The organism is Thiohalophilus sp., from assembly GCF_034521165.1.
Lineage (GTDB): Bacteria > Pseudomonadota > Gammaproteobacteria > UBA6429 > Thiohalophilaceae > Thiohalophilus.
The window spans coordinates 53,074-110,744 of the sequence record NZ_JAXHMV010000011.1 but is presented as its reverse complement, the minus strand read 5'-3'; the positions used below and the strand labels follow the sequence as shown (position 1 = coordinate 110,744).

Here is a 57,671-nt window from a genome sequence, read left to right as displayed (position 1 = left end):
GCAACGGACCCTGCTGCGTCCGCTCACCCAGTTACGCCACTGGGCGGGACAATTGCGTCAGGGGAACCTGTCCGCCCGTCTGCCCGCCGAAGCGCCCAATGAGTTCAAGGGACTGTTTGCCGACTTCAACGCCCTGGCCGACGAGCTGGAAGTGCTGTCGCTGGATATGCAAAGCCAGGTACGCAAACAGACCAAACATATCGAACGCAAAACCCATTCCCTGGAGATCATTTATGACGTCGCGGCCAGCATCAATATCTCGCGCGATCTCGATGATCTGCTGACCCGGTTTCTGCACACGCTCAAGGATGTGGTCAATGCACGTGCCGCCGTGGTGCGTCTGGTGGATAACAACAACCAGATGCGACTGGTCTCCAGCATCGGCCTTGATGATGATCTCATCAAACGCGAGCAGTTGATTCCCTCACAGGAGTGCCTGTGCGGCAGTTCATTCAGTGAAGGCAAGGTGCTGTTCCAGACCGACCTGCGCAAATGCGACAAGATCATCGGGCGCACTTTTTTCGACAGTGACGATATCGGCATGATCGTCGTCCCCTTGCAATACCGGGGCAAGACACTCGGTGTCTATAACCTGTTCGTCAACCAGGAAGATTTCGCCGAACCCGACGATATCGAGGATCTGCTGACCAGCATCGGGCGCCACCTGGGCATGGCCATAGACAAGGCCCGCTCCGAAGACGAGGCCCAGCGGCTTTCCATTATGGAAGAACGCACCCGCCTCGCCCACGAACTGCATGATTCACTGGCCCAGACCCTGGCCAGCCTGCGTTTCCAGGTCCGGGTTCTGGACGAAACCATTCGCCAGGGCGAGGAGCCGTCGGTCTGGTATGAACTGGAGAAAATCGAAAACAACCTCGACGAAGCCTATGCTGAACTGCGCGAACTGATCACCCATTTCCGCGCGCCGATCGACAAACGCGGCCTGGTCCCGGCGGTCGAACACCTGGTCGACCGCTTCCGTAACCAGAGCGACATTTCCATCTATCTGCAAAAAGAATGGAACGTCCTGTACCTGCCGGCCAGCGTCGAAGTACAGGCCCTGCGTATCATCCAGGAAGCCTTGAATAATATTCGCAAACACAGCCAGGCCCATACTGTCCGTGTTATTATGCGCAGCGATGTCAACGGTGACTGCAGTATTCTGATCGAAGACGACGGCGTGGGCATGAACATTCTGCCCACCTCGGATCGAACCTCCGGCGATCACCTGGGTTTGAGTATCATGGATGAGCGTGCCAAACGGATTGGCGGCACGGTTCGCATCGAAAGCGAACCCAATGAAGGCACACGGGTACTGCTGCACTTCCGTTACCCCGAAGTCCAGACCGTCGAAGTACCGGTACAACAACAGGGTTGAGTATGGGGCTGCGCGTACTGTTAATCGATGATCACACGCTGTTCCGGGTTGGGCTGGAAGGCTTGCTGGCGAGTCGTGGCATTGAAATCGTCGCCTCGGTCGGTTCCGGTCAGGACTGCCTGCGACTGGTCAAGGATCTCGAACCCGACGTCGTTCTGCTGGACATGCGCATGCCGGGGATCGACGGTCTCAGCGTTTTGAAACTGTTGCGTCAGAACAACGAGAACCTGCCCATCGTCATGCTCACCACCAGCAGCGACGAAGGCGATTTGCTCGAGTCCCTGCGCGAAGGTGCGCAGGGTTATCTGCTCAAGGACATGGAGCCGGACGATCTGGTTCTTGCCCTGCGTGATATCGTGAATAACGGTAAAACCGTGGTCGCCCCCGATCTGGCGCCGATCCTCGCCAAGGCCGTTCAGGGTACCCATCACGACGAGGAAACCGCCAATGTCAGCCCGTTTGACGAACTGACACCGCGCGAAACCGAAATCCTCGGCCTGCTGGCCGAAGGCCAGAGCAACAAGGCCATCGCCCGCAACCTCGGGATCTCCGACGGCACCGTCAAACTGCACGTCAAGGCGATCCTGCGCAAACTGGACGTCCACTCCCGGGTCGAGGCCGCAGTCATGGCCGTCGAATACGGGCTCTCCCGCGCCAGCGCGGAATAACCCGTCAATCATTGATAACCGCATATTATTCAAGGCCGGTAAATTAACCACCGATAACACCGAAACAGACTGCGTTTTATTCAATTAGCAAGGCTGTAAAGATGAAAAAATTTACCGAACTGGTTGCCGAAAGCGCCAAGCACGTTAATGAGCTGTTCCCGTGGGATCTGGAAGAACAACTTCAGGAAAACCCCGACACCCTGATCGTCGATGTGCGCGAGCCCTACGAATATGATGCCATGCACATCCCGGGGTCGATCAACGTCCCGCGCGGCATTCTGGAGACGGCCTGCGAATACGATTATGAAGATACCGTGCCCGAACTGGTCGAAGCCCGCGATCGTGAAGTCGTGGTCGTGTGCCGCTCCGGCAACCGCAGCATCTTCGCCGCCGAAGTCATGCAACAGCTCGGCTACAAAAACGTCACCTCACTGAAAACCGGCCTGCGTGGCTGGAGCGACTACGAACAGCCCTTCTACGACACCAACGGGAACGAAGTCGACGAAGACACCGTCATCGACTTCTTCACCAGCAAAGTACGCCCGGAACAGATGAGCAAGAAATAAACTCGGCTTTTTCAGGGATTGAGAATTAACGCAAAGGACGCAAAGACGCAGAGAACGCAAAGAAAATCTTAACCACGTAGACACCAAGGCACGAAGAAAATATTGTCAATGATAAAGTCCGTTACAAATCTTAAGATTGTGATTTATTATCATTTTATACAAATAAGATCTTTACAGGATTTTCTACCACAGCCTCTAGCCAACAGGATCCTGGCGGAATAAAGGTTGGCCGTTTAATTCAAAATAATTATTCCTTTGCGCCCTTTGCGTCTTCGCGTCCTTGGCGTTACTTCCATTGCCCTATCTAGTCATCGTAACGCTTGCGGTCCTTGCGGCGGCCGTTGGGGCCGGCCTGTTGCACGACGATGCCCTGGATGGCGTTGAAGTCGATTTTTCGTTTTTCGTGCATGTAGGCTTCGTTCAATGGCTGGATGTAGTACTCATCGTTTTCGATGACCAGCTGGCGAAAGATGTAGCCGTTTTCGATCAGGGCGATGACATAGCTGCCGTGACGCGCCACGCCGGTTGGATCGACCACGATAACGCAGCGGCGCCGGAACTCCGGCTCCATACTGTCATCCACCACCTGCAGGGCAAATGGCTCGGCGCCGCCGCAGCTTGATTCGGCGGCGGATTCAATGGCGGATTTCAGATCCTGCATGGCATTTCCTCCTGGTGTCTCTGCCCGAATTATAGCGCGAACCGCCTCGCCAACACAGTCGCATAAAACCCTTCAAAAGCCGGATTTTAGGCCCCGGACTGTGGCGACGGCGGTATCGCCTGCTGTTCTTCTTTTTGCTGCAGGCGCCACATCTGGCGATAAAGTCCGTCGCGAGCCAGCAAGCTGGCGTGCGTACCCCGCTCCAGGATCTGCCCCGCTTCCATGACCAGAATCTCGTCGGCATCGACAATCGTCGACAGCCGGTGAGCCACCACCAGCGTGGTGTGCTGCTCGGCAACTTCGTGCAGGGCCTTGAGAATCGCCTGCTCCGACTGGCTGTCGAGCGACGAGGTGGCCTCGTCAAAGACCAGTATTGCCGGGTTTTTGAGAATCACCCGGGCAATGGCCACCCGCTGTTTCTCGCCGCCGGAGAGCTTCAGGCCCCGCTCGCCCACCACCGTGTCATAGCCCTGGGGCAGATTGACGATAAACTCGTGGATGTGGGCCATGCGTGCCGCCTGTTCGATCTCTTCAGGCGTCGCGCCGGGCCGGGCATACTGGATATTGTAAAAAATGCTTTCGTTAAACAGCACCGTATCCTGCGGCACGATGCCAATCGCACTGCGCAGGCTCTCCTGCGTGACTTTGCGAATATCCTGGCCGTCAATCAGAACCTGGCCGGCACTGACGTCATAAAACCGGAACAACAAACGGGCCAGCGTCGATTTGCCCGCCCCCGAATGGCCGACCACCGCCACCTTCTGGCCAGGGCGGATGGTAAAGGTCACATCCCTGAGGATGGGACGGTCCGGACTGTAGGCAAAAGCGACCTGCTCAAAACGCACCTCGCCGCGCTCGACCTGCAATGGCACGGCATCCGGCGCATCGCGGATCTCTTCCTCGCGGTTGAGCAGCTTGAGTACCAGATCCATATCCGCGAGCGTGTACTTGAGCATCCGGTAAATAATACCGAGAAAACTCAGGGGCATGAACATCTGCAGCATCAGGGTATTCACCAGCACCAGATCACCCAGACTCATCTCGCCATTGACCACGCCATGGCCCGCATAAATCATGATGAAGGTCAGGCCGACAGCGATGATCGCGCCCTGGCCGAAGTTGAGCAGTGACATGGAGGTCTGGCTTTTCACCGCCGCTTTTTCCCACTCATCCAGCGTATCGTGATAACGATGCAGCTCGAACTGCTCGTTATTGAAATATTTGACCGTCTCGTAATTGAGCAGGCTGTCCACGGCCTGCCCGTTGGCCTGGGAATCCATCGCATTCATCCGATGGCGAAAATGCATACGCCATTCACTCACCAGCATGGTATAGACGACATACACCGCGACGGTCAAAAACGTCACGATCGTGAAGCGCGGCTCGTACTGGCTGAGCAGAATCACCGCAACCAGCAGAAATTCGGCGATCGTCGGCAGAATATTGAACACCATGTAGTTCATGATCGAACTGACACTCTGGGCGCCACGCTCCAGATCCCGGGTGATATTACCGGTGCGCCGTTCCAGATGAAAACGCAGCGACAACCGGTGCAGGTGCTGCAGGACCTGATGGGAGAGCTTGCGCATGGCACCATAGCGAACGCGGGCGAACACCGCATCGCGCATTTCATTGAAAAACGAGCTGCCCAGGCGCAGGGCACCGTAGCCCAAAAACAGCACAATGGGCAGAACCAGTGCCTGGCCCTCCTCCACATCCAGGGTATCGACGATGTCCTTGAGCAGAACCGGAATCCCGACGGTGGCCAGTTTGGCCAGCACCAGACTGACCAGCGCGACCAGCACCCGACCCCGGTAATCCCACAAATAGGGCAGCATATAGCGCAGGTTGCTCAGATCCTGACGGTTTTTATGCGGCGCGTCGGTGTAACGGGAAATAGCCATAAAAGCGTTGCTGCCAGCCTGAAAAATAAAATATTATCATACCTTTAGGCCCTCTTTGTGAGAGAAGGACGGGATTCCCGCTACCCTGTATGACAATACCCTGTGAGTTGTCCGGCCTCTGGCCCCGTCTGTTCCTGATCCCGGCCTCAGCGGTCAAATGAAACGCTTGATCCTGCCATTGCACCGGCTGTTGACCCCTGCAGCAGGTTACCGATATAGCGCCAGTTGGACGACACTCTTGTTCGCCGTACTGCTGACACCCGTGACGCTGAGCGCGGAAGAGAAATACGATGCGCTCTATATCATGAGCAGCCAGGCACCGGCCTATATGGCCTTCAAAGAAACCGTACAAAACCAACAGGGAATGTCGGCTTCGCCACCTGACAAGCACCATTTCGTCACAATCGATGACTTGCCCGCAACGAACCTCCGGGAACTGATTAACAACAGCCAGATCGTTATCACACTGGGTCAGAAGAGCCTGCATGAAATCGCCCTGTGGCGGATCGACAGACCCCATATCGCGACATTGCTCACCCTGGAAGACTATCGGAATACTCGCGCAGAAACGTCCCTGTCTCAGAGCAAAAGCTGTGCGCTGGTGATCGATCAGCCGATGGATAGAATCAAGCAGATAATTCACAACAAGCTACCCGACATCCGGATTGCGGGAATCATTGACAGCCCGACGAACATGATCGGTGAAATTTCGGATAATTTATCGCAGGAAGAGAACGACCTGAAGGTCGTTCGTATCCCGCTGGAGAAAAATATTCACGCTACCATCAAGGCTTTGTCACAAAGTGGCGCTGATGCAATCATCGCCCGCCATAACAAACAAGTTTACAACAGTAATACAGCACGCAACATTCTCATCTCGAGTTACCACTTTAATCTGCCGCTAATCGGTTACTCCAGTGCATTTGTCAAAGCCGGCGCCCTGATCGGGATCTACTCAACCCCGGAGTCAGTGGCCTCTGATGTAATCGAGATTATCCAAAGAAAAGACCGCTGTCATCGCGGGAATATCTTCTATCCCTCTGGATATGCCGTCGAAATCAACCCGCAGGTTGCCAGATCACTCGGGATAACGATTGACACTTCCAATCTGATACAGACATACCAGGAAAGGCCCCGGAAATGAGAAGTATAAAATATAAAGTACTTGCTATCGCAATCATGCCGATGCTGGCGATCGCCTTTATCCTGACGGCGTCTCATATCGGCAATCGCATGGATGATGCCGAATACAGGCTGGTTAACAAAGCAAAAACGATATCCCGGATGCTTGCCAGTTCGCTGGAATATGGCCTTGTTTCCGGAAACCGGGAATACACCCGCACGTTGTTAAAGAGTTTTATCGAAAACAACGAGATCCTGGAAGTTCAGATCTATGACTCACAAAATAACATCATCCACCAAAAACGCGGCGACATAATAAAAGAATCAGACAAAAAAACCGGAATACAAGTTGAAACAGACATCCATCGATCGACAGAAAATATAAATGATTATATAGACACAGAAACCTCACCGGAGAGTAAAATCGGGACCCTTCGTGTTGATGTTTCAACCCGGGCACTGGAGAAAGAAAAACAGAATATTATTATAGAGGGAATCGTCATTACCCTTCTGCTTCTGACGATTACCATTATCGTGACACTCATCTACTTAAAACGCATCACCAACCCATTTATCAATATGTTAAAGGGTATTGATACGATACGTGACGGCAATATCGGTCATCAGCTGGAGTCATCACCCATTACGGAGCTGGATGCGCTGGCGCGCCATATTAATGACATGTCCACCTCATTAAAGCAGGCGCGCGATGAGTTGATAGAAAAGAGCGAGAATGAGCTCTATGTCGAGAAGAGCAAGGCGCTTGTCACGCTCGAGTCAATTGGCGAGGGCGTCATCACGACAGATACAAACGGCAATATTACTTATATGAACCCTGCCGCGGAAATTCTCACCGGCAGTCGATTCAGTAATATCTCGGGAAAAAGCCTCCACAAAGTTTTCAGAGTTCGCAAACCCGAGTCGGAGTCTATTGAGAATTATCCAGTTGATAGAGTTATTACCAGCAAAGAAAACCTGCATCATGATCCTCACCTGACCTTGATAAAACCCGACCACAGCGAGCTGGTTATCAAGGATACAGCCAGCCCCATACTTGACCGCGCCGGAGACGTAATCGGCATGGCACTGGTCTTTCATGATTTTTCCAGTGTCAAGCACATGTCCGACAAACTGGCCTACCAGGCGTCGCATGACGATTTAACCGAACTCTACAACCGCCGCGAATTCGAGAACCAGTTGCATGATGCGCTTGAAGATGCCAGGCAGCGCGATACAGAGCACTGCCTCTGCTACCTCGATCTTGATCAATTCAAGATCATCAATGATACCTGTGGTCACCTGGCAGGCGACATTCTACTGAAACAGATCAGCCAGCAAATAAAAAACCGGATCCGCCGGCACGATCTTCTGGCCAGGCTGGGCGGCGATGAGTTCGGTATCATTTTCTATGACACTGATATTAAAGAGGCCGAAGTCCTCGCCAATGAAGTTAAAAACAGCGTTGCGGACTTTCGATACATCTGGCATGACACGTCATTTGACATCGGGGTCAGTATTGGTCTTGTACCCATTAACGCCGCGGTTAATAACCATTCCGAACTTCTCATGCGTGCAGACTCGGCCTGTTATATTGCCAAGGATAACGGCAGAAATTGCATCCATGCTTATGCACCCAGCGATCGCGACTTTATCCGTCGCTGTGATGAACTGCTATGGTACAACCGGATTACTGACGCCCTGGATGCCGACCAGTTCGAATTGTTCTGCCAGAAAATTCAACCTGTTTCGGAAAATTGCACGCAACAGGCGCATTATGAAATTCTTCTGCGGATGATCGAGGGGGATAACATCATCATGCCCAGGGAGTTTATTCCGGCTTCGGAGCGTTATCTGTTGATGCCGAAAATCGATCGCTGGGTTATTGATACTTTTCTCTCAACGTTCGAAAAACAGGCCATTCGCAACTTTGGCGACAACACCTACAATATCAATCTCTCCGGACAGTCCCTGTGTAACACTGAATTTATTGACTATCTTATCCAGCGGCTGCAAAGCCACTACATCAATCCTTCGGCCCTGACATTCGAAATCACCGAAACCGCTGCGATATCGAATCTGGACAAGGCATTACACTTTATTCATGTCATGAAAGAAATGGGCTGTAAATTCGCGCTGGACGATTTTGGCACCGGCGTCAGCTCCTTTCAGTACTTGCATGATTTACCGGTGGATTATTTGAAAATCGACGGCAAATTCGTACGCAATATCGACAACAACCGGATCAACCACTCCATCGTGGACGCTATCATCAAGATCGGCCATGAACAGGGACTGGAAATCATTGCCGAATACGTGGAAAACGAACAGATCAGGGAAAAACTCTCCCGCTGCGATATCGACTATATCCAGGGATTCGCCGTCGGCAAGCCGTTCCCATTGAGCGAAGTTCTGAGTTCTGAGTTCTAAGTTCTCAGTTCTAAGTTCTGAGTTCTAAGTTCTAAGTACTAAGTACTAAGAACTAAGTACTGTTTTTAATTTTCATGCCCCGTCGGATCGAACCATTTAAGCTTGTCGTGTAAGGCCACTACTTCACCGACGATAATCAGTGTGGGGGGCTTGATGTCGTGGTTCTGGACCAGGTCCGGCAGGCTGGCGAGTGTCCCGACGTGGACTTTCTGCTCCTGGCTGGTGCCTTTTTCGACCAGCGCCGCCGGGGTTCTGTCCTCCAGTCCATGCTTGACCAGGTTCTCGCAAATGGAACGCACGCCGTGCAGCCCCATGTAAAAGACCAGCGTTTGCCCCGGGTGCGCCAGTGACGGCCAGTTGAGGTTGGTGGTCCCGTCCTTGAGATGGCCGGTGACAAAGGTGCAGGACTGCACATAATCCCGATGGGTCAGCGGGATCCCGGCATAGGCGGCACAACCGGCCGCCGCAGTGATCCCCGGCACGACCTGGAAAGTGACGCCTTCCTTCATCAGGGTTTCGATCTCCTCACCACCGCGACCGAAGATAAACGGATCGCCCCCCTTCAGACGCAGCACTTTCTTTCCTTCCTTGGCCAGGCGCGCCAGCAGGGTATTGATATCCTCCTGCTGAATGGCATGTTTGTTACGCTCCTTGCCGGCGTAGATGAACTCGGCATCGCGACGCACCATGTCCATAATACCCTGCGAGACCAGGCGGTCATACACCACCACGTCGGCCTGTTGCATCAGACGCAATGCCTTGAAGGTCAGCAGATCGGGATCGCCCGGGCCTGCGCCCACCAGATACACCTCACCTTCCAGTGACGGCGGCTGACCACTGGCCACGGCCGCTTCCAGCAATGCCCGGGCTTCATTCTCCTTGCCGGCCAGCAATCGGTCCGCGACCGGCCCTTCCAGAATGGCCTCCCAGAAACGGCGAATCTCGGTAATCGAACCGAAACGTTGCTTGACCTTCTCCCGATAACTCTCCAGCAGACTCGCCAACTGGCCGTAGGCCGCCGGTATAACCGTCTCCAGACGCGAGCGGAGCAAACGTGCCAGGACCGGCGAGGCCCCGCCGGTGGAAATCGCAATCTGTACCGGCGAACGATCGATAATCGACGGCATGGTAAAGGTACATAATTCCGGCGCGTCAACAACATTGACCGGGATATTTTTGGCTTTGGCCAGTTCCGATATATGCCGGTTGACACTCTCGTTGTTGGTCGCGGCAATCACCACCATCGGCTGATCGATGTCTGTCGGCTCAAAGGCCCGTGCCAGGTACTCGATTTCCCCGCTGGCCTGTTTTTCTTCCAGCTCGTGACACAGTTCGGGCGAGACCAGCGTCACTCTGGCGCCGGCCCGCAGCAGCAAAAACACCTTGCGCGCGGCAATACCGCCGCCGCCCACTACCAGACAGGGCCGGTCCCTGACATCAAGAAAAATCGGCAAGAATTTCATATTGGCAAGTCACTCACATTGCGATCGGTACGCCGAAATCCGCATCAAATCCGGCAGGAACAAGACGGGGCAGCGCAAAAACCGTGTAATAAACCGTTGAATTATCTGGGTATTTTACTATATATTGAAACAGAATGTATAACGCTTTCTATCAACCAACCGCAGGTATCCCGTGGATAAATCCAACAATAACGTCGTCTGGCACCCGGCCACCATCGATCGCGAACAGCGCGAAACCCTCCACAATCACAAAAGCGTGGTGCTCTGGTTCACCGGCCTCTCCGCCTCGGGTAAATCGACCCTGGCCCATGCCGTGGAAAAGGAACTTTACCGTCTGGGCTGCCACAGCTTCGTGCTGGACGGCGACAATGTGCGCCATGGCCTGTGCAGCGACCTGAGCTTTTCGCTGGAAGATCGGCACGAAAATATCCGTCGCGTCGCCAACGTGGCCAAGCTGTTCATCGAGGCCGGCGTCATCGTCCTCACGGCCTTTATCTCCCCCCTGCGCGAAGATCGGGAGATCGCCCGCAATCTGATGCCACACGGTGATTTTCTGGAAATCTACTGTGATGCACCGGTGGAAGTGTGCGAAAAACGGGATCCCAAGGGGCTGTATCAGAAAGCCCGCGAAGGCAAAATCCCCGAATTCACCGGCATCAGCTCCCCCTACGAAGCCCCGCTCAAACCCGAACTGCACCTCGACACCGGCGAACAATCCCTGGAAGAGTCCGTCAACGCCGTGATCGACATGCTGCTTGAACGCGGGATCATTCGAAAAGCAATGGTGAATGTTTAATTGAAAGTCAGAAGTTGGCAGGCGGCAGAATATAAAAGTGCTGAGTGCTGAGTGCTGAGTGCTGAGTGCTGAGTGCTTAGAACTTAGAACTTAGAACTGTTTGTTGTAGGAGCGGCTCCGCCGCGATTTTAAACAGAGCAGGGCTAACTAGGCTAGAGGCTAGAACCTAGTAACTGATTTGGTCAGGACGGAAGATGGCGGCATTTCCCGTATTTAATTTTTCCAGTTCAACGAAGCAATCGACAGACAGGCCGCACCCTGTCGAAATAAGGAGCCAGGACCTAGTAACTAGGACCTAGTTACTGAATATGGTCGGGACGGCAGGGTGAGCTGAAACCGAACCACTGGTTCGCAGTTCAGCGAACGCCCGGAGGGCCGGAAATCCAGCCGTCCTCATACTTCCACGGCCAAGGGCCGTGCAAAAATTAAGATTGGTCGGGACGGCAGGATTTGAACCTGCGACCCTCTGCACCCCATGCAGATGCGCTACCAGGCTGCGCTACGCCCCGACGATTTGAAGCCCGGAATCATACAACACATCAAACCCAGGGCCAAGGGACGAGTTACTAGGGACGAGGAAAAACCATTCATACAGATCCGCCTTTCAGGAAACCGGAATGGCCGATGAAGACCTCGTCACTTGTCCCTGTATTTTCTGTAGGAGCGCCTTCGGCGCGATGGATCGTGTGGTTCAAAGGCCTGTCGCGGTCACAGCCCGCTCCCGGCGTCCTCCGGACGCAGTAACGAGGGACGAGTTACGAGGGACGAGGAAAAACCATTCAGACAGATCCGCCTTTCAGGAAACCGGAATGGCCGATGGAGACCTCGTCACTCGGCCCATGGCCCTGGATGTTCTGTAGGAGCCGCCTTCGGCGCGATAGGTTGTGCGGGTGGAAAGGTTTATCGCGGTCACAGCCCGCTCCCGGCGTCCTCCGGACGCAGTAACGAGGGACGAGTTACGAGGGACGAGGAAAAACCATTCAGACAGATCCGCCTTTCACGAAACCGGAATGGCCGATGGAGACCTCGTCACTCGTCACTCGGCCCATGGCCCTGGATGTTCTGTAGGAGCCGCCTTCGGCGCGATAGGTTGTGCGGGTGGAAAGGTCTGTCGCGGTCACAGCCCGCTCCCGGCGTCCTCCGGACGCAGTAACGAGGGACGAGTTACGAGGGACGAGGAAAAACCATTCAGACAGATCCGCCTTTCAGGAAACCGGAATGGCCGATGGAGACCTCGTCACTCGGCCCATGGCCCTGGATGTTCTGTAGGAGCCGCCTTCGGCGCGATAGGTTGTGCGGGCGGAAAGGTTTGTCGCGGTCACAGCCCGCTCCCGGCGTCCTCCGGACGCAGTAACGAGGGACGAGTTACGAGGGACGAGGAAAAACCATTCAGACAAATCCGCCTTTCAAGAAACCGGAATGGCCGATGATGGAGACCTCGTCACTCGTCCCTCGTCCCTCGTCCCTGTATTTTCTGTGGGAGCGCCCCACGGGCGCGATTGGTGGGGCTACGAACGCGCCAGAATCGAGGCGATTTCCTCGAGTTCCATGCGCATCTGGCGCAGGGTTTCCTTGTCGGCTTTGGTGGCTTTTTTGGGCTGATTGTTGCTTTCGGTCAGTTGCAGCCGCGCGCCGCCGATGGTGTAGCCCTGTTCGTAGAGCAGACTGCGGATCTCGCGGATCATGATCACGTCCTGGCGCTGATAATAGCGGCGATTGCCGCGGCGCTTGACGGGTTTGAGTTGGGGGAATTCCTGCTCCCAGTAGCGCAGCACGTGCGGCTTGACAGCGCACAGCTCGCTCACCTCACCGATGGTGAAGTAGCGCTTGCCGGGAATCGGGGGTAATTCGTTATTGTTGGTGGGTTCCAGCATACGCTTCGACTCTGGCCTTCAGTTTTTGTCCGGGACGGAAAGTCACGACTCGCCGTGCGGTTATGGGAATCTCTTCCCCGGTCTTGGGATTGCGGCCGGGACGCTGCTTTTTGTCGCGCAAGTCGAAATTGCCGAAACCGGAGAGCTTGACCTGCTGGCCATTTTCCAGCGCGTTACGAACTTCCTCGAAAAACATTTCCACAATTTCCTTGGCTTCGCGCTTGTTCAGCCCCAGTTCCTCGAACAATCGCTCGGCCATCACCGCTTTTGTCAGCGCCATAGTTGTTATTCTCTAAGTGTAGCCCCAAGTTCGCGATCCAGCGCTGTCAGAATGCTGCTGAGCTCGCTCTCGACATCTTTATCCTTAAGAGTGCGTGAAAGATCCTGCAAGGTCAAGCCCAGGGCCAGACTTTTTCTTCCAGAATCAATACCTTCGCCCACATAGACATCAAACAACTCGATGTTTCGCAGCCAACCTGAAGCCGCTTTTTCGATACAATCCTTGACTTTCTGTGCGCCAATGTTCTCATCCACGACGATCGCGATGTCCCGACGGATAGACGGGTATTTCGACAGCGACACAAACGCCGGCAACCGCCGCTCGGTCAGGATTCCCTGATCGATCTCAAACAGATAAACCCGCTGGGAAAGCCCCAGTTGCTGCTGCAGCGCCGGATGCAGTGCCCCGAGGCGCCCCACGACCCGGTCGCTATGGCGAATCACGGCCGCCTGCCCGGGATGCAGTGCCGGATGGCTGTCATCCGGCTCAAACCGGAACTGCTCGCCGTGGCCGGTGCGAGCCAGCAACTGTTCCACATGTCCCTTGCAGTCGAAAAAGTCAGCCTGGCGGGCCGGGCTGCCCCACTGGGGTGGCAGCAAACTGCCCGTCAGCAAACCCGCCAGTACCGGTTCCTGTTTTAATTCAGTGTCTTGTATAATAAACTTCAGACCCTGCTCGAACAATAATACCCGATCCTGCTGGCGATTCAAGTTATATAACGCCGTTTGCAGCAATCCCGGCCACAAAGAGGTGCGCATCGCGGCCATCTCCGCCGAAATCGGGTTGGCCAGCATCAGTGCCGTCCCCTGCGGATCCAGCTGCTGCTGCAGCTTCGGATCCACAAAACTGTAGGTCACCGCCTCCTGATAGCCCAGATCCACCAGCAGACGCTTGTAATCGGCCGGCTTGAGGCGAGTCTCCGGCCGCGCCCCCATCGCCAGCGTGATCCGCGGCCGACTGGCCGGCAGATTGTCATACCCGTAAATCCGCCCCAGCTCCTCGATCAGATCCACCTCGAGATTAATATCAAACCGGAACGACGGCGGCGTCACCTCCCAAACCCGGTTTTCCTCGTCCCTCGTCCCTCGTCCCTCGTCCCTGTCCGGATTGCGGACTTTCATTCCAAGCCGTTGCAAAATGTCTTCCACCGAATCCACGGGAATGTCCGCTCCAAGAACACGAGCAATCCGGACACGACGCAACCTCACAGGCGTTCTGACAGGCAGCTGATCGGCCTGCTGGACATGCACCACCGGCCCGGCCTCACCGCCACAAATGGCCTGCAGCAGCGCCGTGGCACGTTCCAGCGCGGAAACCTGCAACTGCGGATCCACGCCCCGCTCGAAGCGGTGGGAGGAATCGGTATGCAGGCCATAGCCCCGCGCCTTGCCGGCAATGGCCTGCGGTGCGAAATACGCACTCTCCAGGAAAATATCGACCGTCCCCTCGCCCACGGCAGAGTCGGCGCCGCCCATGATGCCGGCCAGCGCCACCGGCGTCTCGTCATCGGCAATGACCAGCGTTTCGTCATCCAGCTCGATCATCTGCTCATCCAGCAGAGTCAGGGATTCGCCGGCGTTGGCATAGCGGACGTGGATACCGCCGTGCAACTTGCCCAGATCGAAGGCATGCATCGGCTGGCCCAGCTCCAGCAACACGTAATTGGTCACATCCACCACCGGACCCAGACTGCGCAGGCCGCTACGACGCAGCCGTTCGGCCAGCCACAGGGGTGTCCTGGCGGTGGGATCAATCCCCCGCAACACCCGTCCGGCGTACTGCGGGCAGGCCCCGGGCGCTTCCAGCGCGACGCTGAGCGTGTCCTTGATCTGCACATCAAGGATCTGCGCATCACGGCGGCCCATATCCGGTCCCTGGATCGATAACTTGTTCAGCACGCCGACCTCGCGGGCAATCCCCGCCACGCTCAGGCAGTCACCGCGGTTGGGCGTCAGCCCCAGCTCGATGGTCACATCATCCAGTTGCAGATAATCGCGCAGCGATGCCCCCACCGGTGCCTCATTGGGTAGTTCCATCAACCCCTCGGCACTGTCCGCCAGCCCCAGCTCCTTCTCCGAGCAGAGCATGCCCTGGGAGGGGACACCGCGCAGTTTGGATTTTTTGATCTTCAGATCGCCCGGCAGCTTCGCCCCGACCAGCGCCGTCGGTGCCTTCAGCCCCTCGCGCACATTGGCCGCGCCGCAGACGATCTGCAGCGGTTCATCCGCACCGACGTTCACCGTCGCCACGCGCAGCTTGTCCGCATCAGGATGCGGCTCGAGTTTAATCACCTCGCCGACCACCACATGGTCGAATTGCCCCGCCACCGGCTCGATCGCATCCACCTCCAGCCCGGCCATCGTCAACTGATGCGCCAGCGCCCCGGTGTCAATCTCGGGATTAACCCACTCGCGTAACCATTTTTCACTGAATTTCATTTTTCTAGTTCCGATTTAGTAACGCAAAGTTCGCAAAGGCGCAAAGGACGCGAAGTTTTTATTTATCAATCGCATTGTTTCGGCACTATATCTGTTTTGTTATCAATGATTTTCACAAAATGCCGTAAGGTAATAATAAATTTTATTCTCTTGGCGTTCTCTGCGTCTTTGCGTCCTTTGCGTTATTTCCAGATAACCATCTAATTAAATTGCTTTAAAAACCGCAGGTCGTTTTCGAAGAACAACCGCAGGTCGTTGACGCCATAACGCAACATCGCCAGCCGTTCGACGCCCATGCCGAAGGCGAAGCCGGTCCAGGTTTCGTTGTCGATATCGACGTGTTCGAAGACGTTGGGATGGACCATGCCGCAACCGAGCACTTCGAGCCAGCCGGTGTGGCTGCAGACCCGGCAGCCTTCGCCACTACACATCACACACTCGATATCCGCCTCGGCGGAGGGCTCGGTAAACGGAAAATAAGAGGGGCGAAAACGCACGGCCAGATCGTCGCGTTCGAAAAAGCGGTGCAGAAAGTCATTTAAAATGGCTTTGAGATCGGTGAAGGTGACGTTCTCATCGACCATCAATCCCTCCACCTGGTGGAACATCGGCGTGTGGGTCAGATCCGAATCGCAGCGATAGACCCGCCCCGGAGCAATCACGCGCAACGGCGGTTTGTTCTGCTGCATGACGCGGATCTGCACCGGCGAGGTATGCGTGCGCAACAACCGGCCGTCCTCGAAATAAAACGTGTCATGCATGGCCCGCGCCGGATGGGATTCGGGAATATTCAGCGCCTCGAAGTTGTGAAAGTCGTCTTCCACTTCCGGCCCCTCGGCCACGTCAAAACCGAGTTGCGCGAACAGCGCCTCGATACGCTGCAGGGTCAACGTCACCGGATGCAGGCCGCCGGTCTGCTGACCGCGACCCGGCAGGGTCACGTCCACCTTTTCCTTCGCCAGTTTCTCGTTCAGCGCCGCGTTTTGCAGAGCCTCCCGTCGCACCTCGATCGCCTGCTGGATCTGTTGCTTGGCCTGATTGATCGCCTGCCCCGCCTTCGGCTTCTCCTCCGGCGGTAACTTGCCCAGCGACTTCATCTGATCGGTGATCAGGCCCTTCTTGCCCAGATATTGCACCCGCACCTGGTCCAGCGCCTGCAGATCGCCAGCAGCATTAATCCCCTGCTCGGCGTCTTTGATAAGTTGTTCGAGTTGTTCCTGCATCGGATTCTGTTTCTATCTTATCTTGTGATGGTTTTATTAATATCCCCTCCCCCTAACCCCCTCCCTGGGGGAGGGGGAACCGACCTTCGCAATTAGCGAGATCATTCCCTCCCCTTCAAGGGGAGGGTTAGAGCCTGCCCCGCACTTGATGCGGGGGAGGGGTGGTCAGTTGTTCGAGTTGTTCCTGCATCGGATTCTGTTTCTATCTTATCTTGTGATGGTTTTATTAATATCCCCTCCCCCTAACCCCCTCGGCTCGGGCTTCCTGCTTCGCCCTACCGAGTCCATCCATGGACTCGTCCCTGGGGGAGGGGGAACCGATCTTCGCAATTAGCGAGATCATTCCCTCCCCTTCAAGGGGAGGGTTAGAGCCTGCCCCGCACTTGATGCGGGGGAGGGGTGGTCAGTTGTTCGAGTTGTTCCTGCATCGGATTCTGTTTCTATCTTATCTTGTGATGGTTTTATTAATATCCCCTCCCCCTAACCCCCTCCCTGGGGGAGGGGGAACCGACCTTCGCAATTAGCGAGATCATTCCCTCCCCTTCAAGGGGAGGGTTAGGGAGGGGTGATCAAATGAAATCGAATTGTTTCGATTACACCCTCAATGTTGTTTATTACATCGTTATTCCAGAACCGCAGAACGATATAGCCACATCTTTTCAGAAACTCGTCTCTTTCTCGATCCTTTTCTTCTTCAAGTTGGTGCTGTCCACCGTCAAGTTCGATGATCAGTTTTGCCTCAAAACAGGCAAAGTCGACAATATAGGGTTCAATGACAACCTGTCGGCGAAATTTGTATCCATCTAGCTGCTGCTTACGTAAATATTTCCACAACAATCGTTCGACGTCAGTCGAGTTGTTTCGCAAATTTCTTGCGAGTACGTTCCATGTCATATTTTTCCTCCTTGAAAAATATATTTTACCCTCCCCTGGCCCCTCGGCTCGGGCTTCCTACTTCGCCCTGCCGGGTCCATCCATGGCTCGTCTCTGAGGTACAGGGACAAAGGACGAATGAGGTATCAGGCCCTGTTTTTTTATCTCCTTCCCCTACGCCCTCCGGGCAGGTACCAGGTACCAGGTACTAGGTACCAGGACTTGTTTTTTTATCCCCTCCCCCTAGCCCCCTCCCTGTGGGAGGGGGAACTGATCTTTGCGATTAGCAAGATCATTCCCTCCCCTTCAAGGGAAGGGGGAACTGATCTTTGCGATTAGCAAGATCATTCCTTCCCCTTCAAGGGGAGGGGGAACTGATCTTTGCGATTAGCAAGATCATTCCCTCCCCTTCAAGGGGAGGGTTAGGGAGGGGTGATATAAAATCAGCCCCAGCAATGCCCCTGGTACCTGACTCCTGTAACTCGCCCCTGCCATTTATCCCAAATCGCGACTAAAAGCCCTCCTACAAGAAACAGTCCTAAGCACTCAGCACTCATCACTTTTGTATTCTGCCTACTGCAAACTGCTAACTATCTTTCCGCGGCGCAGCCGCTCCTACAGATGCTGACTTTCAATTCAACATTCAACATTGCAGTCCCGCTGCCAACTGCAAACTGCAAACTTTCTTTCCCGAAACAAAAAAGGGAAGACCAGCCGGACCGGGCTTGTCTTCCCTTATGTTTATGTAGGCCGGAATATTTTCCGGCATGCCGGACCACTGTCCGGCCTACATGATTGACGCGTTAGTTCGACAAGTTGGCCTTGGCTTGTTCTGCCAGCGCCGCGAAGGCGCTCTTGTCAAACACGGCCAGGTCGGCCAGGACCTTGCGATCGATTTCGATCTCGGCTTTCTTCAGCCCGTTGATGAAGCGGCTGTAGGACAGACCGTGTTCGCGGGCACCGGCGTTGATACGGGCAATCCACAGGGCGCGGAACTGGCGCTTGCGCTGTTTGCGGCCGATATAAGCATACTGGCCGGCCTTGGTAACGGCCTGCTCGGCGACACGAAAGACGTTTTTACGGCGTCCACGATAACCCTTGGCCTGATCGGTTACTTTTTTGTGCCGCGCATGGGCGGTCACACCACGTTTTACTCTTGGCATTATCCTTACCTCTCGTTAGCTGTAGGGCATCATTCGACGAATCATGGCCACATCTGAATCGGCCACCTGTTCGATCGTGCGCAAATGGCGTTTGCGCTTGGTGCTCTTCTTGGTAAGGATATGGTTCTTGTGCGACTGGGCGCGCTTGAACCCGCCTGAGGCAGTACGTTTAAAACGTTTCGCTGCCCCGCGATTGGTCTTCATCTTGGGCATTTTTCAATACTCCGCATTCGATTGTTAAATAACCGACCTGTCCGAATGAACAGATCATTTCTTTTTCGGGGCAATCACCATCACCATCTGCCGGCCTTCCATCCTGGGAAATTGCTCGACGGAGGCTATCTCGGCCAGGTCCTTCTCGATACGTTCGAGAAGGTACCTGCCCAGCTCCTGGTGGGCCATTTCACGACCGCGAAATCGCAGCGTGACCTTGGCCTTGTCCCCCTGACTCAGGAAACGTATCAGGTTGCGTAGTTTGACCTGATAATCCCCTTCTTCCGTCCCGGGACGGAATTTCACTTCCTTGATCTGAATCTGCTTCTGTTTTTTCTTGGCCGCATGGCGCTTCTTGTTCTCTTCGAACTTGTACTTGCCATAATCCATGATACGACAAACCGGCGGATCGGCGTCGGGTGAGACCTCCACCAGATCCATTTCAAGTTCTTCGGCCATTTTGAGAGCGTCTTCCAGCGACATCACGCCGGCCTGTTCACCCTCTGAATCAATAACCCGCAGCTCGGGCGCGGTGATGTCGTCATTGATTCGTGTTTTCTTGGTTGCGATACTTTAATCCTCCATTAAATCACAGGTACGAGGGACGAGTTACGAGTAACGAGGATATTCTATCACCCCTCCCTCACCCTCCCCTTGAAGGGGAGGGAATGATCTTGGCAAACTTCCAAGATATGTTCCCCCTCCCTCAGGGAGGGGGTCAGGGGGAGGGAGTATAAAAGCCTCGTCCCTCGTAACTCGTCCCCGGCTACTGTTCTAAAAGACTACGGCCGCGGCTCGCGATTTCCTGCTCGAGTTTCCCGATGAATTCATCGAGGGGCATGCTGCCCAGATCCTCGCCGGTTCGCGTGCGCACGGCCACAGTAGAATTTTCAACTTCCCGATCGCCGATCACCAGCAGATAGGGAATGCGCTGTAGCGTATGTTCCCTGATTTTAAAGCCGATCTTCTCATTTCTCAAGTCAGCTTTTGCCCGCAAGCCCCTCGAACGCAAGGTTTTTTCGATTTTCTGGACCGTTTCGGCCTGTTTGTCGGTAATTCCCATCACCACCACCTGTTCGGGGGCCAGCCAGGCGGGGAAGGCCCCGGCGTATTCCTCAATGAGAATCCCGATAAAGCGCTCCAGCGAGCCCAGGATCGCCCGGTGCAACATCACCGGCGTGTGCCGGTCGCCATCCTCGCCGACGTACTCGGCGCCCAGGCGCCCCGGCATGGAAAAATCCACCTGGATGGTACCGCACTGCCAGACCCGGCCCAGGCAGTCCTTGAGCGAGAACTCGATCTTGGGCCCGTAGAAAGCGCCTTCGCCCGGCTGCAGATCCCACTCCAGACCCTTGTCGTTCAGGGCCCGCTCCAGGGCGTGCTCGGCCTTGTCCCACACTTCGTCGGAGCCCACGCGCTGCTCGGGACGGGTGGAGAGCTTGATCAGCACCTCTTCGAAGCCGAAATCGCGATAGACCTCGAACAGCAGATCGATGAACGCCGAGACCTCGGGCTGGATCTGGTCCTCGGTGCAGAAGATGTGCGCATCGTCCTGGGTAAAACCGCGCACCCGCATCAGCCCGTGCAACGTGCCGGAGGGCTCGTTGCGGTGGCAGGAGCCGAACTCGCCCATACGCAGCGGCAGATCCCGGTAGCTCTTCAGCCCCTGGTTGAAGATCTGCACATGGCAGGGGCAGTTCATCGGCTTGACCGCGTAGTGGCGATCTTCCGAATGAGTGGTAAACATCATGTCGTGGAACTTGTCCCAGTGGCCCGATTTCTCCCACAGAGAACGGTCCACCACCTGCGGGGTGCGGACCTCTTCGTAGTCGTGCTCGCGCAATTTGGCGCGGATGTATTGCTCCACCTGCTGATACAGGGTCCAGCCCTTGTCGTGCCAGAACACCATGCCCGGCGCCTCTTCCTGGGTATGGAACAGGTCCTGCTGGCGGCCCAGCTTGCGGTGGTCGCGCTTTTCGGCCTCTTCCAGGCGGTGCAGATAGCCCTTGAGCTGTTTTTTATCCGGCCAGGCGGTGCCGTAGATGCGCTGCAGCATCTCGTTGTTGGAGTCGCCGCGCCAGTAGGCCCCGGCCAGCTTCATCAGCTTGAAGGCCTTGAGCTTGCCCGTGGAGGGCACATGCGGGCCGCGGCACAGATCGATGAAATCGCCCTGGCGATACAGGGAAAGCTCCTCCCCTCTGGGGATGTCCTCGATGATCTTCGCCTTGTACTCCTCGCCCATCTGGCGGAAGAACTCGACCGCCTCCTCGCGCTGCATCACCGTGCGCTCGACCGGGAGGTCCTGCTTGGCCAGCTCGGCCATTTTCTGCTCGATCTTTTCCAGATCCGACTCGGAGAAGCCGTTTTCATAGGCGAAATCGTAGTAAAAGCCCTCGTCGATGACCGGACCGATGGTCACCTGGGCATCCGGGAACAGCTGTTTGACGGCCTGGGCCAGCAGATGGGCGGTGGAGTGGCGAATGACCTCCAGCCCCTCCTCGTCGCGCTCGGTGACGATGGCCAGCTCGGCGTCGTGATCGATTTTGTAGGAGGTGTCCACCAGCTTCCCGTCGACCTTGCCCGCCAGGGCGGCCTTGGCCAGACCGGCGCCGATATCGGCGGCCACGTCGGCAACGGTGACAGGATTGGCGTAATCGCGCTGACTGCCGTCAGGCAGGGAAATAGAAGGCATGTCGTGCTCCTCAATCTTCAGTGGCGACCGGTACCAGGGGCCGCTTGGTGCATGTCACGCCGACCCCCACAATGGGCCGGCGCCGAATTCCCGCCGCAACCTCCACGAGGGGCTGTCAGCAAGAGGATCTCAGTTGGCAGCCGTCAGTTTGCAGTCATCAGCCAGAAACTGTGAACTGCCAACTGCATACTGCCAACTTTATCGAATTTGGTAGTCGCGAGTGGATTACTCCGGGCATCCCTGCCCTCCGCCCTTCGGGCCAGCGTCGCTACGCTCCGCTGTTCAAATTCGCTCCCGGCGAATTTGTCGAACTCCGTTCTCGTCCACTCGCACATCCAGTTGTACAAGTGCAAAAATTGGTAGTCGCGAGTGGACTCGAACCACCGACCCCCACCATGTCAAGGTGGTGCTCTAACCAACTGAGCTACGCGACTGAAGAGGCGGGAAAGATACAGAAAAGAACAAGTTATGGCAAGTACCAAAGCCGCTCGGACAGGATGTAGGAGCGCCTCCGGCGCGATATTCCGTGCAGACCGGCAAGACCTGTCGCGGCACAGCCGCTCCTACAGCTGCCTACTGCAAACTGCCGACTGCCAACTTTCTAGCGCGGGAGGATGCCCTGACCCATCGGAGACGACTTGCCGGAATTCGAGAGGTCGCGGCTGCAAGCCGCTCCTACTGAAGGACCTGCAGGAGCGCCTCCGGCGCGATATTCCGTGCGGACCGGCAAGGCCTGTCGCGGCATAGCCGCTCCTACAACTGCCATCTGCAAACTGCCGACTGCCAACTTTCTAGCGCGGGAGGCGCTTGTAGCGGCGACCTGCCTGGATTCAAGAGGTCGCGGCTGCAAGCCGCTCCTACAACTGCCAACTGCCGACTGCCAACTTTCTTTCCTACCTGCTACCGGAAGCGCAAATAAAAACAGCACCAAAGCGCCACATCAATTCAAAATTCACCATTCAAAATTCACAATTGCACTAACGACTGCCAACTCTGTTTTATCGCCAACTAATCCCTCAGCACTCAAGAATTCTGCCAACTTCCCCTATTCATAGTGAGTCCAGAGTCGAAGGACCTTAACCACTCGCTCCTCTTCAAGCACCTGATACACAAGACGGTGTTGTATATTGATTCGGCGTGAATAGGCTCCGGCGAGATCCCCAACCAGTTTTTCGTAAGGCGGGGGATTCTGGAAGGGATTCTCCTCCAGAACAGCGAGCAGCTCCCGGGCCTTGTTCTTCAGTCCTGAAGCCGCAAGCTTTCTGGCATCTTTTTGCGCTTGTTTGGTATAGACCAGCGTCCAGCTCACCAATCCAGTTCCCTGGCACATTCATCGACAGGCTCTTCCATGCCTGACTTGATCGACTCCCGCATACCGGGCACGGACAACAAATGCAGAGTTTCCGCAATGGCGTTCCAGTCCTCTTCCGAGATCAGGACGGCATTGGCCCGCTTGCCTGTAATCACGGCCGGCTGGTGCGATTCAGCCACCTCGTCAATCAGGCTGTAGAGTCTGGCCCGGGCCTCAGTCGCGGTAATGTTGCTCATGTCGTATACCTCTGCCGCAAAACGTACGTTATAACGTGCGTTTTGTCAATCATTGTTCATGGCCCTCAGCGCGTCTTTGGAACAAACAAAAAAACGGCGCCCTGCCTTGATTCGAGAGGTCGCGGCTGCAAGCCGCTCCTACAACTGCCAACTGCAATCTGCCGACTGCCAACTTTCTAGCGCGGGAGGCGCTTGTAGCGGCGACCTGCCTGGATTCAAGAGGTCGCGGCTGCAAGCCGCTCCTATAACAGATAGTCCTCAGTCCTCAGTCCTCAGTCCTCAGTTATGTTAGTCAAAACCAAAAAAAGCGCCAAAGGCGCCTCATCAATTCAAAATTAAGCATTCAAAATTCAACATTGACTGCCAACTTTAAAGCGGCAGCTTTTTCACATTCTCCCCCGCCAGCCCCACGGTGTTTTTATAGACGATATCCTCGATGCCGCATTGCGGGTTGAAGCCTTTGACGGCTTCGAGCAGCACGTCGCGGATGGCCTGTTGATCGTGGTTGTGGGCGGCGGCTTCGAGACGGTTGAGATACTGCTCGATCCGGGCCCAGTCGAGCGCCTCTTCCTCGGCGCGCATGATGGCCGGGTGGCCGGTTTCGTTGACGTTCTCGCCGATCAGCAGCTCTTCATAGAGCTTTTCACCCGGTCTCAGGCCGGTAATCTGAATCTCGATATCCCCGTCGGGATTGGTCTCATCCTTCACTTCCAGGCCGCTCAGGCGGATCATGTGCTGGGCCAGATCGAGGATCTTGACCGGTTCGCCCATATCCAGCACGAACACCTCGCCGCCCCGGCCCATGGCCCCGGCCTGAATCACCAGCTCGGCCGCCTCGGGAATGGTCATAAAATAACGAATAATGCGCGAATCGGTCACCGTAACCGGTCCGCCGTTTTGAATCTGGCGCCGGAACAGCGGAATCACCGATCCGGAGGAGTCCAGCACATTGCCAAACCGCACCATACTGAAGCGGGTCCGAAGCCCCTGCCGCCGGCCCAGCGCCTGCAGGATCAGTTCGGCAAAGCGCTTGGTCGCACCCATGGTATTGGTCGGGCGCACGGCCTTGTCGGTGGAGATCAACACGAAGGATTCCACCCCCGTATTGATCGCCGCCCGGGCTACCTTGAGCGTGCCGAAAATGTTGTTGCGAATCGCCGCGACGGGGTTCATCTCCACCATCGGCACATGCTTGTAGGCCGCCGCGTGATAGATCGTCTGAACCCCGAAAGCCGTACACAACCGCTCCAGCCGTTCCTGGTCCAGCACCGTGCCCAGCATGGGCAACACCTGGCGTTGGGAGGCGGGCAGTTCCGTCGCACCCTGATAAAACGCTGAATGAACCAACTCATGATCGATGTTGTAGAGAGCATATTCATTATGCTCATACAGCAATAACTGGCGTGGCCCGTATTTGAGGATCTGCCGGCACAGTTCCGAGCCGATGGAACCCCCGGCCCCGGTGACCATCACCACCTTGTCACACACGTTGGCCTCGATCAGATCCGGACGCGGCGCCACATTATCCCGACCCAGCAGATCGTCGATCTCCACTTCCTTGATGTCCTCGACCTTGACCTGGCCGCCAGCCAGCTCGGCCATGCCCGGCAGGGTTTTGACATGCACGTGGTAAGGTTCGAGCTGGCGGATGATCGCCTTGCGCCGGCTGCGCGATGCCGAGGGCATGGCCAGCAGCACTTCGCGAATTCCCAGCTTGTTGATCAGCTTGGACAGCTCCCGGAAGGCGAAGACCGGCAGGCCGTTGATCTGCTGACCCTGCAGCGTCACATCATCGTCAATATAGGCCACCGGCCGATACTGCTGACTGAATCCCAGGGCCGTCGCCAGCTGCACCCCGGACGAACCGGCTCCGTAGATCACGACATTAATCCGGCCCGCAGCTGACAACTCGGGCGTCGACTGCAGGCGCAAAAACCACCAGCGGGCCATCATCCGGCTGCCGCCGATCAGCACAATCGCCATCAGCCAGTTGATCAGCGTGACCGAACGCGGGATCCCCTGCACCCCGCTCAAAAACGCCAGTAACGCCCAGCACAGCGCATACAGCGACACCGCCTGCACCACCACCCAGATCGCCTTGAGCCCGATATAACGCACAATGGCCCGGTACAGGCCGAAATAGACAAATACGGGAATCGCCACCAGCGGCGCCGCCCCGATCAGGATCAGCACCGGCAGATCCGGCAGATACAGCGTCCCCAGCCGCAGCGAAAACGCCGCCCACAGCGCCACCATCAACAGCAGAGCATCCGATACCACCATCACCGCCTGCTTGTGCAAGCGGGACAATCCATCCAGCCAATTTGTGATGCCCTTCACACTTTTATCCATACCGACATTGTATTCATTATTCTCCATTCTGCCTATCAGGGAAAACCCTGATCTCCCTTGATGAGCAGCCCGGCCGCCAATCATATTAACTGAAAGCCTGATATTTTATCGGATCGAAAACCAAAAACTTGACCGGCCACCATCTCTTCCCTTGTCACCCGTACCTCGCTCCTCGCCCCTGCCCGAAGGGCTTCGTGGGAGCCGACCCATCGGCGACCTGCCTGAATTCGAGAGGTCGCGGCTGCGTCGCTCACGGCATCCATGCCTACCGCGACATTAGTACATCCATGTACGTCAAGCCGCTCCTACAACTGCAATCTGCCGACTGCCAACTTTCTTCCCTACCTGCTACCACAAGCGCAAATAAAAACAGCGCCAAAGGCGCCACATCAATTCAACATTCAACATTCAAAATTCAACATTGCACTGCCGACTGCCATCTGCCAACTTTGTTTTATTGCCAACTTTGTTTATTGCCAACTTTCGTTAACTTGAAACCCAAAAAGAAAACTTATAATATAAATTATATTAGCCCTGAAGATAATCAGGAGGCGATTATGGGACAGGTCACCATCTATCTCGACGATGACAATGAGCGGCGACTCAAATCCGCTGCCGAAGCCGCCGGCATGCCGGTCAGCCGCTGGGTGGCCAGCCTCATCCAGGAAAAGACCCGTACCCACTGGCCCGAGTCAGTCAAACAGCTGGCCGGAAGCTGGACGGACTTTCCCGATCTGGAAGAACTGCGCAATCCCCGAATACCTGATACCCGCCGCGAATCACTCTGAATGTATGCCCTGGATACGAATACGCTGATTTATTTTTTCAAGGGCGCCGGCCGCGTCGCCGAGCATTTGTTCAATACCGCCCCTGCCCGAAGGGCTTCGTGGGAGCCGACCCATCGGCGACCTGCCTGAATTCGAGATATCGCGGCTGCGTCGCTCACGGCATCACGCTGCCGCGACGTAGTACATCCATGTGTCGTCAAGCCGCTCCTACAACTGCAATCTGCCGACTGCCAACTTTCTTCCCTACCTGCTACCACAAGCGCAAATAAAAACAGCACCAAAGCACCCCATAAATTCAAAATTCACCATTCAAAACTCAACATTGTCGCAGGCAGAGCCCCTCCCACGACATAGGCACTCAAAGTTCTGCCAACTGTCATCTGCCAACTGCCAACTTTGTCTTTCATTGCCAACTTTCTCTTACGCTCTTGACTCCCGGTTAACGTAAAGTTACAATAAAAAGTGCAAACTTATGAGAGGCTCGCTGACTGGAAGCCACCACCAAGGATCTGCGCCTGCATACCGCCGACGTCCCTCGCCGCCATTGAACGCGGTGAGCAGGTGATTATTACCTACCACGGCAAACGCCGCGCCGTACTCACGCGCTGGCAGGAGGTGGACACCAACCGACACAGGGATCACACCAATCCGGCATTTGGCCTCTGGGCCGATAAAACCGACAGTGTCGACAACGAAATCCGCCAACTCAGACAACGCCGGGATTTACCATGATCCTGGTGGACACGGATGTCCTGATCTGGAACCTGCGCGGTAATCATAAAGCCGCCGATCTGCTCGATACCCACCCCGGCTTTTCCCTGTCCGCCGTCAGCTACACGGAACTGGTCCAGGGCGTGCGCAACAAACAGGAATTACGCCTCATCAAACAGGCCCTCACATTCGGAATGCCGGCATCATCCATATCGACGAAGGCATCTCCAACCGCGCCACATTTTTAATCGAACAACACGCCCTGGCCAATTCCATGCAACTGGCCGACGCCCTCATCGCCGCCACAGCACTTGAACAGGGAATCCCCCTCCTGACCGCCAACGACAAACACTACCGCCCCATCGACAACCTGGAACTTTCCATATTCCGCCCCTGACTCCCGCCAGGCTATCCTCTAAAACAAAAAAGCGCCAAAGGCGCCCCATCAATTCAAAATTCAACATTCACAATTGCACTAACAACTGCCAATTTCCTTACGTAGGAGCGGCTCTGCCGCGATATCCCGTGCGGACCGGCAAGACCTGTCGCGCCAGAGGCGCTCCTACACCGGCCCCGCGACCAGAAGCCCCAAACAAAAAAAGCGCCAAAGGCGCCCTATCAATTCAAAATTAAAAATTCAACATTCACAATTATCTAAAGACTGCCAACGGCAAACTGACAACTTTCTTTCCTGCCGACTGCCAGCTTTATAGATGATAGCTGTGGGTGGCGACTCCTGTTCGGCGACTCTGCCTGCATATCGAGCAAGTCGCGGCTGGAACGCCCCTCCGTACCCATCAACCGTCGCCCTGGTCCCGACAGGACGTTGTGGGAGGCGATAATAGACGCACAATGGAATGTCGCCCCTACATTCCCTGGCCGATGGATTGGCGGTGACGCCATAGGTGAGCGCAGCGACCCATCGGCGACCTGCCTGCATTCAAGAAGTCGCGGCTGCAAGCCGCTCCTACACTGCTATCTGTGAACTGCGACTGCCAGCTTCGAACCTAAAATAGAGCCCAAAGGGCACATCGATTCAAAATTCATCATTCAAAATTCAACATTGCCACAGGGCTAACCTCCTACCCCCAACAAACCGGCCATCATCGTCTTTCCTCGTCACTCGTCCCTCGCCCCTGCCCGAAGGGCTGCGACCTCTTTAATACAGCCCATTTAATTCAGGAGGATGAAGGCCATTGCTGGGCGGCATGCAACACGCGCAATATTCGGACGGTAAAAGCGTCCTCTTCGTATACGATGATGTAATTCGCCCAGGCGACCAGCTCCCTGGTTCCTCCTCGACTCTGCCGGGGCGTCCGATTTCGGAAAGTCTGGCAGCTTTTCAGCTTTGCCTCGATGTCATCCTTTACGTGTTGTGCCGCATCCGGATTATCGTCAGAGATGTAATCTACTATCGACAGAAGGTCTGCGCGAGCCAATTCCAGCCATTCCAATTCAGGCACGGCGCCGTTTCCGGTCAATCAACGCTTGCGCCTCATCCATCACCTGTTTATGCGATACAGCAGGTCGCGTGTCCGCCAGGGCCTCTTTCACCTTGTCGCGGAACCAGGCGTCGTAAGTTTCCGGATCGGCTGTTAGTCCAACGGGCAACCCGCCCTCTTTGCTTATGCGAGTCAACAGAATACGGACAGCATCTGATACTGTCAGGCCGAAGCTTGCAAGTTTTTCCGCCGCATCAGCCTTCAGTTCGTCGTCGACCCGAACGTGCAACATTGAAGTGTGAGCCATGATCAGGTTCTCCAGTTGTCATTCACAGCTAATTATGTATCTCAATTGCGATACAGTCAAGGTGTCAGCCTTTATTACAAATGAACCCCCAACAAACCGGCCATCATCGTCTTTCTTCGTCCCTCGTAACTCGCCCCTGCCCGAAGGGCTTTGTAGGAGGCGCCCCGTCGGCGACGACCTGCCTGAATTCGAGATATCGCGGCTGCAAGCCGCTCCTACACTGCCATCTGTGAACTGCGACTGCCAGCTTCGAACCTAAAATACCGCCCAAAGGGCACATCAATTCAAAATCCATCATTCAAAATTCAACATTGCCGCAGGCGCCCCATCAATTCAAAATTAAAAATTAAAAATTCAACATTCATCATTAACTGAAGACTGCCAACTGCAATCCGCAAACTTTTTACTCAGAACTCAGAACTCAGAACTCAGAACTGTTTTTATACAGCCCTGACAACAAAAGTCAGCCCCTCATTGGCTTCCAGAACACGAAGTACGGTTGTTAAATTGGAAAGCGTCGGGTTGCCTTTCGCACCAAACATCCGGTGCAGGCTTTTCGCACTGATGCCTGTTTCATCGGCCAGGGTCTCAAAACCAAGCGTCGCATTAATGTAATCCCGCAGCAGCGCGCGTGCTGTAGCCGCCTCGCCGGTAACAATCGCCTCCGCAGCTTCCGTCAACATGGCAACCCTGAATTCCATATCCGTTTGCGCACGTTCTCGAACTGTCTCGGAAAATTCACGTGTTAGTGCCATTGGTTGTTCCTCCAATACGACGCTGCCAGTACGCCATCCAGTATCGCTTTGCCTGCTCGATGTCCCGATGCTGGCCCTGCTTCGTACCGCCACCCAGCAAAACAATCAGTCGGTCACCTTCACGGCCAAAGTAAACCCGATATCCCGGACCAAAATGGATCCGCCGCTCAAACACCCCGGCGCCAACGCTTTTCACCTCGGACAAGTTACCCGCCTCGAGTCGAGCCAACACCGTGGTCACTTTTGCCGCCGCCCTGGCGTCCAGGCCTTTGAACCAGCGAGCAAAAACCGACCTGCCGGCCTCATCCAGATATTCCCTTATCTCCAACGCGACCTCCTCCCTCGATCACGATAGTAGCATATACGTTACCATGAAAAATTTCCACAAAAAAAGCGCCAAAGGCGCCACATTAATTCAAAATTGTACTGATAACTGCCAACTGCCATCTGCGAACTTTTTACTCAGCACTCAGCACTCAGCACTCAGCACTCAGCACTCAGCACTCAGAAATTCTGCCAACTGCCACCTGCAAACTGCCAACTTTGTTTTATTGCCGCCCTCGCTGACTGGTGCTATTCTAACCAACAGTATTTATAAACAGGCAGGCTGGAAATAAAGTTTACTATGAAATATGCCATCGTCATTGAAAAAGCAGACACCAACTATTCTGCCTATGTCCCGGATCTGCCTGGCTGCGTGGCAACCGGGTCAACCATTGAAGAAACGGAAAATCAGATTCGGGAAGCCATTGAATTCCATGTCCAGGGCATACGGGAAGACGGTGAACCGATCCCGCCACCAAGCAGTCAGGTCGAGTACATCGACGTCGCCTGATTCAGATTCAGAACAGATCTCAGCCACCTCAAAACTCAGTACTGAGTTCTGAGTCACCCCATCGCGGCGCAGCCGCTCCTACACAGACTTTCTACCAGAAGCCCCAAACAAAAAAAGCGCCCAAGGCGCCCCATCAATTCAAAATTAAAAATTCAACATTCACCATTATAATGCTGTCTACCTACTCCTGACTCCTGACTCCTAACTCCTGACTCCTGACTCCTGACTCCTCTACTCCCAACTCCTACCTCCCCCCAATCGCCAGCTTCCGAATTGTCATCAGAATCACCTTCAAATCCCCCCAAAGTGACCGATCCTGCACATAAGCCTCGTAGCAGGCCAGTTTGCGTGGCAGGATTTTCTCAACATACTCCCGTTGCGGATCTTCGGCTTTGGCCAGCTGATCGTTTTCATCGCTGAATTCGATCGAGGCCTGATCCGTAATCCCTGGCGGAACCGATAACACCAGTTCGTAACTGTCCCGTGGATATAGCTTAACGTACTCCGGCACCTCCGGGCGTGGACCGACCAGGCTCATCTCCCCCTTGAGTACGTTCAACAACTGCGGCAGCTCGTCCAGCTTGTACTTGCGTAAAAACGCCCCGCTGCGGGTAATCCGGCTGTCGCCGGCCACGGTAATTTTCGCCCCCTGTTTCTCGGCATCATCCACCATGGTCCGGAACTTGAGCACCTGGAACGGTCTGCCAAACCGACCGACACGCTGCTGACGAAACAGCACGGGACCCGGGCTGTCCAGTTTGATCCACAAGGCAATGGCCAGATACAACGGCAAGAGCAGGGTAACACCCGGTATCGTAAAACAAAGATCGAAAATCCGTTTACCCGTCATGATGCGTACTGTTCAAGAATATCGCACACGGCGTTCACCACGCGCTCGATATCATCATCAGACATCGCCGGGTAAATCGGCAGGCTGACCGCCCGCCGATAGACATCCAGCGCGACAGGGTAGTCGTCAGGTTCAAGTGAATACCGATCTCGCCAGTAGGGCTGGATGTGCAGCGGGATAAAGTGCACGCTGGTACCGATCCCCTTTTCCGCCATCAGTTCGATAAACCGGTCCCGCGAAATCGAGAGTTTCTCCAGCTCCAGCTGGATCACATACAGATGCCAGGCATGCGTATCCCCGGGACGGGCCACCGGCGGTGTGCGCAGCGGCAGATCCGAAAATGCCACATCATAACGTTTGGCGATCGTCGCCCGGCGTTTCTGGAACTCCCAGGCTTTGGCAAGTTGATGGATGCCAATGGCCGCCGCAATATCGGTCATGTTGTATTTGTAGCCGGGCGCGACGACCTCGTAATACCAGGAGGGCTTGTCCGAGGTATAGCGGTCGAACACATCCCGGCTGATGCCATGCAAACGCATGGTACGAATCCGCTCTGCGTACTCGTCGTTATTCGTCACCACCATGCCGCCCTCGCCCGTGGCAATCGTCTTGGTCACGTAGAAGCTGTAAACCGTTAAATCGCCGATGGTCCCGATCATCTGATCGTGATACGTGGTCGGCAAGGCGTGTGCCGCATCCTCGATAACCGTCACCTCATTCTGCCTGGCCAGGGCCATGATCGGCGTCCATGTCGCAGGCCAGGCCCGCGAAATGCACCGGGATAATCGCCTTGATGTCGGCGTGCGTACTCGAGCGCTTCGCGGACACCGGCGGGATCGATATTAAACGTCCCGGGTTCGATATCGACAAAGACGGGATCGGCGCCCAGGTAGCGGATTACCTCGGCCGTGGCGGTAAAGGTATAGGGTGTGGTAACGACCTTATCCCCGGCACCAATACCGGCCGCCTCCAGGGCCAGATGCAGCCCGGCCGTGGCACTGTTGACCGCCAGCGCATGGCGGCCACCCACGAAGCCGGCAAAGTCCTGCTCGAATTTTTTTGTTTTGGGGCCGGTTGTCAACCAGCCGGAACGCAAAGTCTCGACCACCGAGGCAACTTCTTCCTCGCCGATCAATGGCCTGGCAAAAGCAATAAAATCCTGATGACTCATTTGGAATTACGCAAAAAATGAAAGGTATGGGTCCGCAAGAACGGGATGAACGTTTCAAGTGTTAAAGCCAGCCATGGTGAGAGTTTCGCCAGCGGCCTTTGCAGGGGCGGCGCCAGGATAAGGCTGCGGGATTTAACCGTAAAGTCAGGAAAAAGCCGCTGAACTTCGCCACGTCCAATCCCGGTCGTATCCGGATTGCGTGGAGAGGAGACCCGAAAGTCAAAAATAACAATCATGCCACCGGGCCGCGCCACGCGCTCCATTTCCGTAGCAAGGGCTTGACGTGCCTCAGGGGATAAAATCGACGAGAAAACGGTCATCGCCGTGACGATATCCATGCTCTCATCGGCATAGGGCAACTCCCAGCCGCTATGCTGGCGGTAATCAATGGCGGGACAAAGTGCCTGAGCACGCTCGATCCGATCCTGTAGCAAATCAATACCATGGAGACGGGACGGTTCAGCACCCCACTCGGCCAGCGTACGTAACAACGAACCGGCACCACAACCGACATCCAGAAATTCAACTGGCGTAAGATCGTCAAACCCGTAATCCAGCAACCCTTGTGACAAAGCGGAAAACACCCGGTATTGTTGAAGCGCAACCTCGGGCCGAGTCCAGGCGTAAAGCCGTGATATGAGACTGACTGTCGCGCCGCGCATACGCGGTTTTGATTAATTCTTCCTGTTCATTCATAGGTTATAAAGAATCCGAAAGTCAGCGATAGGCCGTTATCCGGCGGCCGGAAAACATTGCCCAGACCAGTCCCATCAGGAACCCGAGATTGGCCAGAAAAAAACTGAACACTGTCGAGACAACCGGCATGCCCAATGAGAGTTTTTCATTCGCCCAACCCATAAGACCGGCCACGTATGCGAGAACAATAAAACCCGCCATGACATTCCAGAACATTGACGACCCGGCAAGCAGGATAACACCCGCCGTTAAAACAATCAGAAAGAACGGAGAAAGCCACCTCAGAATCTTATGCGACCACAAGGAAAACGCATAGCCGGGATATAACAGGAGATTAAGCAGCCTGGCACGTCGCCAGGTACCGATCCAGTTACGCAATGTCATTCTGGCGCGCGCGCGTAGCTCATCGTTAATACCTGCCTCCATTCTGTCATACGCAACAGCATTACGCGCATGCACGACTTTATGATCCTGCAAAACCACATCCAGTGGTACAATGCAATCCTCTCCCACATCATCAGGCAATGGTTTTAATAATTCACGCCTTACAGCAAAACAGCCACCACTTGTCACAGCCAGGATACCGAGACAGGTTTCAAGCTTACGTAATTTCAGTTCATAATTCCAGTAGTAACCCTGTCCTGTGGCAACACCGGACAGATCGTCAGACTCAAACAACAAGTGTCCGTCAACAGCGCCAATGGCAGAATTCGAAAACGGCGCCGAAATATTGGCAAGGAAATTAGGCGCAAAGCGGGTATCCGCATCGGTAAATACAATAATATCCCCATTAGCATGCGCTATTGCCTGGTTCTGGGCGCTTGATTTGCCGGTTGTGTTTTGGCAATCGACAAGCATCACTTGTGAAGCCTCGTATTTTCGAACAATCTCATTGGTTCTGTCATCGGATCGATCGGAGGCGACAATCACTTCAAACGAATCACGCGGATAGTCACACTCAAGGACATTCAAAATCCGATTCTCTATCACATCCTCTTCATTATGCGCAGCAATAATTACGCTAAGTCTGAACTTTGCCCCTTCAAACTTACTATCAACAGGAAAGCTCTTGCGCACCAAACAGAGTGTTTTTAGTACGATCCCATATCCTGCATAGATATAAAGCAGGAAAAATAGCGACAAAAAAACAAGATATTCCAAGCCAGGCTGCCCCGTGTCTCTAAATGTTAACCAACAAAACCTGTAGGTGGCACTGATAATTCACTTTAGTCACCCTGGCGCAGGCCGGGGTCCATGTCAGCTGGTGGCTTGCAGGATTCCGGCCTACTCCGGAATGACTTGTTCAGAGCTTCCTTTAAGCACCTTGTCAACATAAGCGGCATTGGAAGATAACAGAAACCTGTCCACTGCGGCCTGACCATTCCGCCCTGATTCGGACAACCGCTCCCGGTTCTGATCACACCATGCCAAACCTTCTGCAATCCCATCCGGCGTACCCTTCTCGATAAACACCAGGTTCTCCGGAAACATACTCTCAATACTACCCACCCGCGTCGCCAGCACCGGCATCCCGCGTGCAAAAGCCTCTACCACCACCCTGGGAGTACCTTCTGTTCGGGAAGGCAGGCACAACAGATCGCAGCTATCGTAAAGATCCCACAGCATCGGGCCCGGAGGCACGTGACCGTGGAAGGTAACAAAATCCGAAACTTCTTCTCTCGCCGCCTCCTCTTGTAAACGATCCTGCAGAACCCCGGTACCGGCTACATCCAGACGCAGCTCGATACCGCGAGAGCGTAGCCGGGCCAGTGCGGCGACAAGCTCGCTTACTCCCTTTTCCGCGGACAACCTGCCGACAAACAGTACACGCAGAGAGCGATCTTGCGGAATGGGAGGGCGCGGAGTTTCACGTACTACGGATTCGTCGATAAGCGGTGATATTGTGTGAACCGCCTGTCCATGGGCCCGATATTTCGCCTCCAGGGCCTCGCCATAGGTAAAAACCACCGCCCGCTCCTGACCCAGAAGATCGAATATCCGTTTCTGGAACAGGCCCGAAATGGCAACCGGCAGTTTCCCCCACCAGCGATCCCGATAGATATGCCTCACAGTTTCGACGGTGTCACCACGGATAAAGAACAAAAACCGGGTACTTTTTGGCAACAAAAGTGAAAGCCAGAACAACATGGAATTGGGGCCAGGGCCGCCGATACACACCCGTTCAATAGAAGCCGCTCGTGAGACAATCTGTCGAATCCTGAACGCCTGAATCGGCGTCTTCAGCAGGGCCGCCAGATGGCCCCGATAAAAAGCCACCTCATGCACCTCACCCGGAAGATGCAATTCGGAGAGATCTTCTATTTCCTGCTCACCCACCTCACGACATGGCACGATCAACTGATAGTTATCACCCTGTTCCGCCAACACCGCCATAAAATCCACGAAGTTGCGAGTGGGCGCAAAATACCGATCACCATGACGGTACAAAGGATGATTAACGTACAAGAAGATCATGTTGTTCCACGTAAGCCTGGAGAAGGATTTCTGACCTGATCACTGAATGCGGAAATGACAGGATGATTCGCATCAAATAACAAAAGCACGACCATCACTCGGCAAAAGATTGTGCGCGTGATGGAGAAACTGAATAACCTTGCCCGAAAACGCCTTGCTGTCAAAGCACAAAATCAGGTATTTATAGGGATAAATCCTGATGTTGCACTAGCAACTTGAATCCGCGTAATGAGGAATATCTCGAGAAATCTACTTTTCATGGTAACCAGAATAACTATCCTGAATAGTAGTATGCCGTGAGGAGCCAATACTCAGGAAATAACCCAGTGTAACGATAAACATAATCTGAATAAAAAAGTCCCCGCCAAACTGAACAATACCTCCTCCAACAAGAAGACTGATTCCACCATATGCGACAGGTCTATAAGTATTTATCATTACCACAAACCTGTATAATAAAATAAGAAATGATAATGTATATAATATTCCAAATATCACGCCACTACGTAGCATGACGCCAGGAATGCTTCCTTGTGGGGCTCGAACATTCACATAACCATCTCTCTCCTTTACGGCGCCATACTTGTAAAACGATTCATGTATCTTACTACCAACACCAAACCATGGATTTTCAGACAGAGTAAGATACGTAGCGGCCCACACCTGCGGCCTGGCATTTTTACCTGATACGTCTCCAGAAGAAATACCCTGCATGGTATCTACTAAAATACGACCAGTATCTTCGATACGCGGATTCAAAAAATAAGCGGAGGAGATTGCCACAGTAAAAATCATTGTATAAGCAATATTTTTTACACCTGTATAGACATTTTTCTGTTTTTTGCGTAAAGAAAAATAAGAACTTGAAATAGTACCGCGACAGTTGACACCCTCGTCTGCGTGACGACAGCAACTATCAAAAAGATAACAGCAAAACGACTAATGAAAGATATGAGAGTAATCTTATTGGCCAGAAACATGTAACCAAAAACGGACAGCATGGCAACCAACAAATAAGTGAACTTATTTATATTACCAAATAGCGTAATTTCTTGGTTCGGAAGAATATAAATTTCGTCCCTCATAAACGAAATGTCAGATGTGATTGTAATTCCATACACTATTATCAGTACAGAAGTCCAAAATAATAAATTATATGTTATATAAATAGCTCTTTCTTTAATATGCGAGTTAGCTATCGCAATTCCTAAAAGAACAATCAATAAAAGACCCGAATTTACATACCCATGAACAAAAAATACCGGGACAGCGGGAAGCGCCATAAGAAAGAATTCAGGGACATAACGGATAGTGTCTTTACATGCCAAGACAACCGTGGTGAAGAGGAGAATAAAAATCACCGACAATAACTTGGAAAGATTTAAATCATAGACAACATAAAAATAATTTATACTTTGTGAAAGTATAATAGACACAAGAATAACAGTTAGTATATTAGATACGGAGAGAATTTCTCTTGCTGATAATCTACGCATTCTGTATTTATTTCTCATCCAATGGGGTCGGGATTATAGTCAAGGATTATTCGGAATTATTACTATATTTATAATAACTTAACCATGTGCTTCCTATTTCCTGTATTTCCTGTTTATCATTTGATGATAAAGCCTCTATGCTCTTATTGTTTAGATTTTTTATCGCATCGACATTCCCATGTACGAGCCACTTTTTTTCACCAACATCTTCCACCAGCATCGGTAGTTCCAGGTATTTAAAGATTTCTGCTAACACAGAATCCGGATCTCTTGTCAGATCTTCATATTTCACCTCAAGCACTTGCCCACCTTGATTATTAAGCGTATAAACCGCCTCTAGCGTTTCTACCCATTGCCTTGCACACAAGGAAATGGGATATGCCTGTTTATACTCCGTATTGTTCCATTTAGCAGGGCTGGCTTTCCTTCGTATACCTTCACTGACAGCATAACCATTACGAACTAGGTGAATAAACTTTGGTTTATTAAAATATTTTTCATAGAAAGGGGCATGTACTACATTGACAATAGATTTTTCAAGTACACAGGGTGCGGATGGCTTGTCGACAAGCCATGACCACTGAGATCTCAGACGCCTGGCACCATGCTCAGAGTAATCTGAATCATGTCGTATTTGATCGACACATTTCCACCACATACGTGTCCATCCATACTTTTCAGGCCGGACAATCACATCTGTAAATGCAACGCCCTCGGCCGGCATGGTTGCAATATCTGGATGCGCCTGCATCAAGCGCTGCAGTAGCGTCGTGCCCGAGTTATAGCAGCCGATGACGAAAACCCATTGCTTGTCATTCAGTGATTGACCAATCCTTCCTAAAATCAGCTTTCCTGCACGCGTACGCGCGAATCGGTTTAGCAATTTAATTCTCAAATCATGGATTCTGCTCATCGACTACGTTCTCAAAAGATTTATTTCTGTTTAGGGTAATAGGCATCCCATCAACCATATCTTCTCTTCTTAGACATGGCCGAGTGAATTTTCTCCATACCGGTATATAATGGTGCTCCTTTCACACGCGCTCTGAACGTTTCCATGGTCATCGCAGGTGAAACAGCAATACGTGGAACCGCATACCGGCCTGTATCCACACGCACAGTTCCGGTAAGCAGTGTGCAGGCACCATCAAAAGCCGCATCCCTGACAGCGTCAGCAGCTGCCGGATTAAACGCCCCCTTACCTCCAAAGGGATAGGCAAACCACCTGGGAGACTGGCCAGAGATCGTCGCAAGCCTGTCCTTACCTCGCAAGAGTTCCGTAGCCAGCTCATCGGGTTGGCAGAGTGCCAAATTGGGGTGGCTTGCCGTATGTCCGCCGAGATCGACACCACCCCTCGCCACTGCGGCCGCGATTTCCTCCGCCCTGGCAAAGCTATTTGACGGAATATCAAGCTGTCGGGAGATTGCCAGCCTCAAATCGGCAGCAATCTCGTCTCGTTTCTCTGGACCGGAAGACTTCAGGATCGTTCTCAACGTGGTGTTAAGCCATTGTCGTTGCGGTGTGATATTGGGGTCATAGACACCAGCAACCGTGTTGGATTGCAACGTACAGGTCACGGCACTGCGCCAGTGCCGAGATCAATAAGATCCCACCAGGGCAGTAGTGATGAATTATCCACAAAGTCGGTCGCCACAAACCAGGTCATCGGTATTCCGTAGCGCTTCATGATCGGGATCGCCACATCAATATTATCAAAATAGCCGTCATCGAACGTAACTGCCACACGGATGTCACCGGGATTCCCTGGGGATTCAAGTAAGTTAGTCAGGCTAACAACGTTAGCCACTTCAGATAACCAGCGCATTTGCGCTTCAAAAACAGCAGAATCTAGCGACCGTTGTGGGCCCAGCCAGCCGCGGGGAGACCTTCCGATGTCACGAATACTGTGATAACACAGGATGATATCGTGACCACGAAATCTGCCGATGCTCGACGCATAAAGGGCACATGCTTTATTGGTCAACTCAACCAACGTGTTCACTGCAGTACCTCACTAAAGAATTTCTCGAGCATCTTACCACGAGACAAAATGGACTGATTTTTTTCAAAACTCTCAAGCACTGATCGCCCCAGGGCTGCTCGCTCTCCTTCATTATCTGCAAGACGACCAACCAGACCTGCTAGTTCCGTTGTATTACCGGTTTCATAAAATGCCGCTTCCTTCCCATCCACAAAGAGATCAGGGAATGGCCCCCAGCGGTTAAGGGCTATCGGTAGGCCATGCGCAGCCGCCTCCAACAGCACCAGTGGAAACGAGTCCAGCGTCGAGTGATAAACAAAAATATCTGCCGTCTCATAATAACGAGCCACATCATTTTGCTGCCCATGTACGGTAATTGGTGATATTATCCGGCATTTGTAGTCCGGTGATAACATTCTGCAGTCTTTTCAACTGCAACCCACCACCAACAATATCCAGATGCATCCGTGTCTCAGGCCTGTCCTGGCTTGCCTTTTTCATAGCCTCGGCAATAATGATGGCGCCATCCGCCTTTTCCGTATAGTTCATGTTTGCGATAGTCAAAACGCTGAAAACGTCCTGTTTCTGACGATAATCCGATTTTGTTGCATAATCTCCTAGCAATACGGGAGGGGCAATAGCAAGTCGCGTATTGGGTCCCAGCATCGGTCTCACACGGTCGGCAAGATAATCACTCACAACAATCGCGCCATCCGCATGCTTCAACATAAAACGCGATCCAAAAGCTCCTGCCGCGCTACGTAGAAAGAAAACAGACTTTTCGTTCTTAAAAGACTTGTCTGAACAGAGTGCCTGACAGAGACGGTATCACCACCGAATCCTGATTACAATCCGGACCTTCGGAAGACTCGAGTGAAAAGAAACCAGACGAGATTACGGAGATCGCCGCCTATCAGAACCATCACATCATGCTCTGGATTTGTTAAAATATGCCAAATGCCATAAAAAAAAGAAACGATAGCATTAGATCGTTCCGCATAGCTATACACATCCACCCCAACCTCTCGCAAGGGCTTCATCACGAACCGATATCTCCGCCGCCTGTCTAAGCTTGCAATTAATAATATATGCGCAACTAAATATCCAATTTGACTTAAAATAACACAGTGCCAAAAATATTATTAGCGCCCACCTATGACATTTGTGATATCATTTACAAGCTTTTCATTAATTACTACCGAGCCATTTTTCGTATTCTTTTTTCGACATCTGAAAGCATTTTATTCTTTTCCAACGGCATCCATGCACAAGGAAATAGCGCTATTAACAGCCTTAGAAAATTTATTGACACTATAATCAGTCATGAAGCCAGTAACATTATTAGTAATGCATAACGCAGCTAACACCATGGCCGATATGTAGAAACAAACAATCAAGCCTGCTTTCATATATTCAACGATCTCTACCGGATACGCATATCTATAATTCGGAATCCAGTAATCCAAAAGACATAAACCGATGTCAGAACGGGACAGGATGTCCTGAACATCAGAGTGTGGTATATCACCATAGATTCTAAGCTTGGCATTTCCAGATTTTCTCAGCTTCGCCTGAAGTTTCTTTGATATCTGCTCAAGAGACTTGTCATACTCGACCAATAAGATGAAGAACCACCTTCGGTCCTTCATACGCTCATCCATGAAAGGATTAAATCTGCTCCTCTGTTGTTTTTATTAAGCCAGCATATACAACATTTATGAGTAGACTAGTATCCAACAATGAGTCACTCGAATAAATATCCATTTTTCTCATCAAGATATCCAGGCTCAGTAGGAATCAGCCGGCACTCCAGAGGAGGTTCTGGCAATATTCGAAAAAACAGAAGGGTGCAGAGCAAGAACCCATGCATCACATTTCTTGAGAATAAGCATCTACCTGAGAGCATCCACGCCATAGAAGGGAGTATGGCTTTAGAAAGACCCTTTCCAGACCAGCGCAACGAGGGGGTGATCCCATAAGTCATAAACCCATTTACAACCTGTAATCATTTTAACACGATACCCAATAAAAGCTTGATATATTGAATATTGCGTGTGCACGTAGAAAGCACAGCCACTGGACAGTAATCTTTTACCAACAACAATAGCCCTTCCATGCATATATCTACGCCTGTTCACGATGTGTGACTCCGCGATATAACACTAAGAGATTCAGGAATCGGCCTGCAGGATAATCACTATCACAGAGAATTTTTTAGACAAGGCCACCACTCGTTGATACTGTGGAATCGCATCTCTATTTGCAAGTAGAGTTAACGACGAAAATTACGAATTGTTTATGAGTATTAATTTTATTAGACATATTTCACAATGATGAGCATGGAAAAATTAAACAATATACCATTATTGATTATCTGGCGGGTACTACTACCACGAAACACAATACAACACAAAATATCACAATCAAACACTACCCGAAAAGTAGAGACTGTGCTTAATAACATGGGGTATGCTATACGATATTATAACACTGACATATGCATCCACCCTTAGCGCTTCTCTTCTAATTATAGATTGTTAATCTACTCTCGAATCCACGGTTCATTCACCCTCAGCTTCTGACACATCTATGAACCGAAGCTATATTCACTACCCCCCCCTTTTTTATTCCATCACAGAAAATCTGTAAGCAATGCAACCGTACATTTACGCAAATAATATTTGGCATTTTTAATAGAATAAAACATAAGCTTATTTTTAACACACTGCAAATAATAGATTAATAATAGAATTTTTAATGCGAAATAACCGAGTTACCGTACATTAAGTTAGACCTGTGATGCCTGGTTCGTGCCTTACCACATCAAGAATTTTTTGATGCTTAATTACCAACTCTGAAAGGTTGCACACGACCCATACACTGTTCTTCCAGATAAAATAATCTCGACACCGTCTATGGCTGAGAAATCCAGTGTTAAAATTGAACGCTTCTGTGCTACATCGTTTATACCAACCCTTCGCAAGAAAGAATCATATATACGTTTAGTTATATAGCATGTTATATAGTAAGTATTTTTGAAGTACTTACCGTCACTTAAAAGCAATTGTATTAAATCAGATTTTGACCAAACTATTTTTCCTGATATTTTTGTTGTCTGAAACAATTCCTTTGTCAGCATATAAATGTAATTTTTATTAGAAATCGGGAACTTCTGATTTTTCCGCTCATACTTATCGGCGATCGCCCTGTAGTCGTTTATAACAGAATTTGTGACCACCATCGGATTTTTGATAGACACATAATCAAGTGTTTGCGCGACCTGTTTTGTGCCGGAATAATAGCTTATGTTATCATTTTTACGCAACCGCGTATTTCTACCATTACTAGTACTTGATGATACTGTGATAGTATAAGCATTACCGCAAACCCTGATCTCTCATCAACGATTGCCAGGATTTTCAATGCAGACACGAGATTGGGACTAATACGCTCATAAAAATCAGATTTTGTTTCTCTTTTTTAATATCTGAGACAAGGTTGGCCGATACGACACTGGACAGCCCTCTGGGCAAGAGTGACCAACTCCCCATAATGTCCTTTGTCATTGAATGCAAAAGCCGTTCAGAATCAACTGAGTAATCGTCTTCTGGAAAATGCTGTAATATTTTTGGTGGATCAATGTCATCCTTCGCATAATCTGTCTTCCATACCAAAACCTCACTGCCCGAATTCAAAACTTTTTCTTTAACTCAGTCAACGCGTTGGGATAAAAAACCATTTTATCTTCGAGGACCGTAATATATTTTCCTGTCGAATGTTCCAGGGCGTAATTCCAGTTATCAACCATATCCAAGCCACCCGTTCTTAAATACTTGATTCTTTTATCATCCTTGAATTGGTCAACAACCATTTCCGTTTCATGGCCATCATCATTATCACAGACAACGACCTCACAATCGTCAAAGTCCTGTTGCAGAACACTTCCGATAGCAAAAACCTCACCAGGCGTGAACGGTTTTGTGGGTATAAGGATCGAAAAGAAAGGCGTTTTAGTCATAATGTTCCAATATACTCAGGGTTAAATTTCATAGCCGAGGCGGAACATTGTTTCCCCGCATATGCGCTCAAAGGCTTTTTTCTGTTCCTCACTCCAGTCTTTCCAGGCCGGGAATTTGTATGATGACGTGGCATTTTTAGATTTTTTATTTACTAACGAAACCCATGTTTCATAAGACATGTCAACGCCAACATTCCTCGCGAAATGTTCCGTGAAATAATCATAGTCCGAGGTTATGCCTTCTAATTTCAACCAATGACTCTCCGGTATATATTGCATAAGAAACTCATTGGTTTCTCGCCAGGACCAGCAGATTTTTTCAAAACGAGACATTTTTTCCCAGTCATCACTATATTCATCTCCGGGCAGCGGCTTAATAGCGTATGCGCCTTTTGAGGAAGGACCATAAAATTTCGGCCATCCCATAACAGAGCGAACAACTCCACGCCCATCACGGACCATTAGCATCAATGTCTGGCTTCCGGAAATATTTTTTATCGCCGGCACCTGATAACGGATCGTTCCATTAACCTCACCGTAAAACGGCCTGAATGGATCAGCCATCCATCTTCTATAAACTTCCAGGGATCGAAATTCCCGCCAGTATTGTTCGGCAAGATTTTTATCCCTGCGCAGGGTATCCATTGTCGCAACATCTTCACTGAAATTTGGCTCATGAAAGACTTTTGCTACTTCGGATTTATCCAACAAATCTGAAATCAGTTGTGTTCCTGATCGACCACTACCCACAACAAACACAAGATTTTTCTGATTATCTCGAAGAAAATTTCTCGCCTTCACTTTTTCTTGTGCTGAGCTTAGCATGCTGCGTAACGACCACGCTCTCCCCCAGGAAAAACGGGCATACTGTCTCATATTCCTTCTTATTTTTGTGTAAATATTCCTCATGAATCACTTGTGTCGCTGTTTGTATATTAATTATTCCGAAACTCGTTTCAAGTACCCATCCGGCGCAACACTAATCAATAATTTATTATCGATTTGCTTATCAACTGTAAACTCTGGGTGAGATTTCAGATATTCCCACACTGCGGTTTTTGGGTTATTTCCCGGCCCCCATGGTCTATCAGGGAACATATCGGCTGGCAGGTCCTCGATAATCGTATCAAATACCACGCAGTAACTATCGGCACTGGTCAGTGGCGCGTATGCCTTGAGCTCTTCCAGGACATGGGCGTGGGTGTGATTGGAATCCAGAAACACCATTACCTTGCTATATCCGGATGCTATTTTCTTAACCTGTTGCACAGTTTCGGGGGCAATACTTGATGCTTCTATCATTTCTATTCGCGAGGTCATGGGATGTGCTTCGATCGCCTCGCGGTTGTGTTGACGAATGTCGATATCTGATACCCAATACTTTGCGTCGTGATTCACTGGGGTTAAGGGTGGTTTCGTTTTCTATGGCATCGCACATATCGAGCATCGCTAACATTGAGGCACTAAAAATAAGTGAACCTCCGTGGGCAATGCCAGTTTCGATGATGAGATCGGGCTTGATTTGCCAAATAAGTTCTTGCATGGTCCAAGTGTCATTAGGGAATTGGATGACAGGACGACCTAACCAAGAAAAATTATATGTATACTTATATTTAGCTGTTCTTACCATAAAATCTTTTGCTAAATTCCAGCAAGTTATTTCTAATACAACAATATTTTTCACTTTCTGAATTTCAAATTCACTCATAGAATCTCACCTCTCTATATTACGACTACCGTACGACTTATTAAATGCAGCATAATCAATCACCATTTCGATATATTCGCGCCCAACAATTTCATCACTAGCTGACTCGCTCGTATAGTTTATATCACCGGTATCCAAGGACTCTTCATAAAGAGTTATACGATTGCACTCTGTAAACCCAACCGATTTATGCAATTTGATGGTTGGCGTATTATTTGCGAAAACATGAAGATTAACTTTCTTGACACCATGCTCAAAAAGCCAATTAAGCAATGCTATCTCACTAAAGTAAATCAGCTTAGGTGCTCCCTTCTCACCACGTATTAGATTATCAAGCTCACATTTTTCATTTGTTATATTGGCAACACCAAAATTACCGACTAAATTTCTTTCCCCATCCAAAATCATGAACAATAAGTTACTTGGAGACGGAATAACAACACTCTCAAGCCAATAGCTTGTTCTTTCAGTCGTAGCATTAAATTGCGTCAAGAAAAAACGCATAAATTTATTACGCCATCTTGTAAGGCTTTCTACAACTTTATTATCTTTATTATCTCCTTCAACAATTAAAGAAAGAAATCCAATATTATTTAAATCAAAATCTAATATTTCTATTTCCAATCTATCGTTTTTTTCTAATTTTATACCTAGCACATACTCTTTAGTGAGCATTATACTTCCTCAATAATTTACGTAAGCGCACTAACAATACGCACAATAGTTGCTATTTCATTAAATGTTAAATCATGATAACTAGGTAGATTGATCGCCCTTTGTGGAATTGACCATGAATTTACATTTTGTCGAACCGAATCAAATATATCCAAACTCGACAACGGCCAAAAAAACACCCGAGCATCGGCATTTTGATCAGCAAATACCTTTTGTAATTTTTCTCGTGTTATTCCAATTGATTCATCGAATACAACGGATGGCATCCAAGCACCATTAATGGTTCCTTCAGGTTCTGGGTTCATGGATATTCCCTCCAAACCTAGCAATCCCTTTTTACAGGTTGCCAAATATTTCCCGCTTACGACTAACTAGCTCGTCAATCCGTTCCCATCTGCCCACAACCAATTGCCGCCTGTACATTTGATATCTTATATTTAAACCCAACCATATCCGGCCAGAACTGTTTAGTCTGGCTACGCGCTCGGCCATGGTTGCTGAGCGTCAGAACACGTTCATATAGTTCAGCATCACTGGTAACAAACATGCCGCCTTCACCAGTAGTAAGCGTCTTTGTCCCATGAAAAGAAAACGCACTAAACTTCCCCATGGAACCAGCACGCTTTCCATGTAGACAGAGCCGATTGCTTCGGCGGCATCCTCAATGACTGGAATACCATGCTTCTCCCCAATCGCGAGTAAGACGATCCATATCCACAAGTTTCCATACAGATGAACGGCAACGATAGCTTTGGTGTGTGAAGTTATTGCCGCCTCGGCTTTTCCCGGGTCGATGCACCATGAATCTTCCAGGATATCTACAAAAACTGGTGTTGCACCTAAATGAACAATAGGTGAAGCGGTTGCAATCCAATTGGTGTCAGCAAGAATAACTTCGTCGCCATTGCCGATACCAAGCGCTGCCATGCCCATATGCAGGGCACCAGTGCAACTTGAAGTTGCAATTGCATACTCTGCACCAGAGATGCTTTTAAATGCATCTTCAAATCGATTAATATATTCATAACAATGTTCACCCCAACCATTCCTTGCTGCGTCTGTCGCATATGCCACTTCCAGCTCGGTAATTGATGGCTTGGTATAAGGAATACGTGGTTTCATTTCAACTCCAGCGAGGGTATTACAGTAACAAATTTGCCACCCCACTTCGAGATCTCCGCCCACTGTTCCCTGACCTCTGCTGCAATGTTCCAGGGCAGGATCAGAACGGTTAATCCGGGCGTGTGGCCAGCACCTCATCTGGCAACAGGATCGGTATCCGGCTGCCGGGCATATACTTGCCCTGTTTGGCGGGATTCTTGTCCGCCACCATTCGGATCAAGTCAGATCGCACGCCTGCGAAGTTGAGCAGTGTGTTGCCTTTGGCGGCAGCCCCATAAGCTGCAACACGCTTACCCTCTCGCCTGGCCTGGATCAAAAAACTCAGCAAATCGTCCTTGACCGCCTCGGCGCGGGGCTGAAAATCAGCATAGAATGCCAGAGTCCGCATTCCCGCCTCTTCCTCCCGTTTCCTCAGGTTACCGACTGCCGATGTCGCGGGCTGTGTCCCGGTGTCACTGCGTTGGGCGAATACCCGCAGACTGCCACCATGGGTGGGTCAGCTCTTCGATATCGAACACGCCGAGGCCATTGGCTTCGAAGATTTGTTCCACGGCAGTTAGAGAGAGATAAGAAAAGTGTTCATGATAGATGGTATCGAACTGGTTTTCCTCCACCAGTTTTAACAGATGAGGAAACTCGAAAGTCGCCACGCCATGGGGTTTCAATAATCGGGCGAACCCGCTGAACGAAATCATTGATATCGGGTACATGGGCCAAGACGTTATTAGCGATCGTAAGGTCTGCCTGTCTGTTCCTGCTCCTGCCAGTTTATTCGCCAGCTCGACGCCAAAGAATTCCTCGATCGTGTTGATATCCCGGTCCTTTGCGGCCGCTGCCGTGCTCGCAGTTGGCTCGATGCCAAGACGCGGAATGTCCCGTCTTAAAATGCGCCAGCACAGTCCCGTCATTGGAGGCCACTTCGACCACGCGACTATTCGGCCCCGAGTTGAAAGCGATCGATCATCGCCCCGGCATACTGTCTGGTATGGGCGACCCAGCCGGCGGAGATGCCGCTGAAATAGGCGTATTCGGCGTCAAACAGCTCATCGGCAGCGGCAAAATCTTCCGTCTGTACCAGCCAGCACTGCTCGCACACCATAACCCGCAACGGGTACCAGACCTCGGGCTCGTTAAGCTGGTCTGGCTTCGAGGTAGGCATTGGAAGGCGGCGCCGCGCCCAGATCAATAAAAGTATGGGTCAGGGGATTGTTGGCAATGCCGGCAATTCAAATCTTCACTCCTTTAAATTCATTACTGATCAGGGGATGGGAAGCGTCCCGATCCGAAAGCTCGCTAATGGGTTGCGGCCAGTTGATCAACAGTCGGGGATCCTCCGGGTGCAAACCACCCTCGGCATCCGGCGCATAACTGGCGGTATGGCAATAGAGCATCTCGACATCGGCAGGTCAGGGCCTGGAAACCATGCGCAAATCCTTCAGGGATCAGCAGTGCGCGCTGGTTGTCCGGACTCAGCTCTTCGCCATGCCAGGCCAGGAACGTGGGCGAGTCCGGGCGCAGATCGATCGCCACATCCCAGACGGCGCCGCGCAGACAGGTAACGAGCTTCATCTCTGCATGGGGCGGAGACTGGAAATGCATGCCCCGGACGGTACCCCGTCGATGGGTGTAGGTATGGTTAATCTGGGCAATGGGGCGCACCCAGCCTGCTTCAGCGAGCTCTTCGGCACAGAACAGGCGATCCATGAAGCCACGGTGATCGCCGATTCGCTGGCGCTGAATCAACCTTAACCCCGGCAATGGGGTGTCGCTGTATTGCAGGCGGCTCATGACGAAACCTGCTCCTCGCAGGCTGTTTCGTAAGCCTCGATATCCGCCATACACAAGTCTCGGGCTGATTCACCCGCCAGTTGTCGCTGATACCAGCTCATGGTGCGGTTTACGGCCTGTTCCAATGTCCAGCGTGGTTGGACACCCAGAATGGTACGGGCCTTGGCGATTTCCAACGCCAGCCATCCGGCTTCGTGAGGTCCCTCGCTTCCTTCACCCAATGCCACTTCCCCACCGCCAAAGGCCATACGTGCCAGATTAATCACCTCTGCGACTGTGGCTGCTTCATGGGTCTGTGGTCCGAAGTTGTAAGCCCCGGCGAATTCAGGTTGCTGATGAAGCTGTTGCGCAAGCCGCAGATAACCGGCCAGCGGGTTCGAGAACATGTTGCCAGGGTCGAATCGCGTCAGGTCTGCGGATTTCAAAGTTCGACCACTGCTCCAGGCACGCACCGCATCGGGTAATAAACGATCTTCGGCCCAGTCGCCACCGCCGATAACATTGCCGGCCCGCGCCGATGCCACGGCAATACCTTGTTGGCTCAGAAACGCATCCCGGTAGCTGCTGATCACCAGTTCCGACGCGGCCTTGCTGGCACTGTAAGGGTCGTGCCCTCCCAGATGATCTGACTCACGATAAGGAAACGGGTGTTCCAGATTCCGATAGACTTTGTCGGTAGTGATGGACACTACAACACGAACATTATTCAATCCACGAACGGCATCCAGAACATGCGCTGTTCCCTGTACATTCGTCGCAAAGGTCGCCAACGGATCCTGATAGCTGGCACGTACAAGGGGTTGCGCAGCCAGATGAAAAACGATTTCGGGATCTAGCATCCCGAATAAGCCCGGCTGTTTTATTCGCATCACGAATATCGCATTCGTGGCTCCGGGTAGAGTCGCCCACCGCTGCCATGCTGTACAGGTTGGGATCGGACTCTGGCGGCAAAGACAAACCGGTGACTGTCGCACCCAGACGATCCAGCCATAATGCCAGCCAGCCCCCCTTGAATCCGGTATGCCCGGTCAACAGGACACGCTTGCCCTGCCAAAAAGACGATAATGGTTTCATTCCCAGATCTTCCACGGCGCGGTATCCGAATCCCAAAGTGATTCGAGGTGGTTCTTATCGCGCATAGTATCCATCGGCTGCCAGAAACCGTCGTGTTCAAAAGCTTCCAGTTCACCAGCTTCTGCAATGTTTTCGAGCGGCGTAGATTCCCAGGATGTTTGATCCCCTTCGATATAGTTCAACACGTTGGGATTGAGCACAAAGAAACCACCGTTTATCCATGCCCCGTCACCCGGCGGCTTTTTCCTGAAAACCTTTTACTATATCGCCCGATCACGTACGAGAGCACCGTAACGCCCGGGTGGTTGAACAGCTGTAACAGTGGCAGTTTTACCATGTGCCTGGTGATAGGCAATCGATTTTGTGATATCTACATCAGCCACGCCATCGCCGTAGGTAAAACAAAAGGATTTTTCATTGCGCACATAATCGGCGACGCGCTTCAGACGCCCGCCGGTCAGAGTCTCTTCTCCCGTATCGACCAGCGTGACACGCCATGGTTCAGCATTTTTCTGATGGACTTCCATGTGGTTATGCTCCATATCGAAAGTGACATCCGACATATGAAGAAAATAATTGGCAAAATATTCTTTTATAATGTATCCCTTATAGCCACAGCAGATTACAAAATCATTGACGCCGTGGGCTGAATATAATTTCATGATATGCCAGAGAATTGGTTTACCACCAATTTCAATCATCGGTTTTGGCTTTAGATGGGTCTCTTCGGAGATACGGGTTCCCAGACCACCGGCAAGAATTACAGCTTTCATTTATCTGATTACTCTTTCAAGATTTTGAAATTGTTTATTAGAGGCCACCAGTTCAGCATACGTGCCCTGCCCGGCAACCTGCCCTTTATCCAGCATATAAATACGATCGCGCTCACGGACTGTGCTGAGCCTGTGCGCAATAAGTATTATGGTTTTTTTATGCGCGAAGGTTATGCACTGCCTCCATAACGGCTTGCTCGGTCAGGTTATCCAGAGCACTGGTGGCCTCGTCAAATACCAGAATATGCGGATCATGATAAAGTGCTCTGGCAATGCCAATTCGCTGACGCTGACCGCCTGAAAGGCGAACACCGCGTTCACCAACCAGGGTACCATAGCCGTTCGGCATTTCCTGCATAATGAAGTCGTGCACCTGTGCCATACGTGCGCAGTTTTCGACCTGTTGACTGTCGATCTGATTAGCCGGCACGCCCAGTGCAATATTTTCCCTCACCGTGGTGTCGGTAAGAAAAATATCCTGCGGTACATAACCCAGTATTTGCTGCCAGGCACGCAGGTTGTTATCGGTAACCGGTTTGCCATCAACAATAATGCATCCCTGTGTCGGGCGAAGCAGCCCGAGAAGCACATCAACCAGCGTAGTTTTGCCGGCCCCTGTTGTGCCAACCAATCCTACAGATGTACCAACCGGTATTTCCAGATTGATTTCTATTAAGGCCGGTTCTTTGGCATTCGGATAGGTGTAATGTACATCCTGCAAGGCAACAAGTTGTTCTGGCTGTAAAGGGTTTGGTTCACTACTATAAATTTCAGCAAGCGCATGACGTTGTTTCATCTCGTCGTACAGACTGTCGAGCGCGCCTGCACCGTAACGAAGCTTGGCAAAACCGGTGTATATTTTTTGTGCCGCCGGCTTCATACGCAATCCGGCAAAGGCATAAAGTCCCAGTATCGGCAAAATTTTTCCCAGCTGCCCCCGGCTACGCCGTTATGACTGGCAAGCAAGACAAGGGTTAAAACAATAATGCCACCGAAACGCAACAGCCTCTACCAGAAAATTAGGTATCTGCGAGAGCGTTTGGGTGATTGCCTGGTATCGGGCAAAACGGCTTGAAGGAGACCGATAGCGCGATAGATAGGCCCCTTCCCGGCCCAGCAGTTTGATATCCTTGATTCCGCTCAATGCTTCGCCTGCCGCAGTGAAACGTACCTGGTTGACGCGTACGCGATCACGCCCATCCGACCTAATACGCCTCGGACAGCAAAATAAATCAATGCATACAGTCCCCCAAGGACACCAACAATTATCAGGGCAATCACAGGGTCAACAATCACCAGCAAGTATTATCATGCCGACCAGAACAACCGTATAGGCAAACAGTTCCATTGCGGGACGGAACACATTGTTAATCAGCTGATCTGTTTCGGACAGTATATTTTTTGCCATGTCACTGCTATGGCGATTGAGAAAAAAAGCATACGGCTGGCGAAGATAGGTCTCCAGCAACCGGAGGCTGATACTGTGACGTCGCATTTCAATAAACCTGTTCATTGCATAAAGGGTCAATGCTTTAAATATCGCGGACGCCAGTATCAATCCGAATGCAAATAAACCCAATGCCAGAAGAAAGTCATCAACAGATGTAAAGCCTAATGTATTGTAGGCTGAGGCGAGAATAGCATTACTGTGTACCACTTCCGGATTACCTACAACGCTTAAAAACGGCATCACCGAGGCCACACCGGCCACTTCCAGTGCAGCCATAATTGTAACCATGGCGACAATCAGTATGCCGCGGCGCTTTTCCTGGCGATCCAGTAAAGAGAGTATTTTACGCAGCATATTCGGTTACACATGGCCAGCAAATGAAGAACTCCTTCGCTGGAGCAGTCGAGTTTAAAATTACGGGCCAGATCATTCTAACAGCCTCTCGTACCTTTGACGCCATTGTGACGGGTATCCACCGTCGAAGCGCCGTTCCAATTCCTCTACCATGGGGAGAAAGTGTTTTGCCATATCGCGTTCAATATCCGCGGGGATGCTTCTCCCTCCGGTATCCCTCTGCCCAACACGTTTACTTACAGTTTCGTCAGTAACCTTTTCATCGACACCCTTGAGGCCAATAAAATCAAGCAGCTTTTCCAGTAATACCGAAGGATGATCACTTATTTCGTCGTAAAACAGGTAACAAATTTGCTCGCGCTCAAAAACTGACTCCCAAATATCCATGGTAGTGAGATAATCCGAACGACGTAGCACTTCGCTGCTAGATATGACTTTCCTGATCTCGTCCTTGTATTGCTCGTACTCACCGATCCGACGGTGCAGACCAAGATTCATCACAGTTTGTGACCAGGCCCGCGCGACAGGATCCCGCATTTGATAAATAATCTTCATTTCTGGATTGATCGAACGCACCTCCCGAACCTCCTGTAACGTAAGCGTTGCATAAGCGGGGGTCAATTCACCGGCAATGTGACTTTGTTCATCCTCAAAGAGACTGCTATACCAACTATGCGTCCTCGGTAGAAGAAAATATCTCGCCCCCCACTTCAGGAGCCAGGCCGCGTTTTCCCGGTTGACGCCTTCCTTGTTCTGAAAAAATTCCAGATATCTGCGCATGTGCAGTAGCATGCGCCGGAGTCGAATCCAGTGAAACACAGGGTAAGCCCGCTGAATGTCGAAATAATGGATTTCCTTTACTGGTGGAACGAACAGGTTTGACTGTCGTTTCAGGCGATGATAAAGCCAGGTCGTACCGGATCGCGCCGCACCGATCACGAGGAAGTCCGGTTTTCCATAACCTTGAATGTTATGTATTTCCGGCATATCTGTATTTTGAATTCTGTCTGAAGCCATTAGGACACCTTTAACCTTTTGCTTCCTTGTCACCCGGCCAGTACCTCCGGGCCGTATCCTCTTCCGGTTTTTCAAGGAGCCGATTCTCCTCGAGAAATCCGGCGACTTCTTCCGCTGTCATACAGGTCTCCACTGCCGAGATATAGGGATTGGTTACGGCTTCGGAGACTATATTTTCATAGTCATAAGCAATATCCTGGTAGATCCCGCGAAACGCCGGCAATACAGCGAAGTAATTTGTCAACTCGACCGAGCGGCGGGTCTCTTCGTCGCTCATCAACTCTTCATAGAGTTTCTCCCCGGGCTTGGCGCCAATCACCGTGACATCAATGTCCTTGGCTTTGTGACCATAGTGCGGTGCAAGGATCCGGATCATGGCCGTGGCCATGTCCTCGATGCGTACCACCGGCATCTTGGTAATAAAGACTTCACCACCCCGCGCCAGTTCGGCGGAATCAATCACCAGCCGCACGGCCTCTTCGATACTCATCACGAAGCGGGTCATTTCCCGATCTGTCAACGTTATGGGACCCCCTTTGGCGATCTGATTATGAAAAATGGGAATGACCGAACCGTTTGAGCCGAGAACATTACCGAACCGGGTCGAGGCGAATATTGGCCCGTCGTCACGCTTGTGACTGTTGGCCGCGGTCATCAGCCGCTCGCCCATCAGTTTGGAGGTGCCCATGACGTTGGTCGGATTGACCGCCTTGTCGGAGCTGGTAAAGATAACCCGTTCGACCTGATTCTCGGTCGCGGCGGCGATGACATTCTGCACGCCCTGGATATTGGTCTGCACCGCCTGCTCGGGAGAACGCTCACAGAGAATGACATGTTTCAGTGCCGCCGCATGGAACACAATATCGACGCCACGCATACGCCGGCAGAGCTCATCCCGGTCGCGAATATCGGCAACAAAAAATCTGGCCCGGGCATCATCGAGATACTCCTGGTCCAGGAAGAAGAGCTGGCTCTCGTTGTTATCTATCCCGATAACTTCATCCGGCGCATAGTGCTTGTCAGTCAATAGTTGTCGGACCAGTTCGGAACCTACGGTGCCGCAGGCGCCGGTGACGAGGATACGCTTTCTCTGGAGTAAGGAGTAAGGAGTTTTTAGTGAGGAGTTTGGCATTTTGTTTGTTTAGTAAGTAGTTAGCAGTTAGGAGTAAGGAGTTGTGTAAAAATAGTTAAAAAGTTAAAAACAGTCAGGAGTAAGGAGTGAGTAGTCAGGAGTTGAACTACTACTTATCTCCCAGAAAATAATCTACGGTTTTGATCAGGCCGTCTTTTAGTTCGGTGTTTGGTTGCCAGCCGAGTCGGGCTCTGGCTTTGGTGGTGTCGGAGTAATTGCGTTTGACGTCGCCGACGCGGGTTTCGGCGTTGACGACCTTGATGTTTGATACACCCCGTGACTCCATGACGCCGACGAGTTGTTCGGCCATTTCACCCACGGTGGTTTCGCGGCTGGTGGCAATCTGGAAGGTCTCGCCGCCGATATCCTTGACTGTTGCCGCTAGCATGGCTGCCTCGATCAAATCATCAATGTAAATAAAATCGCGGGTCTGGCTGCCATCACCGAAAATCTCCAGAACTTCCCCGTTCAGCGCCCGTCGGATGAACTTGGCGACCACGCTGTTCTTGTGTACAGAGCCTGGACCATAGACATTGCCGAAACGCAGTGCCACCGTGTCGATGCCGAAGCTCTTGCTGTAGGCAGAGCAGTAGCCCTCGCCCGCCAGCTTGCTGGCACCGTAGGGGGAGACCGGATGTGGCGGTAGTTCCTCGTGAATCGGTGGTTCCACTTCGCCGGCCGGTGCACCGCTGGAGGCAAAGACGAAACGGTCTACCTTGTTCTTTCTGGCGGCCTCCAGGTAGTTAAAGGTGCCGATGACGTTGGCATAACAGTCAGAGCGCGGATCCTCTACGGACGGGCCGACGCCGGTGTTGGCGGCCAGGTGAACGATGATGTCGACGTCTTGCGTTATATTCAGGGCCAGGGCTTCGTCCAGGATGTCACCTGTGACCAGTTGCACTGGGGAGTCAGGAGTGAACAGTGAGGAGTTAGGAGTTTTGTTCAGTGAGGCGTTAGGAGTTAGGAGTGAGGAGTTGGGGTCAAGTTCCTCGAACTCACACACCATCGCCAGGTCCTCGCGGGTACCGGTGCTCAGGTTGTCGATGACACGTATCTGATGTCCGCCCTCCTGCTGTAGCTTTGCGATCAGGCTGGTGCCGATGAAGCCGCAGCCGCCTGTTATCAGCCATCTCTTTAGTGAGGAGTCAGGCGTGAGGGGTGAGGGGTTTTTGGTGCTGGGTTGCAATATTTCGGTTCCTTTATTAGGTCCGGTCTGGGCCGGCTGTGCTAATTTCGATTAAGTAAGGAGTTAGGCGTTAGGAGTTAGGAGTTGTTTTGGTTCTCTTGCATTATCATCACTCCCTTGTAAATCTGACAAGATTCGATGTGTGCTACTGACCTAAATCAAGTAAGGAGTTAGGAGTTAGGAGTTAAGTACCTTACTTTTTTAGTGAGCGGATCAGGCCTGAGAGCATTTTGTCTGTTTCATTCAGGCGTTTATCGATTTCGTTGTGTGCTTCTATTTTTATGTAACCGAGTCGCAATGTGATTTCCAGTTGGGTGTCCAGCTCGCTTAGTGAGGCCTGCGCTATGTGCAGGAAGTTTCGGAATTCGTTATTGCCGTTTCGCGCCGAGCCTTCGGCGATGTTGCTCGGGATACTGACTGCGCAACGGCGCATTTGCGATACAAGCCCGAATCGTTCCTCGCCTGGAAAATTGCGTGTGATCCGATAGATTTCCTCAACAATCTCTATTCCCTGTTTCCATACCTTGAGTTTCTTATGCGGCTTATCCATGCCATCCTCCTGATTAATTCCTAACTCCTAACTCCTAACTCCTAACTCCTAACTCCTAACTCCTAACTCCTAACTCCTTACTTCCCACTGTTCACCATTTAATTCCCTTAAAAATAACATCCTTCCGTATATTCTCGCGATACTGTTCGACCACTTCGAACAACCGATCCATCACCTCTTCAGTCAGGTAATGGGGTTTGACGCCGATATCCTGCAGCCCCTGGTAGGTCGGGTTGTAGTAATGTTCTTCCGCTTCCTTGCGCGGATTGGGAATCGATTTGATTTCAACCTGATGACCGCGCCGGTTGCCGACTTTCTGTGTCAGTTCGGCCAGTTCGTTGACGCTGAAGGTTTCCATGATCTGGTTGAATATCCGCAGCTCGCCCTTCTGGGCCGGATTCTGTTCCGAGACATGAACACATTGCAGGGTGTCCCTGATGTTGAGATAGCCCCGGGTCTGCCCTCCGCCGCCATATACTGTCAACGGGTAACCGACCACGGCCTGGGTGACGAAGCGGTTGACGATGGTGCCGAAAATCTCGTCATAGTTGAAAATGGTCTTGAGTCGATCGTCGATGGCGGACTCTTCGGTCTCGATACCGTAGACCGGCCCCTGCATCAGATCGGTCACTTTCAGGTCCCACATACGCACGCCGAACCACATCAGGTCGGTGTCCATCACCTTGGTCGTGTGGTACAAACTGCCGGCCTGGCGGGGGTACAGGAAGGTGTCCTTGCGCCCCTTGTGCTCCACCTCCAGCCAGCCCTCTTCGATGTCGATGTTGGGCGTGCCATATTCGCCCATGGTGCCGAGCTTGATGAGGTGTGTATCGCGGGCATAATCACGGATGGCCCATAGCAGGTTGTTGGTGACACGCAGGTTGTTGACCAGGGTGATATCGGCATGCTGATAGTCCATCAGCGAATACGGGGCGGAAGGCTGTTCGGCATAGTGGACAACGGTTTCGGGGATGCCGGTAAACTCTTCATTGACCGCCCACTGGTATTTGACCCCACCGTCGAACAGGCGGCGCATCGCCTCGGGTTGGGCGAGATCGGCAATGACGACCTTGATTTCCCTGCCGGTCTGCTCGTGCCAGATCTTAGCCCGCTCAATCAGCGTGGGTACGGAATAGAGCATACCGGTATCCAGCTCGGTACAGGCGTTGCGACGGAAGTAGTTATCGACCACGGTAACCTGGTAGCCCAGGTTGGAAAAATACATCGCGGTCGGCCACCCCAGGTAGCCGTCACCGCCGAGAATCAGTACGTGTTTCAAAATCGAACCCCGAAGTTGATTAATTTTAAATGGTGAATTTTGAGTTTTGAATTAAAAACAAAGTTTTCAGTCCATAGTTTGCAGACGGCAGAACAAAAACAGTTCTGAGTTCTTAGTACTTAGTACTAAGCCCAGTCGTTTGAATGTTTAATGCTGAATTACAAATAAAGTTTTCAGTTCACAGTCTGCAGACAGCAGAACAAAGACAGTTCTGAGTCACAACAAAGTTCTTAGTTCCTACAAAAGTTAGAGCCGCAGATCGCATTCTTCTGGTGGCAGCAGGTATTTGATGTCGTACAGGACATGGTTTTCTTTCCCGAGCGAGCGTATGGCTTGTGGCCCCATTGTTTTGAACTGGTCGTGGCCGACGGCGATGATGATCGCGTCGTAGGTGCC

The 57,671-nt window shown here is 52.0% G+C and carries 50 protein-coding genes, 2 tRNA genes and 9 pseudogenes (2 of these 61 only partly in view); 11 read left to right on the top strand and 50 right to left on the bottom strand.

Annotation, left to right across the window (positions count from 1 at the left end; all coding sequences use genetic code 11):
- The 3 genes from U5K34_RS10760 to U5K34_RS10750 all read left to right on the top strand — a co-directional run.
- Positions 1-1,378 carry the 3' portion of a histidine kinase gene (locus U5K34_RS10760; protein WP_322568389.1) on the top strand. Its footprint begins 272 nt before the window's first position, so the window shows 1,378 of its 1,650 coding nt (coding positions 273-1,650); its start codon lies beyond the left edge, outside the window; the stop codon is at positions 1,376-1,378.
- Between the two features lie 2 nt (positions 1,379-1,380).
- On the top strand, positions 1,381-2,046 hold the full coding sequence (locus tag U5K34_RS10755; RefSeq protein WP_322568388.1) for a response regulator transcription factor: 666 nt from the start codon (positions 1,381-1,383) through the stop codon (positions 2,044-2,046).
- A 101-nt stretch (positions 2,047-2,147) separates the two neighbouring features.
- The gene (locus U5K34_RS10750; protein ID WP_322568387.1) at positions 2,148-2,612 is read left to right on the top strand and encodes a rhodanese-like domain-containing protein; all 465 of its coding nucleotides are present in this window, start codon (positions 2,148-2,150) and stop codon (positions 2,610-2,612) included.
- 304 nt (positions 2,613-2,916) lie between these two features.
- On the opposite strand, the gene U5K34_RS10745 is transcribed toward U5K34_RS10750, so the two are convergent.
- Together U5K34_RS10745 and U5K34_RS10740 are read right to left on the bottom strand one after the other, a co-directional pair.
- The gene (locus tag U5K34_RS10745; RefSeq protein WP_322568386.1) at positions 2,917-3,273 is read right to left on the bottom strand and encodes a S24 family peptidase; all 357 of its coding nucleotides are present in this window, start codon (positions 3,271-3,273) and stop codon (positions 2,917-2,919) included.
- 86 nt (positions 3,274-3,359) lie between these two features.
- Positions 3,360-5,177, bottom strand: a complete 1,818-nt coding sequence (locus U5K34_RS10740) for an ABC transporter ATP-binding protein/permease (RefSeq protein ID WP_322568385.1) — start codon at positions 5,175-5,177, stop codon at positions 3,360-3,362.
- Between the two features lie 157 nt (positions 5,178-5,334).
- Here U5K34_RS10740 and U5K34_RS10735 point away from each other — a divergent pair, with 157 nt between their 5' ends.
- Positions 5,335-6,321, top strand: coding sequence for a hypothetical protein (locus tag U5K34_RS10735; protein ID WP_322568384.1), 987 nt, complete (start codon positions 5,335-5,337; stop codon positions 6,319-6,321).
- Positions 6,318-8,726, top strand: coding sequence for an EAL domain-containing protein (locus U5K34_RS10730; protein ID WP_322568383.1), 2,409 nt, complete (start codon positions 6,318-6,320; stop codon positions 8,724-8,726). Before U5K34_RS10735 ends, U5K34_RS10730 begins: the two co-directional genes overlap by 4 nt.
- A gap of 65 nt (positions 8,727-8,791) precedes the next feature.
- Here the strand turns inward: U5K34_RS10730 and cysG are convergent, their stop codons facing one another.
- Positions 8,792-10,189 (bottom strand): siroheme synthase CysG, encoded by a 1,398-nt coding sequence (gene cysG, locus U5K34_RS10725; protein ID WP_322568382.1) that lies wholly within the window; start codon positions 10,187-10,189, stop codon positions 8,792-8,794.
- A 172-nt stretch (positions 10,190-10,361) separates the two neighbouring features.
- On the opposite strand from cysG, the gene cysC reads away from it, so the two are divergent.
- Positions 10,362-10,985, top strand: coding sequence for an adenylyl-sulfate kinase (gene cysC / locus U5K34_RS10720; RefSeq protein WP_322568381.1), 624 nt, complete (start codon positions 10,362-10,364; stop codon positions 10,983-10,985).
- 432 nt (positions 10,986-11,417) lie between these two features.
- Here cysC and U5K34_RS10715 read toward each other — a convergent pair.
- From U5K34_RS10715 to U5K34_RS10650, 14 genes are all read right to left on the bottom strand, one after another.
- Positions 11,418-11,494: transfer RNA gene (locus tag U5K34_RS10715), tRNA-Pro, on the bottom strand.
- Between the two features lie 999 nt (positions 11,495-12,493).
- Positions 12,494-12,859, bottom strand: a complete 366-nt coding sequence (locus U5K34_RS10710; RefSeq protein ID WP_322568380.1) for a MerR family transcriptional regulator — start codon at positions 12,857-12,859, stop codon at positions 12,494-12,496.
- Positions 12,837-13,139, bottom strand: coding sequence for an integration host factor subunit alpha (gene ihfA / locus U5K34_RS10705; RefSeq protein ID WP_322568379.1), 303 nt, complete (start codon positions 13,137-13,139; stop codon positions 12,837-12,839). Before ihfA ends, U5K34_RS10710 begins: the two co-directional genes overlap by 23 nt.
- Positions 13,140-13,144: 5 nt before the next feature.
- Complete coding sequence (gene pheT / locus U5K34_RS10700) at positions 13,145-15,577, bottom strand: phenylalanine--tRNA ligase subunit beta (RefSeq protein ID WP_322568378.1); 2,433 nt, start codon at positions 15,575-15,577, stop codon at positions 13,145-13,147.
- A gap of 200 nt (positions 15,578-15,777) precedes the next feature.
- The gene (pheS, locus tag U5K34_RS10695) at positions 15,778-16,800 is read right to left on the bottom strand and encodes a phenylalanine--tRNA ligase subunit alpha (RefSeq protein WP_322568377.1); all 1,023 of its coding nucleotides are present in this window, start codon (positions 16,798-16,800) and stop codon (positions 15,778-15,780) included.
- Between the two features lie 555 nt (positions 16,801-17,355).
- Positions 17,356-17,694 (bottom strand): endonuclease domain-containing protein, encoded by a 339-nt coding sequence (locus U5K34_RS10690; RefSeq protein ID WP_322568376.1) that lies wholly within the window; start codon positions 17,692-17,694, stop codon positions 17,356-17,358.
- Positions 17,695-18,476: 782 nt separating this feature from the next.
- Positions 18,477-18,836 carry a 50S ribosomal protein L20 gene (rplT, locus tag U5K34_RS10685; RefSeq protein WP_322568375.1) on the bottom strand — a complete coding sequence of 120 codons (360 nt, stop codon included), beginning with the start codon at positions 18,834-18,836 and terminating at the stop codon, positions 18,477-18,479.
- Positions 18,837-18,851: 15 nt separating this feature from the next.
- On the bottom strand, positions 18,852-19,049 hold the full coding sequence (gene rpmI / locus U5K34_RS10680) for a 50S ribosomal protein L35 (protein WP_322568374.1): 198 nt from the start codon (positions 19,047-19,049) through the stop codon (positions 18,852-18,854).
- 54 nt (positions 19,050-19,103) lie between these two features.
- The gene (gene infC, locus U5K34_RS10675; RefSeq protein ID WP_322568463.1) at positions 19,104-19,619 is read right to left on the bottom strand and encodes a translation initiation factor IF-3; all 516 of its coding nucleotides are present in this window, start codon (positions 19,617-19,619) and stop codon (positions 19,104-19,106) included.
- A 196-nt stretch (positions 19,620-19,815) separates the two neighbouring features.
- Positions 19,816-21,741, bottom strand: a complete 1,926-nt coding sequence (gene thrS, locus U5K34_RS10670; protein WP_322568373.1) for a threonine--tRNA ligase — start codon at positions 21,739-21,741, stop codon at positions 19,816-19,818.
- Positions 21,742-22,098: 357 nt separating this feature from the next.
- Positions 22,099-22,175, bottom strand: a tRNA-Val gene (locus tag U5K34_RS10665).
- Between the two features lie 611 nt (positions 22,176-22,786).
- Positions 22,787-23,050, bottom strand: coding sequence for a Txe/YoeB family addiction module toxin (locus tag U5K34_RS10660; protein ID WP_322568372.1), 264 nt, complete (start codon positions 23,048-23,050; stop codon positions 22,787-22,789).
- Complete coding sequence (locus U5K34_RS10655; RefSeq protein WP_322568371.1) at positions 23,047-23,289, bottom strand: type II toxin-antitoxin system Phd/YefM family antitoxin; 243 nt, start codon at positions 23,287-23,289, stop codon at positions 23,047-23,049. The genes U5K34_RS10660 and U5K34_RS10655 overlap by 4 nt, the downstream gene beginning before the upstream one ends.
- A 369-nt stretch (positions 23,290-23,658) precedes the next feature.
- On the bottom strand, positions 23,659-25,668 hold the full coding sequence (locus U5K34_RS10650) for a nucleoside-diphosphate sugar epimerase/dehydratase (protein ID WP_322568370.1): 2,010 nt from the start codon (positions 25,666-25,668) through the stop codon (positions 23,659-23,661).
- A 530-nt stretch (positions 25,669-26,198) separates the two neighbouring features.
- Here U5K34_RS10650 and U5K34_RS10645 point away from each other — a divergent pair.
- From U5K34_RS10645 to U5K34_RS16180, 4 genes and pseudogenes are all read left to right on the top strand, one after another.
- Positions 26,199-26,429, top strand: coding sequence for a hypothetical protein (locus U5K34_RS10645; RefSeq protein WP_322568369.1), 231 nt, complete (start codon positions 26,199-26,201; stop codon positions 26,427-26,429).
- Positions 26,430-26,516: pseudogene (locus U5K34_RS16185) on the top strand (VapC toxin family PIN domain ribonuclease); the annotation flags it as partial. It abuts the gene before it with no gap.
- A gap of 474 nt (positions 26,517-26,990) precedes the next feature.
- Positions 26,991-27,161, top strand: coding sequence for a hypothetical protein (locus U5K34_RS10640; RefSeq protein WP_322568368.1), 171 nt, complete (start codon positions 26,991-26,993; stop codon positions 27,159-27,161).
- Positions 27,161-27,537: pseudogene (locus U5K34_RS16180) on the top strand (type II toxin-antitoxin system VapC family toxin). Before U5K34_RS10640 ends, U5K34_RS16180 begins: the two are co-directional and overlap by 1 nt.
- Positions 27,538-28,318: 781 nt before the next feature.
- Here U5K34_RS16180 and U5K34_RS10625 read toward each other — a convergent pair.
- The 4 genes from U5K34_RS10625 to U5K34_RS10610 form a co-directional block, all read right to left on the bottom strand.
- The gene (locus U5K34_RS10625) at positions 28,319-28,603 is read right to left on the bottom strand and encodes a type II toxin-antitoxin system RelE/ParE family toxin (RefSeq protein ID WP_322568366.1); all 285 of its coding nucleotides are present in this window, start codon (positions 28,601-28,603) and stop codon (positions 28,319-28,321) included.
- A complete protein-coding gene (locus tag U5K34_RS10620) occupies positions 28,596-28,892 on the bottom strand; it encodes a type II toxin-antitoxin system RelB/DinJ family antitoxin (protein WP_416224084.1) in 297 nt (98 codons plus the stop codon). Before U5K34_RS10620 ends, U5K34_RS10625 begins: the two co-directional genes overlap by 8 nt.
- Positions 28,893-29,329: 437 nt before the next feature.
- Positions 29,330-29,644 carry a transcriptional regulator gene (locus U5K34_RS10615; RefSeq protein WP_322568365.1) on the bottom strand — a complete coding sequence of 105 codons (315 nt, stop codon included), beginning with the start codon at positions 29,642-29,644 and terminating at the stop codon, positions 29,330-29,332.
- Positions 29,628-29,972, bottom strand: a complete 345-nt coding sequence (locus U5K34_RS10610) for a type II toxin-antitoxin system RelE/ParE family toxin (RefSeq protein ID WP_322568364.1) — start codon at positions 29,970-29,972, stop codon at positions 29,628-29,630. Before U5K34_RS10610 ends, U5K34_RS10615 begins: the two co-directional genes overlap by 17 nt.
- Before the next feature lie 297 nt (positions 29,973-30,269).
- Here U5K34_RS10610 and U5K34_RS10605 point away from each other — a divergent pair, with 297 nt between their 5' ends.
- Positions 30,270-30,479: a type II toxin-antitoxin system HicB family antitoxin gene (locus U5K34_RS10605; protein WP_322568363.1), complete on the top strand. Its 210-nt coding sequence runs from the start codon at positions 30,270-30,272 to the stop codon at positions 30,477-30,479.
- Positions 30,480-30,723: 244 nt separating this feature from the next.
- Here the strand turns inward: U5K34_RS10605 and U5K34_RS10600 are convergent, their stop codons facing one another.
- The 29 genes and pseudogenes from U5K34_RS10600 to tviB form a co-directional block, all read right to left on the bottom strand.
- Positions 30,724-31,329 (bottom strand): sugar transferase, encoded by a 606-nt coding sequence (locus tag U5K34_RS10600; RefSeq protein WP_322568362.1) that lies wholly within the window; start codon positions 31,327-31,329, stop codon positions 30,724-30,726.
- Positions 31,326-32,500: pseudogene (locus U5K34_RS16175) on the bottom strand (DegT/DnrJ/EryC1/StrS family aminotransferase). The gene U5K34_RS10600 and the pseudogene U5K34_RS16175 overlap by 4 nt, the downstream one beginning before the upstream one ends.
- On the bottom strand, positions 32,497-33,162 hold the full coding sequence (locus U5K34_RS10585) for a class I SAM-dependent methyltransferase (RefSeq protein WP_322568359.1): 666 nt from the start codon (positions 33,160-33,162) through the stop codon (positions 32,497-32,499). Before U5K34_RS10585 ends, U5K34_RS16175 begins: the two are co-directional and overlap by 4 nt.
- A gap of 55 nt (positions 33,163-33,217) precedes the next feature.
- Entirely contained in the window at positions 33,218-34,357 is a 1,140-nt protein-coding gene (locus U5K34_RS10580; RefSeq protein ID WP_322568358.1) for a glycosyltransferase, read from the bottom strand.
- 123 nt (positions 34,358-34,480) lie between these two features.
- Positions 34,481-35,671 (bottom strand): glycosyltransferase family 4 protein, encoded by a 1,191-nt coding sequence (locus tag U5K34_RS10575; RefSeq protein WP_322568357.1) that lies wholly within the window; start codon positions 35,669-35,671, stop codon positions 34,481-34,483.
- A 249-nt stretch (positions 35,672-35,920) separates the two neighbouring features.
- Entirely contained in the window at positions 35,921-36,454 is a 534-nt protein-coding gene (locus U5K34_RS10570) for a hypothetical protein (RefSeq protein WP_322568356.1), read from the bottom strand.
- A gap of 29 nt (positions 36,455-36,483) precedes the next feature.
- Positions 36,484-37,167 (bottom strand): hypothetical protein, encoded by a 684-nt coding sequence (locus U5K34_RS10565; RefSeq protein ID WP_322568355.1) that lies wholly within the window; start codon positions 37,165-37,167, stop codon positions 36,484-36,486.
- A gap of 46 nt (positions 37,168-37,213) precedes the next feature.
- Positions 37,214-38,080: a sulfotransferase gene (locus U5K34_RS10560; protein ID WP_322568354.1), complete on the bottom strand. Its 867-nt coding sequence runs from the start codon at positions 38,078-38,080 to the stop codon at positions 37,214-37,216.
- A gap of 50 nt (positions 38,081-38,130) precedes the next feature.
- Positions 38,131-38,745 (bottom strand): polysaccharide deacetylase family protein, encoded by a 615-nt coding sequence (locus U5K34_RS10555; protein WP_322568353.1) that lies wholly within the window; start codon positions 38,743-38,745, stop codon positions 38,131-38,133.
- Positions 38,742-39,170 carry a polysaccharide deacetylase family protein gene (locus U5K34_RS10550; protein WP_322568352.1) on the bottom strand — a complete coding sequence of 143 codons (429 nt, stop codon included), beginning with the start codon at positions 39,168-39,170 and terminating at the stop codon, positions 38,742-38,744. Before U5K34_RS10550 ends, U5K34_RS10555 begins: the two co-directional genes overlap by 4 nt.
- Positions 39,167-39,499: a glycosyltransferase gene (locus U5K34_RS10545; RefSeq protein WP_322568351.1), complete on the bottom strand. Its 333-nt coding sequence runs from the start codon at positions 39,497-39,499 to the stop codon at positions 39,167-39,169. Before U5K34_RS10545 ends, U5K34_RS10550 begins: the two co-directional genes overlap by 4 nt.
- Position 39,500: 1 nt before the next feature.
- The gene (locus U5K34_RS10540) at positions 39,501-39,878 is read right to left on the bottom strand and encodes a hypothetical protein (RefSeq protein ID WP_322568350.1); all 378 of its coding nucleotides are present in this window, start codon (positions 39,876-39,878) and stop codon (positions 39,501-39,503) included.
- Between the two features lie 512 nt (positions 39,879-40,390).
- Complete coding sequence (locus U5K34_RS10535; RefSeq protein WP_322568349.1) at positions 40,391-40,810, bottom strand: hypothetical protein; 420 nt, start codon at positions 40,808-40,810, stop codon at positions 40,391-40,393.
- Positions 40,811-42,840: 2,030 nt separating this feature from the next.
- Entirely contained in the window at positions 42,841-43,167 is a 327-nt protein-coding gene (locus U5K34_RS10530; protein WP_322568348.1) for a glycosyltransferase family A protein, read from the bottom strand.
- Positions 43,168-43,188: 21 nt separating this feature from the next.
- The gene (locus U5K34_RS10525; RefSeq protein WP_322568347.1) at positions 43,189-44,043 is read right to left on the bottom strand and encodes a hypothetical protein; all 855 of its coding nucleotides are present in this window, start codon (positions 44,041-44,043) and stop codon (positions 43,189-43,191) included.
- A gap of 63 nt (positions 44,044-44,106) precedes the next feature.
- Positions 44,107-44,875, bottom strand: a pseudogene (locus tag U5K34_RS16170) (cephalosporin hydroxylase family protein).
- Between the two features lie 6 nt (positions 44,876-44,881).
- Positions 44,882-45,550 (bottom strand): GNAT family N-acetyltransferase, encoded by a 669-nt coding sequence (locus U5K34_RS10510; protein ID WP_322568344.1) that lies wholly within the window; start codon positions 45,548-45,550, stop codon positions 44,882-44,884.
- Between the two features lie 17 nt (positions 45,551-45,567).
- A pseudogene (locus tag U5K34_RS16165) lies at positions 45,568-46,672 on the bottom strand (DegT/DnrJ/EryC1/StrS family aminotransferase).
- Positions 46,669-47,902, bottom strand: a pseudogene (locus tag U5K34_RS16160) (methyltransferase domain-containing protein). Before U5K34_RS16160 ends, U5K34_RS16165 begins: the two co-directional pseudogenes overlap by 4 nt.
- A pseudogene (locus U5K34_RS10480) lies at positions 47,899-48,460 on the bottom strand (dTDP-4-dehydrorhamnose 3,5-epimerase family protein). Before U5K34_RS10480 ends, U5K34_RS16160 begins: the two co-directional pseudogenes overlap by 4 nt.
- Positions 48,457-49,299, bottom strand: coding sequence for a CDP-glucose 4,6-dehydratase (gene rfbG, locus U5K34_RS10475; protein WP_322568338.1), 843 nt, complete (start codon positions 49,297-49,299; stop codon positions 48,457-48,459). The pseudogene U5K34_RS10480 and the gene rfbG overlap by 4 nt, the downstream one beginning before the upstream one ends.
- Before the next feature lie 231 nt (positions 49,300-49,530).
- Positions 49,531-50,307: pseudogene (rfbF, locus tag U5K34_RS10465) on the bottom strand (glucose-1-phosphate cytidylyltransferase).
- Positions 50,308-52,111, bottom strand: a pseudogene (locus tag U5K34_RS16155) (ABC transporter ATP-binding protein).
- Between the two features lie 72 nt (positions 52,112-52,183).
- Positions 52,184-53,128, bottom strand: a complete 945-nt coding sequence (locus U5K34_RS10450) for a sulfotransferase (protein WP_322568333.1) — start codon at positions 53,126-53,128, stop codon at positions 52,184-52,186.
- A gap of 10 nt (positions 53,129-53,138) precedes the next feature.
- Positions 53,139-54,260 (bottom strand): SDR family NAD(P)-dependent oxidoreductase, encoded by a 1,122-nt coding sequence (locus tag U5K34_RS10445; protein ID WP_322568332.1) that lies wholly within the window; start codon positions 54,258-54,260, stop codon positions 53,139-53,141.
- A gap of 109 nt (positions 54,261-54,369) precedes the next feature.
- Positions 54,370-55,446 carry an NAD-dependent epimerase/dehydratase family protein gene (locus U5K34_RS10440; RefSeq protein WP_322568331.1) on the bottom strand — a complete coding sequence of 359 codons (1,077 nt, stop codon included), beginning with the start codon at positions 55,444-55,446 and terminating at the stop codon, positions 54,370-54,372.
- A gap of 193 nt (positions 55,447-55,639) precedes the next feature.
- Complete coding sequence (locus U5K34_RS10435; RefSeq protein WP_322568330.1) at positions 55,640-55,996, bottom strand: four helix bundle protein; 357 nt, start codon at positions 55,994-55,996, stop codon at positions 55,640-55,642.
- Positions 55,997-56,087: 91 nt separating this feature from the next.
- On the bottom strand, positions 56,088-57,275 hold the full coding sequence (locus U5K34_RS10430; RefSeq protein ID WP_322568329.1) for an NAD-dependent epimerase/dehydratase family protein: 1,188 nt from the start codon (positions 57,273-57,275) through the stop codon (positions 56,088-56,090).
- A gap of 246 nt (positions 57,276-57,521) precedes the next feature.
- A protein-coding gene (gene tviB, locus U5K34_RS10425) for a Vi polysaccharide biosynthesis UDP-N-acetylglucosamine C-6 dehydrogenase TviB (protein ID WP_322568328.1) crosses the window boundary here: on the bottom strand, positions 57,522-57,671 show its 3' portion. The gene runs 1,224 nt beyond the window's last position; the window shows 150 of its 1,374 coding nt (coding positions 1,225-1,374); its start codon lies beyond the right edge, outside the window — the gene reads right to left on this strand; it ends in the stop codon at positions 57,522-57,524.

Coding starts and splice junctions, on each gene's coding strand:
- U5K34_RS10755 (WP_322568388.1), top strand. CDS start 1,381: ATGGGGCTGCGCGTACTGTTAATCGATGATCACACGCTGTTCCGGGTT.
- U5K34_RS10750 (WP_322568387.1), top strand. CDS start 2,148: ATGAAAAAATTTACCGAACTGGTTGCCGAAAGCGCCAAGCACGTTAAT.
- U5K34_RS10745 (WP_322568386.1), bottom strand. CDS start 3,273: ATGCAGGATCTGAAATCCGCCATTGAATCCGCCGCCGAATCAAGCTGC.
- U5K34_RS10740 (WP_322568385.1), bottom strand. CDS start 5,177: ATGGCTATTTCCCGTTACACCGACGCGCCGCATAAAAACCGTCAGGAT.
- U5K34_RS10735 (WP_322568384.1), top strand. CDS start 5,335: ATGAAACGCTTGATCCTGCCATTGCACCGGCTGTTGACCCCTGCAGCA.
- U5K34_RS10730 (WP_322568383.1), top strand. CDS start 6,318: ATGAGAAGTATAAAATATAAAGTACTTGCTATCGCAATCATGCCGATG.
- cysG (WP_322568382.1), bottom strand. CDS start 10,189: ATGAAATTCTTGCCGATTTTTCTTGATGTCAGGGACCGGCCCTGTCTG.
- U5K34_RS10710 (WP_322568380.1), bottom strand. CDS start 12,859: ATGCTGGAACCCACCAACAATAACGAATTACCCCCGATTCCCGGCAAG.
- ihfA (WP_322568379.1), bottom strand. CDS start 13,139: ATGGCGCTGACAAAAGCGGTGATGGCCGAGCGATTGTTCGAGGAACTG.
- pheT (WP_322568378.1), bottom strand. CDS start 15,577: ATGAAATTCAGTGAAAAATGGTTACGCGAGTGGGTTAATCCCGAGATT.
- pheS (WP_322568377.1), bottom strand. CDS start 16,800: ATGCAGGAACAACTCGAACAACTTATCAAAGACGCCGAGCAGGGGATT.
- U5K34_RS10690 (WP_322568376.1), bottom strand. CDS start 17,694: ATGACATGGAACGTACTCGCAAGAAATTTGCGAAACAACTCGACTGAC.
- rplT (WP_322568375.1), bottom strand. CDS start 18,836: ATGCCAAGAGTAAAACGTGGTGTGACCGCCCATGCGCGGCACAAAAAA.
- rpmI (WP_322568374.1), bottom strand. CDS start 19,049: ATGCCCAAGATGAAGACCAATCGCGGGGCAGCGAAACGTTTTAAACGT.
- thrS (WP_322568373.1), bottom strand. CDS start 21,741: ATGCCTTCTATTTCCCTGCCTGACGGCAGTCAGCGCGATTACGCCAAT.
- U5K34_RS10655 (WP_322568371.1), bottom strand. CDS start 23,289: ATGAGCAACATTACCGCGACTGAGGCCCGGGCCAGACTCTACAGCCTG.
- U5K34_RS10650 (WP_322568370.1), bottom strand. CDS start 25,668: ATGGAGAATAATGAATACAATGTCGGTATGGATAAAAGTGTGAAGGGC.
- U5K34_RS10645 (WP_322568369.1), top strand. CDS start 26,199: ATGGGACAGGTCACCATCTATCTCGACGATGACAATGAGCGGCGACTC.
- U5K34_RS10615 (WP_322568365.1), bottom strand. CDS start 29,644: ATGGCACTAACACGTGAATTTTCCGAGACAGTTCGAGAACGTGCGCAA.
- U5K34_RS10605 (WP_322568363.1), top strand. CDS start 30,270: ATGAAATATGCCATCGTCATTGAAAAAGCAGACACCAACTATTCTGCC.
- U5K34_RS10600 (WP_322568362.1), bottom strand. CDS start 31,329: ATGACGGGTAAACGGATTTTCGATCTTTGTTTTACGATACCGGGTGTT.
- U5K34_RS10585 (WP_322568359.1), bottom strand. CDS start 33,162: ATGCGCGGCGCGACAGTCAGTCTCATATCACGGCTTTACGCCTGGACT.
- U5K34_RS10575 (WP_322568357.1), bottom strand. CDS start 35,671: ATGATCTTCTTGTACGTTAATCATCCTTTGTACCGTCATGGTGATCGG.
- U5K34_RS10565 (WP_322568355.1), bottom strand. CDS start 37,167: ATGCGTAGATTATCAGCAAGAGAAATTCTCTCCGTATCTAATATACTA.
- U5K34_RS10560 (WP_322568354.1), bottom strand. CDS start 38,080: ATGAGCAGAATCCATGATTTGAGAATTAAATTGCTAAACCGATTCGCG.
- U5K34_RS10540 (WP_322568350.1), bottom strand. CDS start 39,878: ATGTTGAAGCATGCGGATGGCGCGATTGTTGTGAGTGATTATCTTGCC.
- U5K34_RS10535 (WP_322568349.1), bottom strand. CDS start 40,810: ATGGATGAGCGTATGAAGGACCGAAGGTGGTTCTTCATCTTATTGGTC.
- U5K34_RS10530 (WP_322568348.1), bottom strand. CDS start 43,167: ATGACTAAAACGCCTTTCTTTTCGATCCTTATACCCACAAAACCGTTC.
- U5K34_RS10525 (WP_322568347.1), bottom strand. CDS start 44,043: ATGAGACAGTATGCCCGTTTTTCCTGGGGGAGAGCGTGGTCGTTACGC.
- U5K34_RS10510 (WP_322568344.1), bottom strand. CDS start 45,550: ATGCTCACTAAAGAGTATGTGCTAGGTATAAAATTAGAAAAAAACGAT.
- rfbG (WP_322568338.1), bottom strand. CDS start 49,299: ATGCTAGATCCCGAAATCGTTTTTCATCTGGCTGCGCAACCCCTTGTA.
- U5K34_RS10450 (WP_322568333.1), bottom strand. CDS start 53,128: ATGGCTTCAGACAGAATTCAAAATACAGATATGCCGGAAATACATAAC.
- U5K34_RS10445 (WP_322568332.1), bottom strand. CDS start 54,260: ATGCCAAACTCCTCACTAAAAACTCCTTACTCCTTACTCCAGAGAAAG.
- U5K34_RS10435 (WP_322568330.1), bottom strand. CDS start 55,996: ATGGATAAGCCGCATAAGAAACTCAAGGTATGGAAACAGGGAATAGAG.